General features: G+C 71.4%; 40 protein-coding genes and 3 pseudogenes. 29 read left to right on the top strand and 14 right to left on the bottom strand.

The window, feature by feature from the left end; genetic code table 11:
- Positions 1–197: 197 nt before the first annotated feature.
- Entirely contained in the window at positions 198–1,070 is an 873-nt protein-coding gene (locus tag OUY22_RS10855) for a universal stress protein (protein ID WP_270154724.1), read from the bottom strand.
- 260 nt (positions 1,071–1,330) lie between these two features.
- Between OUY22_RS10855 and OUY22_RS10860 the strand changes: the two genes are divergently transcribed.
- Together OUY22_RS10860 and OUY22_RS10865 are read left to right on the top strand one after the other, a co-directional pair.
- The gene (locus OUY22_RS10860; RefSeq protein ID WP_270154725.1) at positions 1,331–3,118 is read left to right on the top strand and encodes an N-acetylglutaminylglutamine amidotransferase; all 1,788 of its coding nucleotides are present in this window, start codon (positions 1,331–1,333) and stop codon (positions 3,116–3,118) included.
- A complete protein-coding gene (locus OUY22_RS10865) occupies positions 3,118–4,965 on the top strand; it encodes an alpha/beta fold hydrolase (RefSeq protein ID WP_270154766.1) in 1,848 nt (615 codons plus the stop codon). Before OUY22_RS10860 ends, OUY22_RS10865 begins: the two co-directional genes overlap by 1 nt.
- Before the next feature lie 10 nt (positions 4,966–4,975).
- On the opposite strand, the gene OUY22_RS10870 is transcribed toward OUY22_RS10865, so the two are convergent.
- Positions 4,976–5,332 (bottom strand): PRC-barrel domain-containing protein, encoded by a 357-nt coding sequence (locus OUY22_RS10870; RefSeq protein WP_270154726.1) that lies wholly within the window; start codon positions 5,330–5,332, stop codon positions 4,976–4,978.
- A gap of 129 nt (positions 5,333–5,461) precedes the next feature.
- Between OUY22_RS10870 and OUY22_RS10875 the strand changes: the two genes are divergently transcribed.
- Positions 5,462–7,504 (top strand): prolyl oligopeptidase family serine peptidase, encoded by a 2,043-nt coding sequence (locus OUY22_RS10875; RefSeq protein WP_270154727.1) that lies wholly within the window; start codon positions 5,462–5,464, stop codon positions 7,502–7,504.
- A 48-nt stretch (positions 7,505–7,552) separates the two neighbouring features.
- On the opposite strand, the gene OUY22_RS10880 is transcribed toward OUY22_RS10875, so the two are convergent.
- The 5 genes from OUY22_RS10880 to OUY22_RS10900 all read right to left on the bottom strand — a co-directional run bounded on the left by OUY22_RS10880 (position 7,553) and on the right by OUY22_RS10900 (position 13,458).
- Positions 7,553–8,659 (bottom strand): DUF917 domain-containing protein, encoded by a 1,107-nt coding sequence (locus OUY22_RS10880; RefSeq protein WP_270154728.1) that lies wholly within the window; start codon positions 8,657–8,659, stop codon positions 7,553–7,555.
- A complete protein-coding gene (locus tag OUY22_RS10885; RefSeq protein ID WP_270154730.1) occupies positions 8,644–10,236 on the bottom strand; it encodes a hydantoinase/oxoprolinase family protein in 1,593 nt (530 codons plus the stop codon). Before OUY22_RS10885 ends, OUY22_RS10880 begins: the two co-directional genes overlap by 16 nt.
- Before the next feature lie 29 nt (positions 10,237–10,265).
- Positions 10,266–11,597 carry a purine-cytosine permease family protein gene (locus tag OUY22_RS10890; protein ID WP_270154731.1) on the bottom strand — a complete coding sequence of 444 codons (1,332 nt, stop codon included), beginning with the start codon at positions 11,595–11,597 and terminating at the stop codon, positions 10,266–10,268.
- A 145-nt stretch (positions 11,598–11,742) separates the two neighbouring features.
- Complete coding sequence (locus OUY22_RS10895; RefSeq protein WP_270154732.1) at positions 11,743–12,705, bottom strand: golvesin C-terminal-like domain-containing protein; 963 nt, start codon at positions 12,703–12,705, stop codon at positions 11,743–11,745.
- 123 nt (positions 12,706–12,828) lie between these two features.
- Positions 12,829–13,458, bottom strand: a complete 630-nt coding sequence (locus OUY22_RS10900; RefSeq protein WP_270154733.1) for a hypothetical protein — start codon at positions 13,456–13,458, stop codon at positions 12,829–12,831.
- 161 nt (positions 13,459–13,619) lie between these two features.
- Between OUY22_RS10900 and OUY22_RS10905 the strand changes: the two genes are divergently transcribed.
- The 3 genes from OUY22_RS10905 to OUY22_RS10915 all read left to right on the top strand — a co-directional run bounded on the left by OUY22_RS10905 (position 13,620) and on the right by OUY22_RS10915 (position 16,327).
- On the top strand, positions 13,620–13,997 hold the full coding sequence (locus OUY22_RS10905; RefSeq protein ID WP_270154734.1) for a hypothetical protein: 378 nt from the start codon (positions 13,620–13,622) through the stop codon (positions 13,995–13,997).
- A 69-nt stretch (positions 13,998–14,066) separates the two neighbouring features.
- Positions 14,067–15,098 (top strand): PLP-dependent cysteine synthase family protein, encoded by a 1,032-nt coding sequence (locus tag OUY22_RS10910; RefSeq protein ID WP_270154735.1) that lies wholly within the window; start codon positions 14,067–14,069, stop codon positions 15,096–15,098.
- A complete protein-coding gene (locus OUY22_RS10915) occupies positions 15,074–16,327 on the top strand; it encodes an MDR family MFS transporter (protein WP_270154736.1) in 1,254 nt (417 codons plus the stop codon). The genes OUY22_RS10910 and OUY22_RS10915 overlap by 25 nt, the downstream gene beginning before the upstream one ends.
- A gap of 228 nt (positions 16,328–16,555) precedes the next feature.
- On the opposite strand, the pseudogene OUY22_RS36760 reads toward OUY22_RS10915, so the two are convergent.
- Together OUY22_RS36760 and OUY22_RS10925 are read right to left on the bottom strand one after the other, a co-directional pair.
- Positions 16,556–16,759, bottom strand: a pseudogene (locus tag OUY22_RS36760) (sporulation protein); the annotation flags it as partial.
- 152 nt (positions 16,760–16,911) lie between these two features.
- Positions 16,912–17,220, bottom strand: coding sequence for a hypothetical protein (locus OUY22_RS10925; RefSeq protein ID WP_270154737.1), 309 nt, complete (start codon positions 17,218–17,220; stop codon positions 16,912–16,914).
- Between the two features lie 187 nt (positions 17,221–17,407).
- Here OUY22_RS10925 and OUY22_RS36765 point away from each other — a divergent pair, with 187 nt between their 5' ends.
- From OUY22_RS36765 to OUY22_RS10960, 8 genes are all read left to right on the top strand, one after another.
- Entirely contained in the window at positions 17,408–17,827 is a 420-nt protein-coding gene (locus tag OUY22_RS36765) for a hypothetical protein (RefSeq protein WP_333486658.1), read from the top strand.
- A complete protein-coding gene (locus tag OUY22_RS36770) occupies positions 17,827–18,123 on the top strand; it encodes an SH3-like domain-containing protein (protein WP_333486659.1) in 297 nt (98 codons plus the stop codon). The genes OUY22_RS36765 and OUY22_RS36770 overlap by 1 nt, the downstream gene beginning before the upstream one ends.
- Positions 18,124–18,132: 9 nt before the next feature.
- Positions 18,133–18,828 (top strand): thiocyanate hydrolase subunit gamma, encoded by a 696-nt coding sequence (gene scnC / locus OUY22_RS10935; protein WP_270154738.1) that lies wholly within the window; start codon positions 18,133–18,135, stop codon positions 18,826–18,828.
- Between the two features lie 7 nt (positions 18,829–18,835).
- Positions 18,836–19,174: a ScnB gene (locus OUY22_RS10940; RefSeq protein ID WP_270154739.1), complete on the top strand. Its 339-nt coding sequence runs from the start codon at positions 18,836–18,838 to the stop codon at positions 19,172–19,174.
- Positions 19,175–19,397: 223 nt separating this feature from the next.
- On the top strand, positions 19,398–19,610 hold the full coding sequence (locus OUY22_RS10945) for a CbtB domain-containing protein (protein ID WP_270154740.1): 213 nt from the start codon (positions 19,398–19,400) through the stop codon (positions 19,608–19,610).
- Between the two features lie 19 nt (positions 19,611–19,629).
- Positions 19,630–20,379 carry a CbtA family protein gene (locus OUY22_RS10950; RefSeq protein WP_270154741.1) on the top strand — a complete coding sequence of 250 codons (750 nt, stop codon included), beginning with the start codon at positions 19,630–19,632 and terminating at the stop codon, positions 20,377–20,379.
- A 703-nt stretch (positions 20,380–21,082) separates the two neighbouring features.
- Positions 21,083–21,679, top strand: coding sequence for a histidine phosphatase family protein (locus tag OUY22_RS10955; protein WP_270154742.1), 597 nt, complete (start codon positions 21,083–21,085; stop codon positions 21,677–21,679).
- Positions 21,680–21,940: 261 nt separating this feature from the next.
- Complete coding sequence (locus OUY22_RS10960; protein ID WP_270154743.1) at positions 21,941–23,119, top strand: ammonium transporter; 1,179 nt, start codon at positions 21,941–21,943, stop codon at positions 23,117–23,119.
- Between the two features lie 71 nt (positions 23,120–23,190).
- On the opposite strand, the gene OUY22_RS10965 is transcribed toward OUY22_RS10960, so the two are convergent.
- Entirely contained in the window at positions 23,191–24,150 is a 960-nt protein-coding gene (locus OUY22_RS10965; RefSeq protein WP_270154744.1) for an NADP-dependent oxidoreductase, read from the bottom strand.
- A 193-nt stretch (positions 24,151–24,343) separates the two neighbouring features.
- Here OUY22_RS10965 and OUY22_RS10970 point away from each other — a divergent pair, with 193 nt between their 5' ends.
- From OUY22_RS10970 to cydC, 6 genes are all read left to right on the top strand, one after another.
- A complete protein-coding gene (locus OUY22_RS10970; RefSeq protein WP_270154745.1) occupies positions 24,344–26,173 on the top strand; it encodes a glycoside hydrolase family 15 protein in 1,830 nt (609 codons plus the stop codon).
- A 140-nt stretch (positions 26,174–26,313) separates the two neighbouring features.
- On the top strand, positions 26,314–27,348 hold the full coding sequence (locus tag OUY22_RS10975) for an ABC transporter substrate-binding protein (RefSeq protein ID WP_270154746.1): 1,035 nt from the start codon (positions 26,314–26,316) through the stop codon (positions 27,346–27,348).
- Positions 27,345–28,463, top strand: a complete 1,119-nt coding sequence (locus tag OUY22_RS10980; protein ID WP_270154747.1) for a FecCD family ABC transporter permease — start codon at positions 27,345–27,347, stop codon at positions 28,461–28,463. The genes OUY22_RS10975 and OUY22_RS10980 overlap by 4 nt, the downstream gene beginning before the upstream one ends.
- Positions 28,460–29,203, top strand: a complete 744-nt coding sequence (locus tag OUY22_RS10985; RefSeq protein WP_270154748.1) for an ABC transporter ATP-binding protein — start codon at positions 28,460–28,462, stop codon at positions 29,201–29,203. Before OUY22_RS10980 ends, OUY22_RS10985 begins: the two co-directional genes overlap by 4 nt.
- Positions 29,200–30,918 carry an ABC transporter ATP-binding protein gene (locus OUY22_RS10990; RefSeq protein WP_270154749.1) on the top strand — a complete coding sequence of 573 codons (1,719 nt, stop codon included), beginning with the start codon at positions 29,200–29,202 and terminating at the stop codon, positions 30,916–30,918. The genes OUY22_RS10985 and OUY22_RS10990 overlap by 4 nt, the downstream gene beginning before the upstream one ends.
- Positions 30,915–32,693, top strand: a complete 1,779-nt coding sequence (gene cydC, locus OUY22_RS10995) for a thiol reductant ABC exporter subunit CydC (RefSeq protein ID WP_270154751.1) — start codon at positions 30,915–30,917, stop codon at positions 32,691–32,693. The genes OUY22_RS10990 and cydC overlap by 4 nt, the downstream gene beginning before the upstream one ends.
- 24 nt (positions 32,694–32,717) lie before the next feature.
- Here the strand turns inward: cydC and OUY22_RS11000 are convergent, their stop codons facing one another.
- The gene (locus tag OUY22_RS11000; protein ID WP_270154753.1) at positions 32,718–34,457 is read right to left on the bottom strand and encodes an RICIN domain-containing protein; all 1,740 of its coding nucleotides are present in this window, start codon (positions 34,455–34,457) and stop codon (positions 32,718–32,720) included.
- A gap of 677 nt (positions 34,458–35,134) precedes the next feature.
- On the opposite strand from OUY22_RS11000, the gene OUY22_RS11005 reads away from it, so the two are divergent.
- From OUY22_RS11005 to OUY22_RS11020, 4 genes and pseudogenes are all read left to right on the top strand, one after another.
- The gene (locus OUY22_RS11005; RefSeq protein ID WP_270154754.1) at positions 35,135–37,846 is read left to right on the top strand and encodes a beta-L-arabinofuranosidase domain-containing protein; all 2,712 of its coding nucleotides are present in this window, start codon (positions 35,135–35,137) and stop codon (positions 37,844–37,846) included.
- The gene (locus OUY22_RS11010) at positions 37,843–39,654 is read left to right on the top strand and encodes a family 43 glycosylhydrolase (RefSeq protein WP_270154755.1); all 1,812 of its coding nucleotides are present in this window, start codon (positions 37,843–37,845) and stop codon (positions 39,652–39,654) included. Before OUY22_RS11005 ends, OUY22_RS11010 begins: the two co-directional genes overlap by 4 nt.
- A 40-nt stretch (positions 39,655–39,694) precedes the next feature.
- A complete protein-coding gene (locus OUY22_RS11015) occupies positions 39,695–41,338 on the top strand; it encodes a glycoside hydrolase family 27 protein (protein ID WP_270154756.1) in 1,644 nt (547 codons plus the stop codon).
- 400 nt (positions 41,339–41,738) lie between these two features.
- Positions 41,739–41,960 (top strand): annotated as a pseudogene (locus tag OUY22_RS11020) (TetR/AcrR family transcriptional regulator); the annotation flags it as partial.
- 48 nt (positions 41,961–42,008) lie between these two features.
- Here OUY22_RS11020 and OUY22_RS11025 read toward each other — a convergent pair.
- The 3 genes from OUY22_RS11025 to OUY22_RS11035 all read right to left on the bottom strand — a co-directional run bounded on the left by OUY22_RS11025 (position 42,009) and on the right by OUY22_RS11035 (position 45,676).
- On the bottom strand, positions 42,009–43,112 hold the full coding sequence (locus tag OUY22_RS11025) for a right-handed parallel beta-helix repeat-containing protein (RefSeq protein WP_270154759.1): 1,104 nt from the start codon (positions 43,110–43,112) through the stop codon (positions 42,009–42,011).
- A gap of 118 nt (positions 43,113–43,230) precedes the next feature.
- Positions 43,231–44,922 carry a serine/threonine protein kinase gene (locus OUY22_RS11030; RefSeq protein ID WP_270154760.1) on the bottom strand — a complete coding sequence of 564 codons (1,692 nt, stop codon included), beginning with the start codon at positions 44,920–44,922 and terminating at the stop codon, positions 43,231–43,233.
- Positions 44,912–45,676, bottom strand: coding sequence for a hypothetical protein (locus OUY22_RS11035; protein WP_270154761.1), 765 nt, complete (start codon positions 45,674–45,676; stop codon positions 44,912–44,914). The genes OUY22_RS11030 and OUY22_RS11035 overlap by 11 nt, the downstream gene beginning before the upstream one ends.
- Before the next feature lie 348 nt (positions 45,677–46,024).
- Between OUY22_RS11035 and OUY22_RS11040 the strand changes: the two genes are divergently transcribed.
- The 5 genes and pseudogenes from OUY22_RS11040 to OUY22_RS11060 all read left to right on the top strand — a co-directional run bounded on the left by OUY22_RS11040 (position 46,025) and on the right by OUY22_RS11060 (position 50,365).
- Positions 46,025–46,873 (top strand): C40 family peptidase, encoded by an 849-nt coding sequence (locus tag OUY22_RS11040; protein ID WP_270154762.1) that lies wholly within the window; start codon positions 46,025–46,027, stop codon positions 46,871–46,873.
- Between the two features lie 193 nt (positions 46,874–47,066).
- On the top strand, positions 47,067–47,867 hold the full coding sequence (locus OUY22_RS11045) for an SDR family NAD(P)-dependent oxidoreductase (protein WP_270154763.1): 801 nt from the start codon (positions 47,067–47,069) through the stop codon (positions 47,865–47,867).
- A gap of 126 nt (positions 47,868–47,993) precedes the next feature.
- Positions 47,994–48,365: a YciI family protein gene (locus tag OUY22_RS11050; RefSeq protein ID WP_270154764.1), complete on the top strand. Its 372-nt coding sequence runs from the start codon at positions 47,994–47,996 to the stop codon at positions 48,363–48,365.
- A 43-nt stretch (positions 48,366–48,408) separates the two neighbouring features.
- Positions 48,409–49,635: pseudogene (locus OUY22_RS11055) on the top strand (RNA polymerase sigma factor).
- Between the two features lie 331 nt (positions 49,636–49,966).
- Positions 49,967–50,365, top strand: a complete 399-nt coding sequence (locus tag OUY22_RS11060; RefSeq protein WP_270154765.1) for a hypothetical protein — start codon at positions 49,967–49,969, stop codon at positions 50,363–50,365.
- Positions 50,366–50,424: the final 59 nt, after the last annotated feature.

Genomic DNA, 50,424 nt, shown 5'->3' on the forward strand with positions numbered 1-50,424 from the left:
GTAGTCGACGGGGCGGCGCGGCTGCGCGGCAGTGGTCCCCGTGACGGCCTGGCTGGTGGTGGCGGCCATGACGGCCCCCTTTCGGAAGGATTCGCCTTCTCTGTGTCGCCTCAAGCACATCGTGTCCGCGGTTCTGGCAGCAGTGCCGTACGGCCTCAGGCGGCGGGACCTTGGTCCCCGCGCCCGAGGCACGGGGGTCACGAGTCGTGGACCACGGCGACGGGGCAGGGCGCGCGGTGCACCATGGCCTGGCCGACGGAGCCGAGCAGCAGGCCGCGGACCTCGCCCAGCCCGCGCGCGCCGACCACCAGCAGGCGGGCCTTGCGGGCCGCCTCCAGCAGCGCCCGGCGTGCGGGCTCGTCCACGAGCTCGACCTCGGCGCGGAGTCCGGGGAAGGCGTGGTCCAGGCGGTTCAGCTCGTCCCTGGCCGACCCCTGGGCCTGGACGCGCAGCTCGTCCATGTCGGCGTCGCCCGCGCGTTCGCGCCGGGCGATCACCACGTGGACCGGGCTGTCCAGCCGGTGCGCCTGCGCGGCCGCGAAACTGAGGGCGGCCACGGAGGCCGGCGAGCCGTCGAAGCCGACCACGACCTCGCGGGCGTCGCGTTCCTCGGCGTCGCCGCGCATCACGATCACCGGGCAGCGGGCGTGGGCGGCGACGTGGCCGCTCACCGAGCCCACCGCCATGCCGCGCAGCGTGCCGTATCCCCTGGCGCCCACCACGATCAACGCGGCGGTCCCGGACAGCTCGACCAGGAGGTCGGCCGCCGAGCCGCGGTCGGTCAGCGAGTTCACGGGCAGGTGGGGATGGCGGCGTGCGGCCCAGGCGGCCGCGGCCTTGACCAGCCGCCGGGCGGGGCGCTGGACGAGGCCGAGCGGCACCAGCTCGCCGGGCCACTCGTGGTGCGGCCAGTCCCACGCGTGGCACACGGTCAGCGGCAGCCCTCTGCCCTCGGCCTCGTCGGCGGCCCAGCGCAGGGCCTCCCGTGCCGACGGCGAACCGTCGTAGCCGACCACCACGCCGAGCTCGTCCTCGTTCATCATCGCCTCCGGCTCTCGATCTCCTTTCACGTTCTCCCGGCGGACCGGGGTCGTTCAGGGGCGTTCTCCTCGCGCTGCCGGGACCTTGGTCCTCTCGGGCCGGATCAGGGACCTAACACGTCCGATTTATGGATATTGAGGTGCAAAACGCCACTTTGTGGGGAGTAGACGGGCCTGCGTGATTCTGATGAGCCGGAGGTGATGGTCGTGGAAGGAGACGGGGATCACGGAGCCGCGGCGCCCGCCACCCGGCCTCCCGCCTGCCCGGTCCGTTTCCTGAGGAGACCGTGATGTGTGGACTGAGCGGAGAGATGCGCTTCGACGGGGCCGAGGCGGACCTGGGAGCCGTCGGCCGGATGACCGACACGATGCACGAGCGCGGCCCTGACGGGTCGGGGCTGTGGTCATCGGGGCCGGTCGCGCTGGGCCACCGCCGCCTGAAGATCATCGACCTGTCGGAGAAGGCCGCCCAGCCGATGGTGGACGACGAGCTGGGCCTGACGGTGGTGTTCAACGGCTGCCTGTACAACTACGGCGAGCTGCGGGAGGAACTGCGCGCCGCGGGCTACCGCTTCTCCTCCACCTCCGACACCGAAGTCCTGGTGAAGGCGTTCCACCGGTGGGGGCCCGGGTGCGTCACCCGTTTCAAGGGCATGTTCGCCTTCGCCGTGTGCGAACGCGACACGGGCCGGCTCGTCCTGGGGCGCGACCGGCTCGGCATCAAGCCGCTGTACGTGGCCGAGGACGGCCGGCGGCTGCGGTTCGCCTCCACGCTCCCGGCCCTGCTGGCCGCGGGCGAGGTGGACACCGGCATCGACCCGGTGGCGCTGCACCACTACATGACCTTCCACTCGCTGGTCCCCGGTGAGCGCACGATCCTGGCGGGCGTGCGCAAGCTTCCCGCCGCCACGGTACGGGTGATCGAACCGGACGGCACGAGCACCGAGCACCGCTACTGGGATCCGCCGTACACCCGCGGCGCGCTGCCCGAGCACGCGGGACTGCGCGCCGGGGAGTGGCGCGAGGCCGTCCTGGACGGGCTGCGCGCGGCGGTGCGCAGGAGGATGGTGGCCGACGTGCCGGTGGGCGTGCTGCTGTCCGGCGGCCTGGACTCCAGCCTGATCGTGGCGCTGCTGGCCGAGCAGGGGCAGGACGGGCTGGCCACGTTCAGCATCGGCTTCGAGCCGGCCGGCGGCGAGAAGGGCGACGAGTTCGCCTACTCCGACCGGATCGCCCAGCGGTTCGGCACCGACCACCACCGCATCCGCATCCCGGACGCGCGCCTGCTGGACGGGCTGGAGGACGCGGTGCGGGCGATGAGCGAGCCGATGGTCAGCCACGACTGCGTCGCCTTCTACCTGCTGTCGCAGGAGGTCTCCAAGCACGTCAAGGTCGTGCAGTCGGGCCAGGGGGCCGACGAGGTGTTCGCGGGCTACAGCTGGTTCCCGCCGCTGGCCGGGGTGCCGCGCGAGCGGGCCGCCGACGTCTACGCCCGCGAGTTCTTCGACCGGCCGCACGAGGAGCTGGCCGCGATCCTGCCGCCCGGCCGCGTGCCGGAGCACGACGTCAGCGGCGCGTTCGTGCGCGACCACCTGGCCAGGCCCGGCGCCGACACGGCGCTGGACGCCGTGCTGCGCCTGGAGACGACCGCCATGCTGGTGGACGATCCGGTCAAGCGGGTGGACAACATGACGATGGCTCACGGACTGGAGGCGCGCACCCCGTTCCTGGACCACGAACTGGTCGAGCTGGCCGCGGCCTGCCCCGCCGAGCTCAAACTGGCCCACGGCGGCAAGGGCGTGCTCAAGGACGCCGCCCGGCGGCTGCTCCCGGCCGACGTCATCGACCGGCCCAAGGGCTACTTCCCCGTGCCGGCCATCCGCCACGTCGACGGGGCCCTGCTGGACCTCGTACGCGACGCGCTGACCAGCCGGGCGGCCCGCGAGCGCGCCCTGTTCCGTCAGGACTACGTGGACCGGCTGCTCGCCGACCCCGAGCGGGACCGGGCCACGACCGGCGTGAACACCCTGTGGCAGCTTGGCCTGCTGGAGCTTTGGCTGCAGACTCATCACCTGTGATGCCGATCGCCGACCTGCCGGGCCCGTCCGTGGCCGATCGCCTGCTGGGCGGTCCGTCGTACCTGCCGGCGACGGCGAGCCTGACCGCCTGGACGTGCCGGTCCCCCGCGCTGGCGCCCGACGACAGCGCGGTGGCCTTCGTCAGCGACCAGGACGGCTCGCCCCGGGTGTGGATCCAGCCGCTGCGGGGCGACGGCGAGGCGTGGGCCGTCGACACCGGGCCGCAGCCGGTCGTCGACGTCAGCTGGGCGCCGACCGGGACGCACCTGGCCGTGCTGGTCGCGCCGGGCGGCGGCGAGCACACCCAGGTGTGGACCGTCCAGCCGCACGGCGGCGACCTGCGCCTGCTCGCCGCGCCCGACGGCGGCTCGGCGTCGCTGGTGCGCTGGACGGGCCGGGGTGAGACGCTCCTGGTCACCGAGACGTCGTCCGACGGCATGGCCAGGGCCGTGCTCGTCGACGAGGCCACCGGCGCTCGGCAGGTCATCGCGGCCGGCCCGCTGCTGCGGCCGGTGGCCATCAGCCGCGACCACATGCGGATGCTGCTGCGCCGGGGGCCGCGGGGCCGGCGTCGCATGTACGCGGTCGACCTGGTCTCCGAGGCGCTCGGCGCGCACAGGCCCAGCGGCGAACGGCCGCTCCTGCCCGGCCTGCCCGGATCCACCGAGGACGGGGCCCTGTCCCCCGACGGCTCCGTCGCGTACCTGGTGTCGGACGCGGGCCGCGACCGGGCCGCGCTGCTGGCCGTACGGGACGGCGCCGAGGCCGTCGTCCTGGCCGAGCGGCCGGACGCCGAGCTGGACCGGTTCGCGCTGAGCGCCGACGGACGCCGCGCGCTGCTGGTGTGGAACGCGCACGGCCGCTCCGAACTGGACCTCCTGGAGACGCGGAGCGGGAAGCTCCGCCCGCTTCCGCCGCCGCCCGCCGACGTGGTCACCTCGGCCCGGATCAGCTGGGACGGCACCCTGGCCGCGCTCGCCGCGGAGAGCCCGCAGGAGCCCTCGCACGTGCTGCTGTGCGAGCTGGACCGGGGCGGCTACCGGCGGGCCGCGGGCGCGGGCCGGCTGCCCACCGCGGCCGGGGCCGAACTGGTGCGCTTCTCCGCCCGCGACGGCCTGGAGCTGGCGGCCTGGCTCTACCGGCCGCCGCACGCGCAGGGGCCCGCGCCGTACGCGCTGTTCCTGCACGGCGGCCCGGAGGACCAGGAGCGGCCCGCCTTCAACCCTCTCTACCAGAACCTGCTCACGGCCGGGATCGGCGTGCTGGCCCCGAACGTGCGCGGCTCCGGCGGGTACGGACGCGCCTTCCGCGAGGCCGACGACCGGGAGAACCGCTTCCGCGCGGTCGACGACGTGGCCGACTGCGCGGCCGAGCTGGTGCGCCAGGGCCTCGCGCACCCGTCCAGGCTGGCCTGCATGGGCTGGTCGTACGGCGGCTACCTGACCCTGGCCGCGCTCGTCACCTACCCGCTCGTCTTCCGGGCGGGCGTGGTGGTGAGCGGCATCGCCGACTTCGAGACCTTCTACGAGCGCACCGAGCCGTGGATCGCGGCGGCGGCGGTCAGCGAGTACGGCCACCCCGAGGCCGACCGTGAGCTGCTGCGCGCCCTGTCACCGCTGCGCGCCCTGGACCGGCTGGCCGCGCCCCTGCTGGTGGTGCACGGGGCGCGGGACAGCAACGTGCCGCTGTACGAGGCCGAGCAGCTGATCAGCGCGGCCACGGCCCGCGGCCTGCCCTGCGACCACCTCCTCTTCGACGACGAGGGTCACGAGTTCCGGCAGGTCGCCAACAGGATCAGCTTCGTCACCAGGGTGGCGGGCTGGCTCGCGGACCGCCTGCACGCCTGACCGCCCCGGCTCACATGGCGCCGGGGAAGTGGGCGTAGTAGCCGCCCACCTCGTCGCGGCGCTCCTCGTCCAGGGGACCGGACGGGTGGAACCTCGGCGCGTCCTTGATCTCCTGCTTGGTACGGTTGATGAAGATCTTGTGCTGATCGTGGTCGATGCGGGAGACCGTGCCGGCGGGCAGCAGGACCTCCTTGCCGAAGATCCACGGGCCGGTGTCGACGACGAGGTAGTTGTTGCCGACGTCGTTGTTCTCCGCGCTCACCGAGCCGACATGGCCGTCGGTCGCCTCCACCTTGTAACCGACGAGTTCGATCGACTCGCTCACCCCGGCCTCTTCGCGGTACTCCCATACGTTCTCGATCGACATGGGTAGCCCTCCTCCGGATCGGTGTCCGCTTTCCCGTACCCAGGCATCCGCGCTGGTCACACGCGGCGAACGGTCCGGTGCGGCCCTGCCGCGTTGCGGGCGGTCCGGCGAGCGTGCCTAGGATCATCCATGCCTCCCCTCACGCTCGCGCGCCAGCACGCCCGTACGGCCCGGTTCACGTTCGGCGTCCCCAGGGACTTCACGGTCTCGCCGGACGGCGCCCGGGTGGTGTTCCTGCGGTCCTCGGCCGGCGACGACCCGGTCAACCGGCTGTGGACGCTGAGCGTGGCCACGGGCGGCGAGCGGCTGCTCGTCGACCCCGGCGCCCCGTCGGGCGGGGCGTTGCCGGCGGCGGAGCGGGCCCGCAGGGAACGCACCCGCGAACGGGCGGGCGGCATCGTCGCCTACGCCACCGACGCCGCCGTCACCAGGGCGGTCTACGCGCTCGACGGCGCGCTGCACACCGTCGACCTGCTGACCGGCGAGGTCACCGCGCTCGGCACGACCGGCTCCGACCCGCGGCTCGACCCCGCCGGGGAGCACGTCGCCCATGTGTCCGGCGGCGCCCTGCACGTCGACGGCGAGCCGTTGCTGACGCCCGACGGTCCCGGCGTGACGTGGGGGCTGCCCGAACACGTGGCGGCCGAGTCGATGGGCCGGCACCGGGGCTACTGGTGGGCGCCCGACGGGACCCGCCTGCTGGTGGCGCGGGTGGACGACTCCCGGGTGAGCACCTGGCACCTGCCCGAACCCGCCGATCCGGGCCGGCCGCCCGCGGTCATGGCCTACCCGGCGGCCGGCACCGACAACGCCGACGTGACGCTCTGGCTCACCACCCTGGCGGGCGAGCGCACCGAGGTGGTCTGGGACCGGGCGGCGTTCGAGTACGTCGCGGCGGTGTCGTGGACCGGGCGGCGGCCGCTGATCCTGGTGCAGAGCCGCGACCAGCGCACCACCCGTGTCCTGGAGGCGGACCCCGGCACGGGCGCCACCACGCCGCTGCGCGAGGACACCGACGACGCCTGGCTGCAGCTGGTGCCCGGCGTCCCCGCCCGCACGGCGAGCGGCGAGCTGGTCTGGACGGTGGACCGCGACGACACCCGGAGGCTGATGGTCGGCGACGACCTGGTCACGCCGCCGGGGCTGCAGGTGCTGCGGATCTTGGCGGTGGACGGCGACACCGTGCTCGCGCTGTGCTGCGACGAGCCGACCGAACGCCACCTGTTCCGCTACTCCAGGGCCGAAGGGCTGGTCAGGGTCACCTCCGAGCCGGGGGTGCACACGGGGACGCGCGGCGGGGGCGTGACCGTGGTCGTCACCCGCACGCTGGAGGAGCACGGGGTCCGCGTCACGGTCGCCGGCGAGGGGACCGCCGTCCCGATCGCCTCGAACGGCGCGACCCCGGTCGTGCGCCCGCGGGTCGAGCTGACGTCGCTGGGCGAACGGGAGCTGCGCGGCGCGGTGGTGTTCCCGACCGGGCACGTGCCGGGCTCCCGGCGGCTGCCGGTCCTGCTCAGCCCGTACGCCGGGCCGGGCGGCGCGCTGGTGCTGCGCGGGCTCGACGACTACGCGGTGCCGCAGTGGTTCGCCGACCAGGGCTTCGCCGTGCTGGTCGTCGACGGGCGCGGCACCCCGGGCCGCGGACCGGCCTGGGAACGCGCCGTCCACCTCGACAAGCTGAGCGCGGCGCTGCGGGACCAGGCCGACGCGCTGCGCGCCGCCGCCGGCCGCTTCCCCGACCTGGACCTGGACCGGGTGGCGATCCGCGGCTGGTCGTACGGCGGCTATCTGGCGGCCGCGGCCGTCCTGCGCCACCCCGAGGTCTTCCACGCCGCCGTCGCGGGCGCGCCGGTCACCGACGCCCGCCTGTACGACACCCACTGGCAGGAGCGGTTCCTCGGCCATCCCGACGAGCATCCCGAGGCCTACGACCGCAGCTCCATCGTGGCCGACGCCCCGAACCTGCGCCGCCCGCTCATGCTCGTGCACGGCCTGGCGGACGACAACGTCTTCGCCGCGCACACGCTGAGGCTGTCCGCCGCGCTGCTGGCCGCGGGACGCCCCCACACCGTGCTGCCGCTGTCGGGGGTCACGCACATGACCTCGCGGGAGGAGGTCGCCGAGAACCTGCTCCTGCTCGAACTCGACTTCCTGCGCCGCGCCCTCTCCTGATCGGGTCGGCCGGTCCCCGGCCGGAGCGCGGGGACCGGCGGGGGCCGCTCAGGTACGGGCGGCGGGCAGCAGCTCCTCCAGCGGGACGTAGGGATCGGTCAGGCCGAAGCCGGCGGGGCCGAAGCACGCCAGCGCGTCCGGGGTCCGCATGATCGGCGGGGTGGAGATGGCGTACACGGTCAGGCGCTGGCCGTACGCGAGCGACTCGGTGGGGACGGGCGCGCCGGTCTCGGTGGCGAGGGTGCAGATGAGGTCGGGGACGATGGCGAGCACCCGGCCGTCGCGGCGGGCGACGAGGTGCTCGTTCTGGAAGGTGAGCTCCAGGACGTCGTCGGAGTCGATCGCCCGCAGCACCGCCCTGCCCCGGGCGAAGCCGTCGACGGTGCGGCGCTCGACGTCGGTGACCTTGCCGCGGAACAGCACCACGCCCAGGCTGTAGAGGGTGCCGGCGAGCATGGCGGTCAGCGCGTCGAAGGGGTCGGCGTGGGCGGCGCGGGCCTCGCGCAGGGTGCGGCCGATGTCGCGGCAGAGCGACAGCGTGCCGTGCACGGAGGTGCGCCGGACCTCGGCGCTGTCCATGGGGTAGTCGCTGATGTACGAGGCGCCGCCCATCTGGACGGTCAGCGCTCTGGCGAGCTGTTCCATGCGTTTGTTGTCGCCGGCGGTGATGACGCAGACGTCGCCGTGGTCGGAGGCGATGGCCATGGGCGAGCCGGACACGCCGAGCACGCCGAAGGTCTGCATCTGCAGTTCGGGGAAGGCGCGGCCCATGCCGTCGGCGTCGACGACGGGCAGGCCGAGCTGGGCGCCGAGCATGAGCGGGATCATGCTGTTGAGCCCGCCGCACTCGGTCGGCATGACGGCGTGCGCCCGGCGGCCCAGGTGCTCCTCCAGGGCGCGGAAGGCGGCCACGTTGCCGCCGCCCGAGGGCAGCTTCTCCACGAACACCGTCGGCGCGCCCATCATCGAGGAGGGCAGCACGAGCGCGCCGTCGGGCAGCTCGCCGGCGTCGATGATGTGCACGCGGCGACCGGCCGCCATCTCCCGCTCGACGAGGAGCCGGCCGATGTACGGGTCGCCGCCGCCACCGGTGCCCAGCACCGCGGCGCCCTCGGCCAGGTCGTGCAGGTCTCGCAGGGTCAGGTCGTAGCCCATTGCGGAGCCTCCTCCGGGGTACGGGCGCGGCCCAGGTCCAGGTCGCCGACGGCGCGCACGATGACGCGGACGGCGTTGCCCGGCAGGTAGTTGACGTGGATCTCGTCGACGTGGACGATCTCGACGCTGGACGGCACCGCCCCCGCCGAGACGGCCAGGTCGGTCGCCTCCGCGCGGGCCTGGTCCAGGACGTCGTCGCGGCTCTGCTGGGAGCCGATGAGGAACAGGCGGTCCACCTCGCCGCCGATCTGCCCGATGGCGGCGCCGATGGCGTTGGCGACGCCGTGGTGGCCGGGGATGCGGACCTCGGGCACGCCGGGCAGGTCGGGCGGCATGAGGATGCCGCCGCCGCCGACGATGACGACGGGCAGCGGGTCGGCGCTCAGCCGCATCTGGTCGACCAGGCCGGCCACCCGCTCGGCCATCCACGCCGTACCCCTCCTGACCAGGTCGCGGTCCAGATGGCGGACCAGCGAGCGGTCGCCGAGGTCGGCCAGCCCGGCGGCGACGGCCAGGTCGGTGGCGGTCAGGGTCCGGCCGCCGAAGACGAGCGCCTCCTCGGTCAGCCGGTAGCCGACCGAGGAAGGGCCGACCCGCGGGTCCGGCCCCGGGGTGACGCGGCTGCCGCCGCCCAGGCCGATGGAGATCACGTCCGGCATGCGGAAGTTGGTGCGCACGCCCGCGAGGTCCACGTCGGTGCCGGCCTGGCGGGGGTAGCCGCCGGTCAGCACGCCGACGTCGGTGGTGGTGCCGCCGATGTCGACCACCGCGGCGTCGGCCAGGCCGGCCAGGAACGCCGCCCCGCGCATGCTGTTGGTGGGGCCGCTGGCGAACGTCCTGACGGGGTAGCTGCGGGTGTGCTCGGCGTCCATGAGGGTGCCGTCGTTCTGCGACAGGAACAGCGGGGCGCGCACCCCGACGGTGTCCAGCGCGGCGGCGAAGGCGTCGACGATCTCGTCGGCCAGGTCGAGCAGGCAGGCGTTGACGATGGTGGCGTTCTCCCGTTCCAGCATGCGGATGCGGCCGATCTGGTGGGAGAGGCTGACGCGCAGGTGGGGCAGTTCGGCGCGCAGGATGTCGGCGGCGGCCAGCTCGGCCTCGGCGGTGACGGGAGAGAAGACGGAGCTGATCGCCACGGTGGTGATGTCGTGCGCCGCCAGGTCGGCGGCGACCCGTTTGAGCTCGCCGGGGTCGAGCGGGGAGATGGGCCGGCCGTCGAACTCGTGGCCGCCGTGGCACAGGCGCACCAGCGGGCGGACGGCGTCGACCAGTTCGGCCGGCCAGGCGGTGGTGGGCGGCAGCGCGGCGGTGGCGGGCAGCGCGAGCCGTACGACGCCGGTACGGGCCAGGCGGCTGCGGGTGACGAGGGCGTTGGTGAAGTGGGTGGTGCCGATCATGACGGCGGACACCCGGCCGCGGTCGAGGCGGCTGCGCTCCAGCAGCGTCGACAGCGCGGTGACGATGCCGCCGGTGACGTCGGCCGTCGTCGCCGTCTTGATCTCGGCCATCACGTTCATGTCCTGGTCGAGGAGGACGGCGTCGGTGTGGGTGCCGCCCACGTCGATCCCGATGCGCACGGTCCGGCGCTCCTGTCCGGGGGTACGGGTCATGGCGCCGAGGGCCGGGCCGTACCGGTCAGGCCGAGCCTGCCGGCGACCGCGTACAGGACGAAGGCCGCCATCAGGGCGTTGAGCGCCGGGATGCCCCAGGTGACGAAGTGGCCGATGAGGGCGGCGGCGGCCCAGACGACGAGCGCGGCCGGGATCCACGCGGGCGCGTGGGCGGGCAGCTCGCCGCGTTCGCGGGAGGCGTCGAGGTCGGCGCGCCAGGTGCGCACCACGTAGTACTCGGCGACCATGATGCCGGCGATGGGCGGGATGGCCACCCCCAGCAGGACCAGGAAGTCCACCAGGTGGTCGGCCATGCCGAGGGCGGCCAGCGCGGTGCCGACGACGCCGAGCGCCACGGTCACGGCGGCGCGACCGGCCCGCAGGCCGAAGGCGGTGTGCAGGGTGTTGGTGACGCCCAGGCTGGCGGCGTAGAGGTTCCAGTCGTTGACCTTCGCGGTGGCGGTGATCAGGACGAGCACGCCGACGGTGCCGGAGGTGGTGGTGACGATGGTGACGACGTCGCCGGTGCGCAGGGCGTGCGCGAGCAGGACGCCGACCAGGGCCAGGACGTACTCGCCGAGGGAGATGCCGAGGACGGTCTGCTTGACCACGTCGGCGGCGTTGCGGTTGAACCGGCACATGTCAGGCGAGATCACGGCGCCGACGATGAACCCGCCGGCGACCAGGGTGGCGCCCTGGGCCAGGCTCATCGCCGGCCCCGCCGGCTGGGAGGCGATCAGCTCGCCGAGCGGCCGCTGCGCCAGCTCCACGCCGATGGCCCAGCCCGCCAGCGCCAGGAAGGCCGGGACGGTGATCCAGGCGGTCCAGGCCATGCCCGCGAAGCCGTGCACGACGATCGCGGTGATCGCCAGGCCGCCGGCGATGGCCCAGATCCACGCCGGTGAGCCGCCGAGCAGGGAGGAGACGCCCTGGGCGAGCACCGCGGTCTGCACCCCGAACCAGCCCAGCAGGCAGATCGCGATCACCAGGCCGACCAGGCCGGAGCCGTACCGCCCGAACCCGGCCCAGCGGGCCAGCAGGCTGGTGGACAGGCCCTCGCGCATGCCGGCGATGCCCAGCGCGATGGCGACGACCTCGAGGATGGCGGCGCCCAGGGTGACGGCGAGGACGGCCTGCCAGAAGGTCATGCCCATGCCGAGGGTGGCGCCGAGCAGGAACTGCGACAGCGCCGACAGCAGGCCGAACCGCTGGACGGCGATGGTGGTCCAGCCGTAGCGGGCGGAGGTGGGGACGCGTTCGAGCGCGTAGTCGTCGCGGGCCAGTCCGGTGTCATCAGGTAAGCCGACGGAAGCGGGGGGTTGCGCCATCGTTCGTCCTTTTTCGCTGGTGATGATCTACCTGCGGACAAACGCGACGTTAAAGAACGGAAGGGCCCACATCAAGGTCATCCGGCCGGATTCCTGCGACGGCGGGGCCCGCCGGCCGGATGCCGGCGGGTCACGGTGGAGGCCGTCAGCCGAGCGGGACGACCTCCTCCGAGGTGAGGGTGGCGTAGAAGCAGCCCGTGGTGGGCAGGCTGGTCGCCGCCGGCGGCGTCACGCCGTCGTAGAGGGCCAGCAGGTAGTTCTGCGGGCACCGGCGGGTGCTGCCGGTGCGGATGCCGAAGTGCAGGTGCGGGCCGGTCGAGTTGCCGGTGTTGCCGGTCATCCCGATCAGCTGCCCGGCGCCGACCGCCGCGCCGTTGCCGACCGACCACGACGAGAAGTGGCAGTAGGTGTAGACGGCCCCGTCGGTCCCGGTCAGGTTGATGCCGCGCCCGCACGAGCTGTCGTCGATGACCGTCACCGTGCCGGCGCGCACCGCGTACGCCGGGGTGCCGGTGCCGACCGGCAGGTCGATGGCGGGATAGTCGTGGTGCGGGTCGTCGTACTCGCTGCGCGGCAGCGCGGTCCGCGGCAGGGGCAGCGCGTGCGAGACCGCCCCGGTCGAGGAGGTGATCCGGACCGCGTCGGCGACGACGTAGCCCGGCTGACTGGTCCAGCGGCTGACGCCGACCACGTTGTAGTCGCCGGCCGCCAGGGTGAACGTGCCGATGCCGACCCAGCGGCCGCCGTTGGCGCGCTGGTCGACGGCCACGCTGCGGACGCCGCCCGTGGTCGCCACCATGAACGGGGTGGCGCTGTTGTAGCCGGGGTCGGCCGGGTACCAGACCTCGACCAGGTGGGCCCCGGCCTCGGCGATGGACGCCTTGAACCAGGCGGCGTCGCTCACGGCGGTGTTCGGGGTGGCGAACCGGTAGTCCCCGCCGTGCCGCTGCGTGGACCAGGCCGACGTGCCCCAGTCGGCACTGGCGGCGAAACGGCCGGCGGTCGCGTTGTCGACGGTGGTGGTCGCGGCCGCGGCGGGCTGCGCGGGCCCGGTCAGGACCAGGGAGGCGGCCACGACGGCGGATAACCAACGACTGATGATCTTCACGACGGTTCCCTTGGGGGGTTGAGGGATTGACGAGTGAAGGTATTCAACCAACAAGTACGTGTCAGTGAAAGATATCTACATCGATCGGTTCTCCCGGCCCAGGTCAGCAGCCGTAGCGAACCGCTAGACCGTGGCCGGCACGCGGCGCATGGCGCGTGCCCGCCAGATCGGGTACGCGATCGCCGTCACCACGAAGAACAGCGGCGCCGGGTGGCCGAACACGAAAAAGGCGAGCAGGACGTCGGCCACGGGCACCAGTAACACGAAGAAGGGCAGCCAGCCGGGAGGCGTGACCGTCCGGGGCCGCGCCTCCGCCCAGGGGGTGCGTCTCCAGGGTTTGGCCACCGACAGCCACGCCTGGAAGGCCACGGCCGAGGCCATCAGCAGGGTGGCGCCGAGCAGGACCGGGTCGGCGTCGCGGGTGCCGTCGGAGAGCGCCGACAGCCTGGGGCCGAGCAGGAAGATCCCCGCGTACAGCTGGGCCAGCGTGACGACGAGCTTGATCAGCACCCACCAGTAGCGGAAGTAGCCCCACTTGGTCATCGCGGACAGCATGAGGCCGGTGAAGGCCGAGGCGTTGGCGAAGTGCAGCAGCACCTGGTTGTCGAGTAGATGCGCCATGCGATAGCCGGCGCCGTCCCCGGTGACGGAGCTGTAGGCGCCCAGGGCGAACAGGGCCAGCGCCTGGCTCATCCAGGACACGGAGGTCACCACATGCATCCACACGAGCAGGTGACGCGACGACGGCTTCACAGGCGCTCCTTATATGTAGATCTCCTACATGTAGAAAGTCTACTGATAAGCCAGGCGGAAGTGATCACCTCAACCCGGGGGGCGTTCGTCGACGACGGACTCCTCCGGACGGGCCCCCTTCACGTGCCGTCCATACGCTTTGCTACATTCAGTGATGAATCATGTACTCACAGTCACGGACGTCGAGATGGCCACGCGCGCACGCGTGGTTCGTCGTGCTGCTCGGCTTCCTCACGATCGCGCACCTGTGGTCCCACTCCGTGTACCCGCCCGGTGACCCGCACGCGATCGTGGAGGCGATCGCCGACAGCGCGCATCACGAGCACGAGGGGGGCCACGGCGGGCAGGCCCACTCCCACCTCTTCGTGACCGCCTCCGTGACCACCGTCGCCGACGACCCGGCCGAGTGGCCCGCGGCCGTCGACCCGCCCGCCGGCTCCGCGCCCGCGCGTGTCCGGGCTCCGCGCGGACGCGCGCCTCCGGACGACTATCGCGGACGGGCCGCGCTCACCCAGACACTCGAAGTGTGCCGCTGCTGAGGAGGACGTGCTCCCACGTCATCCACCGTCAGCGACCTGGCGCCGCGTGCGCCGAAATGAGTGATCAGCATGTCTTCGTCCATCAACGCCATGACCCCCTTGGTGGGTCAGACCCCTCTGTGCCGGATAGGGGCGCCCTTCGCGCCGTCGGGCCGGGGCTTCTGGGCCAAGCTCGAAGGCGCCAACCCCGGCGGGCTCAAGGACCGGGCGGCCCTGCACATCGTGGAACGGGCCCGCGCGCGCGGTGACCTGCGCCCCGGCGCCACGATCGTCGAGTCCACCTCCGGCACCTTCGGGCTGGGCCTGGCCCTGGCCGGGATCACCTACGGCCACCCGGTCACCGTGGTCACCGACCCCGGCATGGAAGCGATCATCCAGACCCTGCTCGGCTCGTACGGCGTACGGGTCGAGATGGTCACCCGGGCCCACCCGGACGGCGGCTGGCAGCAGGCGCGCCTGGACCGGGTGGCGCAGCTCCTGGCCGCCGAGCCCGGCTCGTACTGCCCCGGCCAGTACGACAACCCCGACAACGTCGAGGCCTACTCGGGCCTGGCCGACGAGCTGCACCGGCATCTCGGCCGCGTGGACGTGCTGGTGTGCAGCGTCGGCACCGGCGGCCACTCGGCCGGGGTCTCCCGGCGGCTGAGGCGGCGCGACCCGGCGCTACGCCTGGTCGGCGTGGACGCGGTCGGGTCGGCCATCTTCGGTCAGCCGGCCCGGTCCCGGCTGATGCGCGGGCTGGGCAGCAGCATCCACCCGCGCAACGTCGATCACGACGCCTTCGACGAGGTGCACTGGGTGGCGCCGCACGAGGCGGTGTGGGCCAGCCGGACCCTGGCGCAGACGCACTACGCGACCGGCGGATGGAGCGTCGGCGCGGTCAGCGTCGTCGCGGCCTGGTGCGCCAGGACCGCCCCGCCCGGCACCCGCGTCGTCGCGATCTTCCCGGACGGTCCCGCCCGCTACTACACGACCGTGTTCGACGACGCCTACTGCGCCGAGCACCGCCTGCTCGACCGGCCGCCGAACGACGAACCCGACGAGATCAAGGAACCGGGCGAGGCCGAGGTCACCCGATGGACGCGGATGGTGATGCGCTGATGTGGCGGCGCTTCATGTCGTTCGACCGCGGCGTACGGCTCCTCATGGTCAACCAGTTCGCCATCAACCTCGGCTTCTACATGCTGATGCCCTACCTCGCCGGGCACCTGTCCGGCGGGCTGCACCTCGCCGCCTGGGCGGTGGGGCTGGTGCTCGGCATGCGCAACCTCAGCCAGCAGGGGATGTTCCTGGTGGGCGGCACGCTCGCCGACCGGCTCGGCTACCGGCCCGTCATCATCGCGGGCTGCCTGCTCCGCACCGCGGGGTTCGGCCTGCTGGGGTTCGTGGACACGCTGCCCGCCCTGCTGGCCGCCTCCGCCATGACCGGATTCGCCGGGGCGCTGTTCAACCCGGCGGTCCGCGCGTACGTCGCGCACGGCGCCCAGGAGCGCAGGGTCGAGGCGTTCGCCCTGTTCAACGTCTTCTACCAGGCCGGGATCCTGCTCGGCCCGGTGATCGGCATGGCCCTGCTCGCGGCCGACTTCCGGCTCGTCTGCGTGGTGGCCGCGGGCGTCTTCGCGGCCCTCACCCTGCTCCAGGCGACCGCGCTGCCGCCGTGCCGCGACGAGACGCGGCGGCGGGAGGGCGTGCTGGCGGATTGGCGGGGCATCGCCACGAACCGGCGGTTCACCGCCTTCTCGCTGGCGATGATCGGCTCGTACGTCCTGTCCTTCCAGGTCTATCTGGCGCTGCCGCTGCACCTGGCCGACAGCCGGGCCGTCAGCGTGCTGTTCGTGCTGTCGGCGCTGGTGGCCCTGCTCGGCCAGCTGCGGGTGACCGACTGGGCGCGCCGTCGCTGGACGTCCGCGCAGGCCATCGCCCGCGGCCTCGCGCTGATGGCCCTGGCGTTCGTGCCGCTGATCCCGTACGCGGTCACGGGCGTGCCGGCGCCCACGGCGGTGGTGCTGGTCTGCGCGGTGCTGCTCTCGCTGGGCACGGTGCTGACCTACCCGTTCGAGATGGACACCGTCGTCGCCCTGTCGGGCGGGCACCGGGTGGCCACCCACTACGGCTTCTACAACACGGTCGCCGGGCTCGGCATCGCGGCGGGGAACCTGGCGGTGGGCCGGCTGCTCGACCTGGGGCCGGTCTGGGCCTGGACCGGGCTCGTCCTCACGGGGGCGGTGAGCACGCTGGCCGTCGTGAGGCTGGACCGGGGTCCGGGCGCGTACGGCCGGCGGTCCCGCGGACGGACGCGCCGCACCGCACCGGCCGGCACCCCACCCTGAACCGCACGGCCCGCCGGACGCGCCGCATCGACCGGTGCCCGGCTCTGAACCGGACGGTCCGCCGGACGCCCGCCGGCGGGCCGTCACGGCGGCCGGCCCACTCTTCCTCTTCGTCCTCGAAGATCTCCTCGGCGACCTCGGCCGCCACGTAGCCGCCGGCCAGGCCGGCCGCGCGAGCGCCTCCAGGACCCGCTGCTGGGAGGGCAGAGGCTCGACGGCGACCAGGTCCAGGTCGCCCTTGTCGACGGCCTTGGCGACGGCCTTGGCGATGGCCGGCTCGGTCCGCGCGCCCACCGACATGCCGGGCAGCCGCACGCCTCCGGCCTCGGTGATCGGCGTCTCCCACGGCACCGCGACCTCGAACCCGACCACGGTTCGTCTCTCCCTCTCGAAGATCGGTCGGCAGGTGTCAGCCGCCCGCCCAACGATCACCCTGAGGCGCGGGTTCCAGGAGACAGAGAACCATATCCCCGCAGGTAACGCGGGATGTCCCGGTCTGTTGGCGTACTTACTGGCGTGCGCCCCCCGGCGGGCCGGCCGCCGCCTTCAGACCGGCGCCGTCACCGGATCGGCGGCCCACGTGGTCACTGATCACGGAAACAGACGAGGTGGAATGAGCGCGCGGACGGGGTTCCGTCCGGGGCGAAGGTGTGCACCTCCATCTTGTTCGGGTCGGAGTTCAGCCCGACCGTGACCAGGCCGGGCTGAACAGGCTCCTGCATGGCGCTGCCGACGGTGGCGGCGAAGTTGGTCTTGGCCTCCCCCTGCAACGGCACTTTCCATCTGACGACGTATTTGTTCGTGCCGTCGAATTCGCAACCGTCCACGAGATAGCCGCGGACGACCGACCCATCGGCGTCGACGACACAGGCCAATCGTTTTTCGAATGCCATGATTTCGCTCCTAACCCGGGTTCGAATTCCCGGCGGGCCACGTACCCGGGCGACGAGGCGGTTAACCGAGGCCCGCCCGCAACCTTTCTTTGCCTCCTGTTGCGCGCCGTTTGGTCTTGGGGGCCGACGGCCAGGGCATCCTTCCTTCGGAATGCAGTCGAGCGCCCGGGCCCGAGAGGGGGCTGTCATGTCGAAGATTCGCTACGAGTCGGTGATGACCGCCGACCGAAATCTCAATCCCACAGAACACGAGGAATACGATTCGCCGTACACGATCCCCAACGATCGCTATGCGGCCCTCACCACCGTACTGCACGACGTCGGCGGCGAGCCCGACTTCCCGCAGGCCCTCTACACCAAGAGTGAAGAGGAGTGGGAAATGAACACCTACGTCACCTGCGAATGCCTAGGCTGGCGCGGAGCGTGGAACTCCGAAATGCGGCGTCGCCTCGAGAACGATCTCGGCAAGACCCAGTACTACGGCTTCCCGTACTACGGTCGCTGGATCACCGGGGCAGCCCGCGTGCTCGTCGACAAGGGCCTGATCACGACCGACGAACTCGGCGACAAGATCGACGAAATCCGAGCCCGGCTGGAGAAGAAGTAATGGCCACACCAAAGTTCCAGGTCGGCGACAAAGTCAGAATCAAGGATCGTACGACGCTCTTCCACACGCGCACCCAGAAGTACATCCGCAAGCGCGTCGGCACTGTCGTGGAGCACCGCCCGGAGTGGGTGATCCCGGAGGACGAGGCGTGGGACCGCATGGAGACCGGCCGTAAAGAGCCCTTTTACGTGATCCGGTTCAAGCAGACCGACCTCTGGCCTGACTACACGGGCTTCGCACAGGACACCTTGGAGTCGGAGGCCTCCGAGAGCTGGCTGGAATCGGTAAAGGGTTAAGGGGGGTACATGGGTAAGCAGCACGGTGACCATCACGATGGGCACAACACCTTCGAGGTCTCGTCGAAGGTGAGCGAGTTCGAGATCCTCGAGCTGGCGATTCGTGAACTGGCCATCGAGAAGGGCATCTTCTCGGCCGACGACCACCGCAAGTTCGCCGAGTGGGCCGAGGCGAAGGGACCGCACGGCGGCTCGAAGCTCGTCGCCAAGGCGTGGTCGGACCCGGCCTTCAAGCAACGCCTGCTGGAGAACGGGGTCGAGGCGTGCAAGGAGGTGGGGATCGACTGGCTGCAGCCCACGGGGGTGGGCACGCCGAGCGACTACACCTACTTCTATGTCCTGGAGAACACCCCACAGGTGCACAACGTGCTCGTGTGCACGCTGTGCTCCTGCTACCCCCGTCCCGTCCTGGGCATGTCGCCTGACTGGTACCGGACGCCGAGCTACCGGCGTCGCATGGTCCGCCGTCCGCGCGAGGTGCTCGCCGAGTTCGGCCTGCATCTCCCCTCGGACATCGAGGTGCGGGTGCACGACTCGAACCAGAAGTCCCGGTTCATGGTCATGCCGATGCGCCCCGAGGGCACGGAAGGGTGGAGCGAGGAGCAGCTCGCCCGGATCGTCACCCGGGACACCATGATCGGCGTCGCTCTGCCGCGCGCCGACCGCACCTCGGACGCGGGTTCGCTCGCGGAACAGGTGAGGTGAACGGCGGATGAGCGAGCAGGCCCGGCCGTACGCGGTTCTCATGGAAGCGCTGGACGACATCGGCGAACGGACCGACACCACCCTGCGTTGCATCGATCATGAGCCGGAGGTCTGGGAATCCCGGATGCAGACCACCTGCGAGTGCCTGTCGAAGGCCGGTGTTCTGGACAACCTGGAGCGGCGCCACGCGGAAGACCGGCTGGGGGAGTCCATCTATGTGCGCTTTCCCGTGCAGACGAGGTCGGTGCTGACCGTCGCTCACACGTTGATGGAGCGCGGCCTGTTCACCGAGCAGGCGTTGCGCGACAAGATGAGAAGTGTGCGGGCGCGCCTCGAAGAGGAATGATCTGATCGACTTTCCAGGAGAAGGCCGGGTCGGTTTCTACCGACCCGGCTGTTTCCGTTTTGCTGCCCCGGCTCCGTCCGGTGCCGGTCGAACGAGCCGGGCGCCGGCGGGGCACCGACGAATGATCCGCGTGAGGTGTCTGTAACCTTCCGTTCCATTGACGTGCCGGAAATCCTCCTTTACTTTCTGTCAGTAACGTACGGAATGATGAAGGAGGTAAGTCATGGCACAGGCTCCGCCCGTTCGATCCGCTTCGATTCCGGCGCAAATACCGCTGCGGGACATCCTGCCGTGGGCGGTGTTCGCGCTCGTCATCGGCATGCTCCTGATCTATTTCGTCGGCGCCGAACAGGGGGCCACCTCCCTCTTCGGGGGCAATATCATCCACGAGTTCACCCACGACGGCCGCCATCTGCTCGGATTCCCGTGTCATTGACGAAAAGACGCCGCACATCATGCGCCAATTACTGATCCGGGGCATGCTCGTCGGGCTGGCCTCCGCCGTACCCGCGTACATATGCGCCTGGTTTCTCGGTGAGGGCCCGCTGGAAGCCGCGATCGCCTTCGAGGAACAGCGCTCTCTGGCCGAGGGAGTCCACGAGCACGGAGCAGAGGTCGTATCGAGACTGATTCAGCAGACCTCCGGTCTCGCGATCGCCCTGGCCGCCGTCGGCGTCGCGGTCGGCGGACTGTTCGCCATCGCGTTCGCCCTCGCTCACCACAGGATCGGACGACTGACCGCCCGCGCGACCTCGGTGGTGGTGGCCGCAGCCGGCTTCGTGGTCATCACTCTGGTTCCTTTCCTGAAATATCCGCCTAATCCGCCTGCCGTGGGCGACCCCGGGACGATCCAACAGCGAAGCCTGTTGTATTTCCTGACGATCGTCATCGGCATATTCGCCGCGATCACCGCAGCACAGACCAGTCGGCGCCTGGCGCCGGGACATGGCGAATGGAACGCCTCTCTTCTCGGATGCGGGGTGTTCGTCGCCGTGGTGGCCATCACCTACGTCGTTCTCCCCGGAGGAACCGTCACGGCGCCCGGCTTCCCGCCCGATGTTCTCTGGGACTTCCGGATCGCCTCGCTCGCCACCCAGGCCGTCATGTGGGTCACCTTGGGGATCGGGTTCGGGGCGCTCACCGAACGGGCCGCCACCGGGACCCGGCGCGAACGCACTCCGAAGGCCCAGCCCTCGGACGTCTGAGCAGAAAAATGGAGGGCAGGCCGGGAAAGCCTGCCCTCCATTTTTCACGCAGAATTCAGCTGGGCTGCGAAACCGGTTCCTCGAGCTCGACCGGCTCCTCGCTCACGGCGACGTGGTCGGACTCGGACGCCGCGGCGGGGGCTGCCGCGTGGCTGCAGTCAGGCGTGTGGCACATGTCGCCCATCCTTCTTTTCGATGATTCGACATAAAGATGGTAACAAGATCTTGACGTATTGTAAAGCGCAACTCCGGGCATTAAGCCCTGGTGGTCGACGATCAGGCATCCGGTCGAATAGCAGCAGCACGCGCCGACGAACGATGCACCGTGATTCTCTGCAAAGGATGTTGCTGCGGCAACGCACGAAAACACCCTGACGTTTCCCAGAAAGATCAGCTGGCACGCCTGGCGCACATCGAAGAAATCACGGTGCGCACCAGTGACGAGTGTCTGGGCGTCTGCTCGTATTCCAATGTGGTCGTCGTCCGGCCCTGTCCCGCGGCTCGGCGCAGAGGCGCCAGACCCACCTGGCTGGGATTCGTCCTGGATGACACGGCCGTCGACGCCATCGGCGCCTGGGCGTCTCAGGGAGGACCGGGAACGGCGCCGCCACCGGACCTTCTCACTCTGCATGAGATCCAACCGCCGCGGCGTCCGCACCCGGCGGCCGGGCGTCGCGCGTGAAGACCATCGGAGAAGGGGACGGTGACCGTGAGACTCGTCCTGATCGCCCACGCCTCCACGTCCGCGACCCGCAGGGCGGCCTTCGCCGCCGACGAGTCGCTGTCGCATGCGGGACGGTCCTCCGCCGAGGCCGCCCTGGGCGCCTTACGCCGAATCCGTCAGGCATGGCGAGGCCCTGAGGCCCGCTGCGAGGAGACGTGCACCGCACTGGGTTTGACGGCCCGGTCCGATCCCGGGCTGCGCGACCTGGATTGCGGGAACTGGCGGGGCCGGAGCCTGGAACAGGTCCAGGCCGAGGATCCCGCGGGGCTCTCCGCCTGGCTGACCGATCCAGGAGCCGCCCCGCACGGGGGTGAGACCATCAACGGGCTGCTGGAGCGGGTCTCCGCGTGGAGAAACGCGTTGCCGCACGAACCCGGCGGGGTAGCCGCGATCACTCATCCCGCGGTGATCAGAGCGCTGGTCCTGCACACCCTGGGTGCGCCGGCGACGGCGTTCTGGTGCCTCGACGTCTCGCCGCTGTCCCAGACGTGGCTGTCACGGAACGGCGGGAGGTGGCGGCTGCGGGAGACGGGTCACCCGCTCACCGGGCGAAGGGCCGATCCGGAAGAGCGCTGATCTTTACCTGATCTCTCTTCTTTTCTGAAACGTGGCACGAGCCCCACGAGCCGTGGAGCGACGCGGAATTCGCCGCCGTAAGAATGAACATCTCTATCGGCGACCATCGGACAGCCGTTGCCGGCCGCACGAGTTGTCTTTGCCTCGCACGGCGTCAGGACAGGTTTCGCGAACATTCCGAAAGCGCATCTCCAGGATGCGACCACATGATATGGAGGTGCGGAAATGCCTCATGGCCTGAATACCGGCGACTCCGCGTGGATGCTCGTCAGTTTTGCCATGGTGTTGCTCATGACGCCCGGGCTGGCGTTCTTCTACGGCGGCATGGCCCGCGCCAAGAACCTGATCAGCGTTCTCTATATGAGCTTCGTCTCCATTCCTGTCGTGAGCGTGGTCTGGTTCGTCTATGGGTACGGAGTGGCATTCGGCCCGGACGTCGGCGGGGTCGGCCTGCTGGGCTGGGGCGACTGGCAGCTCTTCGGGGCCATCACCCGGCTTCTCCGCGGGGAGATCCCCCTCTTCGTCTTTTCGCTCTTCCAGCTCACTTTCGCGATCATCACCGTGGCCCTGATCAGCGGAGCGGTCGCCAACCGCGTCAGGATCGGACCTTGGATGATCTTCGGCGTGGTCTGGGTGACTCTGGTGTATCTACCGGTCGCGCATTGGGTCTTCTCCGACGGCGGCTGGCTCAAGAGGTGGGGAGTCCTCGACTTCGCCGGCGGCCTGGTCGTCGAGATCAACAGCGGAATCGCGGGCCTGGCACTCGCGATCGCGCTCGGTCCCGGCCTCAGCTTCCGCAAAGAGGAGCCCCCACGGCCGAAGAACGTGCCGTTCGTCATGCTCGGACTCGGCCTGCTGTGGTTCGGGTGGTTCGGGTTCAACGGCGGATCGGCGCTGACAGACGGCCCGCTCGCGGCGAACGCCGTGGCCAACACCATGATGTGCGGCTCCGCGGCCATGATCACGTGGATGATCGTGGAGCGGTTGCGCTCCGGCCACTTCTCCCGGCTGGGCGGCGCTACCGGCGCGGTGGCCGGACTGGTCGCCATCACCCCGTCGTGCGCCTTCGTCAATCTCTTCGGCGCGCTCGTCATCGGTGTCATCGTGGCGATCGTCTGCACCTACGCGGTGGAGGTCAAAACGGTGCTCGGCTACGACGACACCTTGGACGTGGTCGGCATCCACGCCGTGGGCGGCATGGTGGGGATCGCGGCTCTGGGGTTCCTCGCCACCGGCCGGTTCGGCAGCTCGACCGCGGGCCTGTTCTATGGCGGCTCCGTCGCGCTCCTCGGCAAGCAGATCGTCGCGATCATCGTGGTCGCCTCCTACTGCTTCGTGGTCACGTTCATCCTCGGCAAGATCGTCGACAGGCTCTTCAGGCTGCGACCGACTTCCGAGGCGGAGGCCGCGGGACTCGACACCGAACTGCGCATCGACTGACCCGGAGCCGGAGGCGATCCGACGCGCGGGGGTGGCGCTCAGCTTCCTGGCCGACGCGGCGGCGGAGGTGGTCAGTCGTCCTCCGCGACCTGGATGATCGTCCTGCCTGGGGTGCGGTGGGCGGGGGCGAAGGCGGCGGGCGCCTCGGCGAGCGTCCGCACGGCCCCGACGATCGGGCGGAGCCGGCCGTCCCGGACCCGCCGCGCCAGGTCCGCCAGCCGGGCGCGATCGGGCTCGACGACGAAGAAGATCGCCTGTCCGTCGCGGGGCCGGACCGCCGGAGGCGAGACGACGGTGACGAGCGTGCCGCCGGCGCGCACCAGAGCGGCCGAGCGCTCCAGGACGTCACCGCCGATCACGTCGAACACCACGTCGACCTGACCGGCGTTCTCCAGAGGATCGGCCCGCAGGTCCAGGAAGGCGTCCGCGCCGAGGCCGAGTGCGGTGTCCCTGTCGGCGGCCCTGCCGGTGCCGATCACCCGGGCCCCGGCCTCGCGCGCGAGCTGCACCGCGAGGGAACCGACACCGCCCGCCGCGCCGTGGATCAGGACGGTCTGGCCGGCGGTCAGGCGGCCGTGGTCGAACAGGCCCTGCCACGCGGTCAGTCCCGAGATCGGCAGCGCGGCGGCCACCACGTGGCCGACGTCGGCCGGGAGCGGCGCGAGGTTGCGGGCCTCCACCGCCACGTACTCGGCCAGCGAGCCGTCGCGGGCCCAGTCGGTCAGCCCGAACACCCGCTGGCCGACGGTCAGGCCGGTCGTCCCGTACCCCAGCTCGGCGACGGTGCCGGACACCTCGTGCCCGGGCACACTGGGCGTCCGGTCGCGGCCGGCGCGGTCCGTCCAGGTCGCCGGCCAGTCGAGCTCTCCGCGGGTGAACCCCGCGGCGTGCACCCGGACGACGACGTCGTTCTCGGCGGCGTGCGGGTAGGGCGCCTCCGTCAGGGCAAGCCCGGCCGGACCGGCGGCCCGGTCTCGAACGGTGACGGCTCGCATGCGGTCCTCGCTCTGGGTGAAGACATCGGACAGCACGACCGTACAGGTGATCTCCCGCAGGACGGGTCCCCGCCACGAGGACGCGCCCGGATCACTTCGGCGTGCGGCCCCGGGAGAAGATCTGCCGACCCTTGGCGAACGGCGGAGGCCGGCACGGGGCGGGCCTCCCTACCTTGGGACAGACCCTTCGGGACGGACCCTTCGGGACGGACAGGGAGGAAGGGCGCTCATGGCTGCTGGAGGACCCGGTCGCTCAGGCGACTCCCGTTACCTGCCGATCGGAGACCACGGTCTCATCGGCGACCTGCGCACGGTCGCGCTCGTGGGCACCAACGGCACCATCGACTGGTACTGCTGCCCGCGCTTCGACGCGCCCAGCGTGTTCGCCGCGATCCTCGACGCCGACCGGGGCGGCTCGTTCGACCTGGCCGCCGACACCCCGGCCAGGACCAAGCAGTTCTACTTCCCGGACACCAACGTCCTCATCACCCGTTTCTTCGCCGACGACGGGGTGGGCGAGATCCAGGACTTCATGCCCATCGCGGACGACTCGCGCGAGGCCGACCGGCACCGGATGATCCGCCGGGTGTCCTGCGTCCGCGGCTCGCTTCCGTTCCGCGTCCGGGTGGCGCCCCGCTTCGACTACGCCAGGCAGCCGCACCTCGTGCGGCCGGAGGCGGACGGCGTGCTGTTCGAGTCGGCGTCACTGTCGCTGTACCTGACCGCCAGCGTGCCGATGCAGACCGACGGGCAGGACGCGTGGGCCAAGTTCCAGCTCGCCGAGGGCGAGCAGGCGGTGTTCGCGCTCGACCGGGTCGGCTCCGGCCTCACGGCGCGCGGCTGCCCGATCGCGGAGGCCGAGGACGAGTTCACCGCCACGGTCCGCTACTGGCGGCGCTGGCTGTCGGCCTCGCGCTACCGCGGCCGGTGGCGCGAGGTGGTGCACCGCTCGGCGCTCACGCTGAAGCTGCTCACCTACGCCCCGACCGGCGGGATCGTCGCCGCCCCGACGACCAGCCTGCCCGAGCAGCTCGGCGGCGAGCGCAACTGGGACTACCGCTACGTGTGGATCCGCGACGCCGCGTTCTGCGTCTACGCGCTGCTCAGGCTGGGTTTCACCGACGAGGCGGAGGCGTTCATCGGCTTCCTGTCCACGCACGTGCCGCTCGGCGACGACGGCGCCGCCGGCCCGTTGCAGATCATGTACGGGATCGACGGCCGCAGGGACCTGCCCGAGCAGGAGCTCGGCCATCTGGAGGGCTATCGGGGCTCCGCCCCCGTGCGGATCGGCAACGCCGCCGCCGATCAGCTCCAGCTCGACATCTACGGGGCGCTCATCGACTCGATCTACCTCTACAACAAGTGGGGCGACCCGATCGCCAGCGACCGCTGGGACGAGCTCTGCACCCTGGTCGACTGGGTCTGCCTGCACTGGGACCAGCCCGACGAGGGCATCTGGGAGACCCGCGGCGGCCGTAAGAACTTCGTCTACTCGCGGCTGATGTGCTGGGTGGCCATCGAACGCGCCATGCGGGTGGCGATCCAGCGCGGGCTGCCCGCCGACATCCCGCGCTGGCGCGAGACCCGTGACGCGATCTACCGGGAGATCATGCGGCACGGCTGGTCGGCCGAGCTGCGGGCGTTCGTGCAGCATTTCGACGGGGACGTGCTGGACGCCTCCCTGCTGATGATGCCGCTGGCCAAGTTCGTGTCCCCGACCGACCCCAAGTGGCTGTCCACCCTCGACGCGCTCGGTGACGGCCTGGTCTCCGACTCGCTGGTCTACCGCTACGACCCGGGGGTCAGCCCGGACGGGTTGCGGGGCGCGGAGGGCACGTTCTCGATCTGCTCCTTCTGGTACGTCGAGGCCCTGGCCCGCGCCGGCCGTGTCGACGAGGCGCGCCTGGCGTTCGAGAAGATGCTGACGTACGCCAACCACCTGGGCCTGTACGCCGAGGAGATCGGCCGCACCGGCGAGCAGCTCGGCAACTTCCCTCAGGCGATCACCCATCTCGCGCTCATCAGCGCGGCCTTCAACCTGGACCAGGCCCTCGGCTGACCGGCCCGGACACCCAGTTGCGATTTGCTGTTAGTTGCGAAGAGTGTGCAGAATGAGGTGCTTCGCATCACTATCGTTCTAGCAGCACCGGAGACCACCGCATGAGGCGCCTCCCCCGTACCGCTCCAGCCCTCCCCCACGTGCGCGCCAGAGGCGGTCACCGGATCAAGGCGAAGCTCACCGCCCTGGCCGCGGCTCTGACCCTGACCGCCTGCGGGCAGGCTCCCGCTCCCGAGGAGACCGCCCCGGCCGCGGCGCCGCAGGCCGGCTTCCCCGTCACGATCGAGAACTGCGGGCGTCAGCTCACCTTCGACCGGCCGCCGGCCAAGGTGGTGACCGGCTACCACCCCTCCCTGGAGACCCTGCTCGCCCTCGGCCTGGGTGACCGGATCGCCGGACGGACGAACTTCTCCGAGAGCGCCTTCCTGCCCGGGCAGCAGGAGCAGTACGACAAGATCCCGGAGATCTCCGACACGATCATGCTGCCGCAGAAGGAGATCATGCTCTCCCAGGGCGCGGACTTCGTCCTCGACAACGCGATGGCGAGCTTCGACGCCGCGGGCGGTTACGCGACCGTGGAGGAGCTGAACGCGGCCGGCACCCCCGTGTACATCCTGGGCGGCTGGTGCAGCCCCGAGGAGGTGCTCGAGTTCACCATCGACGACACCTTCGACGACCTGCGCAACCTCGGCAAGATCTTCGGCGTCTCCGACCGGGCCGAGGCCCTGGTCGGCGAGCTGCAAGGCCGGCTGGACGACGTCAAGAAGCGCGTCGAGGGCCGTACCCCGGTCAAGGTGCTGGCCACCGACGGCGGCAAGGGCCCGGTCAACGCCTACGGCGGCTCCGGGATCACCCACCAGATGATCACCCTGGCCGGCGGCGTCAACGTGCTGGCCGACGTCAAGGGCGACTACACCGAGGTCAGCGTCGAAAAGATCAGCGCCTCGCAGCCCGAGGCCCTTCTCGTCAGCGACTACGCCACGCTGCGCGGCGAGGACATGCCGACGTCACCGGCCAAGGCCGCCGAGGCCTTCGCCATCGCCAGGAACAGCCCGGCCGCCAAGGATCACCGCTACCTCGCGGTGCCCGTGGCGGCCCAGCACCCGGGATACCGCAACATCCTCGCCGTCACGGACCTCGCCCGGTTCCTGCACCCGGACGCCTTCACCCCGTGACCAGCGAAACCCGGCAGCAGGCGGCGCCCGCCGAGGTCGCGGGCGCCCGGCCGCCCGTCCGGCGCCGCGGCCGGTTCGCGGGGCTCGTCGTCGCGCTGTCCGTGGCCGTCGTCGCCTCTACCTGGCTGGCGGTGAGCATCGGCGCGATTCCCGTCGCGCTGTCCGACGCGTGGGGCATCGTCGCCGACCGCGTGGTCCCCGGCGTGGTCCCGGGCGTCGTGCCGCGCACGTGGACGCCGGTGCAGGAGCAGATCGTGTGGGAGTTCCGGCTGCCGCGCGCGCTGCTGGCGCTCCTGGTCGGCGCCGGGCTGGCGGTGGTCGGAGCGGTGCTGCAGGCTCTGGTGCGCAACCCGCTGGCGGACCCGTTCCTGCTCGGGGTCTCCTCCGGGGCCTCCTTCGGCGCGGTGCTCGTGCTCATCCTGGGCGCCTCCGCGCTGGGCGGGCTGTCTCTGTCGGCCGCCGCCTTCGCCGGCTCCCTGCTCGCGCTGGTGCTGGTGTACGTGCTGGCGCAGCGCTCGGGCCGGATCACGCCGTCGCGGCTGGTGCTGGCCGGGGTGGCGCTGGCGTACCTGTTCCAGGCCGCCTACAGCTTCGTGCTGCAACTGGCGCAGAGCGGGCGGGCGGCCCAGCAGGTGCTGTTCTGGCTGATGGGCAGTCTCGGCGGCGCCCGCTGGGACGTGCTGCCGCTGCCGGCCCTGGTGCTGGTCGCCGGGGTGGCGTACCTGCTGCTGCAGTACCGGCCGCTGAACGCGCTGGCCGCCGGTGAGGAGACCGCGATCTCCCTGGGGGTGAACGTCAACCGCTTCCGCCTCAGCCTGTTCGTGCTGACCTCGCTGCTGGTGGGCGTGATGGTGGCCACCAGCGGCGCGATCGCGTTCGTCGGGCTGATCGTGCCGCACGCCGCCCGGCTGCTCGTCGGCGCCGACCATCGCCGGGTGCTGCCCGTCACCGCCCTGCTCGGCGCCGTGTTCCTCCAGCTCGTCGACATCGCCGCGCGCACCGTCAACGCGCCGCAGGAGCTGGCGCTCAGCATCGTCACCGCGCTGTTCGGCGTGCCGTTCTTCCTCTGGCTGCTGCGCCGCCGCTCCGCGGACCGGGCGGTGAACGTCTCGTGAAGCTCGACCTGCGCAACGTGTCCGTCGCGGCCGACGGCACCCCGATCGTGCACGAGGCCGACCTGCTGGTGGCCGACGGCGAGTTCGTGACCCTGGTGGGGCCGAACGGCTGCGGCAAGTCCACCCTGCTCCGCGCCATCTACCGGGCGCTGCGCCCCACCGCGGGGCTCATCACCGTGGACGGCGACGACGTGCACCGGCTGCCCGCCCGTCAGGCCGCCCAGCGGACCGCGGTCGTCGCCCAGGAGACCCCCGCCGACCTGGACTTCACGGTGTCCGAGATCGTCCGTATGGGCCGCACCCCGTACCGGGCCGACGCCCGCGCCGACGAGGAGCTGTGCGCGCGGGCGCTGGACCGGGTCGGCCTGTCGGGCGCCGCCGGCCGGATCTTCGCCACCCTGTCCGGCGGCGAGAAGCAACGCGTCCTGCTCGCCCGCGCCCTGGCCCAGCAGACCCGCCTGCTCCTGCTGGACGAGCCCACCTCCCACCTCGACATCCGCCACCAGCTGGAGATCCTGCACCTGGTGCGCGAGCTCGGCATCGCCACCCTCGCCGTGCTGCACGACCTCAACCAGGCCACCGCCTTCAGCGACCGCCTGTACGTGATGAGCGCCGGCCGCATCGTCGCCGGCGGACCGCCCGAGCAGGTCCTCACCCCCGACCTGATCTCCCAGGTGTACGGCGTGCGCGCCGTGCACCGCACCCAGCTCGTCTTCGAGCGGCTCAAGGAGGAGCAGTGATCCGCCGGCTGCCGGCCCTGTCACCGTCCGTCCGGTGGCGCCTGGCGGGGCTCGTGCTGTTGCTGCTGTCCATCACCGCCACCTACGTCGGGCAGGGCGTGCTCATCGCCCAGGCCCTGGCCCGCGTCTTCGCCGGTCAGGGCGCGGACGCGATCGTCTGGCCCGTCGTGGCGGTCGCCGCGCTGCAACTCGTGCGCAGCGCCGCGCTGGCCGTCCGCGAGCCCGTCGCCCTGCGCACCTCGGCCGCGGTGAAGGCGGAGCTGCGCCGGCGCCTGACCGGAAAGCTGCTGCTGCTCGGCCCCGCCCACGCCCAGCGGGCGCGCACCGGGGCGGCGCAGACCACGCTCGTGGACGGCATCGAGACCGCCGACGCCTACATCGGCAGGTTCCTGCCCCAGGTGGCCGCCTCCGTGATCGCCGCCGTCGCCGTGACCGCGTACCTGTTCACCCTGGACCCGCTGGTCGGCGGCGTCGTCCTGGCCTGCGCGCTGCTGCTGCCCGCCGTGCCGCTCCTCTCGGACCGCGTCCTGCGGGACCGCAACGCCGCCTGGCTGCGCGGCTACAAGGGCCTGTACGCCGAGAACCTCGACGCGTTGCAGGGCATGGCCACGCTCAAGGCGTTCAACGCCAGCGGGCGGCGCGGCGCCGAACTGGCCCGCCTGGCCGAGCGGTTCTGCCGCGACTCCATCCGGCTGATGGCCGTCGTCGTCGGCTACGTCGGCGGCGTGGCGTTCGTCATCGGCCTGGGCACCGCCGTCGCCCTGGGCGCCGCCGCGCTCCGGCTGGCGGCCGGCGAGCTGACCGTCACCGAGCTGCTGATCATCCTGCTGCTCACGGCCGAGTGCTTCCGCCCGCTGAAGGAGCTGGAGTCCGCCTACCACTCCAGTCACAGCGCCGTGCCCTCGCTCAAGGCCGTCTTCGAGATCCTCGACGCCCCCGAGCCGTCGCAGGGCGAGGCCCGGATCGACCTGGACGGCCCGCCCTCGGTCGCGTTCGACGAGGTGACGTTCACCTACCGCGAGCGCGACCGGCCCGCCCTCGACCGCTTCACCCTCGACCTCGCGCCGGGCGAGCGCGTCGCCCTCGTCGGCCGTTCCGGCGCGGGCAAGACCACGGTCGCCTCGCTGCTGCTGCGCTTCTTCGACCCCGACGCCGGCCGGGTCACCGTCAACGGCGTCGACGTCCGCGACCTGCCCCTCGACCGGCTGCGCGCCCTCGTCGCCATCGTGTCGCAGGACACGTACCTCTTCCACGGCACCGTCCGCCGCAACCTGGCGCTCGCCCGCCCCGACGCCACCGACGACGAGCTCGAAGCCGCCGCCCGCGCCGCCCAGGCGCACGACTTCATCGCGGCCCTGCCCGACGGCTACGACACCGTCGTGGGCGAACGCGGCCTGAAACTGTCCGGCGGCGAACGCCAGCGCATCGCCATCGCCCGCGCCCTGCTCAAGGACGCCCCGATCCTCGTCCTGGACGAGGCCACCTCCAGCGTCGACGCCGCCAACGAATCCGCCATCCAGCACGCCCTCGACACCCTGTCCGGCGGCCGCACCACGCTGATGATCGCCCACCGGCTGTCCACCGTCCGCGCCGCCGACCGGGTCATCGTCATGGCCGACGGCCGCATCGCCGAAGCCGGCCCGCCCGCCGAGCTCCTGGCCGGCCAGGGCGCCTACGCCCGGCTGGTCGCCGCCCAGAACGGAGCCGCCCGATGACCGCCACGACCGTCGCCCCGGCGGCCCGTCCCCGCGGATCCCGGTTCGGCCCGCTGCTGGCCCTGCTCGGCCCGCACCGGCCGCTGCTGCTGATCGCGACCGCCAGCGGCATCGCCCACCACCTGGTCGTCCTCGCCTCCGCCGGGGTCGGCGCCTGGGTGGTCAGCAGCGCCATCACCGGAGCCGCCACCGGAGCCACCGCCGACGACCTGCGCCCCGGCCTGGTCCTCCTCGGCCTCCTCCTGCCGCTGCTCGCCCTCACGCCCTGGCTGGAGTCGTACCTGGCCCACGTGGCCGCCTTCCGGGTGCTGGCCGACGTGCGCGGACGCGTCTACGCCGCCTTCGAACGGCTCGCCCCCGGCTATCTGCTCCAGCGCCGCTCCGGCGACCTCGGCAGCACCGCCATCTCCGACGTCGAGCAGCTGGAGCTGTGGTTCGCCCATACCCTCAGCCCGCTGATCAGCGCCGTCACCGTGCCCGCCGCCGCGCTGACGGCCCTGGGCGTCTTCCACCCCGCCCTGGCCGCGGCGCTGGCGCCCGCGCTGATCCTGCTCGCCCTCCTGCCCGCCTGGCTCCGCCGCCGCGCCGCCGTTCAGGGCGCGCGGCTGCGCAGCGAGCTCGGCGAGCTCAACGCCGAAGCCGTCGACACCCTGCAGGGACTGCGCGAGCTCCTCACCTCCGGCGCCGGGCCGCGCCAGCTCGACCGGCTGCGCGAGCAGGACGACCGGCTGCTGCGGGCCAGGCTGGCGCACGGGCGCCGCTCCGGCCTCGAACACGCCGTCACCAACGCCGCCACCACCCTCGGCCTGCTCGCCGTCCTCGTCACCGCCGCGCTGCTCGTGGCGGCGGGCGGCCTGGAGCCGGCGTTCTTCCCCGTCGCCGTGGTGCTGGCCGCCGCCACCTTCGCCCCGGTCGTCGCCGTCACCGACGTGGCGCGGGACATCAACCTCGTCACCGCGGCCGGCGACCGCATCATGACCATCCTGAACGCCCCGGCCCCGGTCACCGACCAGGTCACCGCGCCGCCGCCCGGTCCGGTCGAGGCGCGGGTCCGCTTCGAGGACGTCCGCTTCCGCTACGCCCCCGGCCTGCCCGAGGCGCTCGGCGGCGTCACCTTCGAGCTCGCCCCCGGCGAGACCGTCGCCCTCGTCGGCCGTTCCGGAGCGGGCAAGTCCACCTGCGCGAGCCTTCTCCTGCGCATGTGGGACGTCACCGCCGGCGCCGTCACGGTCGGCGGGCACGACGTGCGCGCCTTCCCGCAGGAAGACCTGCGCCGCCTGATCACCCTGGTCCCCCAGGACGTCCACCTGTTCGACATCTCCCTGCGCGACAACATCAGGCTCGGCCGCCCCGACGCCACGCACGAGGACGTCGAGGCCGCCGCCCGGGCGGCCCACGCGCACGAATTCATCACCGCCCTGCCCGACGGCTACGACACCCTTCCCGGCGAGCTCGGCGCCCGCCTGTCCGGCGGCCAGCGCCAGCGCATCGCCATCGCCCGCGCCCTGCTCAAGGACTCCCCCATCCTGGTCATGGACGAGGCCGTCTCGAACCTCGACGCCGAGAGCGAGCAGGAGGTCGCCGCCGCCATGGCCGCCGCCCGCCGCGACCGCACCACCCTGGTCATCGCCCACCGCCTGTCCACCATCCGCACCGCCGACCGCGTCGTCGTGCTGGAGGACGGCCGCGTCGCCGAGAGCGGCACCCACGCCGAGCTCCTCGCCCGGTCCGGCCCCTACACCCAGCTCCTCGCCACCCAGCTCGGCGACCGGTGACCGGCGCGGCGCCGCCCGCGCCGGTCAGCCGACGCGGACGAGCTGCCACTGCTGGTTGGCGCCGTTCCAGTCGTCGTACTGGACGATGGCGGCGCCGTCGGCGGTGGAGGCGCCCTGGACCTCCAGGGCCTTGCCGCTGTGCCTGCTGATGAGGCGGACGTGGCCGTCGCCGTTGATGACACGCCACTGCTGGTTGGCGCCGTTGTGGTCGGTCCACTGGACGATCGCGGCGCCGTTGGCGGTCGACCAGTTGTGCACGTCGAGCACCTTGCCGGAGTGACGGGCCCTGAGCCGGTAGTGGCCGTCGCCGGAGTCGGCGAACTGCCACCGCTGCTGGTCGCCGTCGTTGCGGGACCACTGGGTGATCCGGCCGCCGTCGGCGGTGGACAGGTTGTAGACGTCCAGCGTCTTGCCGCTGTTGCGGTTGACCAGGACATACCACGCGCTGGTGTCGACCCCTCCGGGCGTGGCCGTCACGCCGGTCACGAAGGTCGTCACGCTCCGGGCGGGGAGGGTGGCGGTGAAGGAGCCGTTCGACACGGCGGCGCTGCCCTGGGGCGCGACGTTCCTGCTCGCGTCGGTCAGCCAGGACGAGACGGCGGCCGCGGTGCTGCCGGTCAGGGTGAACTGCTGGCTCACCGCGGAGGCGCCCTTGTTGACGGCGACCACGACGACCGTGGAGTCGCCGCCCAGGTAGGCCGAGACGTAGACGTTCGACGCCGGGTTCGCCGTCGCGTCGATCCGCACGTACCCGGGTCGGACGAACCTGGCGAAGTGCGCCATGTTGGCGCCACGTTTGCTGATCTGGCCATCCTCCCGCATGGGTCCGTAACCGCGCCGGATGTACCACCAGACGTACGCCTGGAACTCCGCGTCCACCATGGCGCGGTGGATGTGCTCCCCCACGTCGAGCGCCTGGGGCCAGAGGTCCGCCGAGTCGCTGCTGTTGGGGTGGTAGACCTCGGTCATCCAGAGTTCCTTGCCCGCGCCCCTCTGCTTGAAGAGGGGATAGGGGAAGTCGGCGTACGGGGTGCCGTAGAGGTGGGCCCCGATGATGTCCACGTTGGCCAGCGCCGCCGAGTCGTTGAGGATCGGGTCCGACATGTTCTTGAGGTACTGGAAGGACTCGGGCGCGATCACCCTGGTGCTGATGGAGCCGGCGTTCTCCCGGAGGAACCGCACCAGTTCGGCGGCGGTCCACCAGGTCCACTCGTGCGCGTAGTCGGGCTCGTTCTGCACGGATATGCCGTACAGGTTCACCCCGTTGTTCCGCATGTGGGCGGTGAAGTCGTTGAGGTGCTGGGCGTAGGCGCCGTACATGGTGGACCGGAGGCGCCGGGCGTTGGTCTGACCGCCGCGGACGAAGGTCTCGACCATGTGCGCGGGGGGATTCCAGGGCGAGGCGATGACGGTCGCCCCGAGCTCGGCCGCGCGCCTGGCCGTGGCCAGGTCGCGGCTCCAGTCCGCCTGGTTCTCGGGGACGGGGATCCGCAGCACGGAGAACCCCAGCCGCCCCTCGCCCGTGCCGAACGCCGTGTCACGCTGGGCGGCTGTCAGGTCGCCGATCCAGGCCGCGTGGGTCATGCCGCCGAAGCCCCGGATCGTCTGCCGCCGGGCCGCCGGGTTGATGAACGCCGTCGCGGCGGCGCCGGCGGCCGACGGCATGGCCGTGAGGACCGGCAGGGCGCCCATGGCGGCCAGCGCCGTTCTCCGGCTGAACGACGTTCGCTCCTTGTTCCCGGGTTCGTCGCGGCCCTGCGTCATGTCTCCTCCTGCGGGTGTCGGGGTGGCGAGCACCCTTGGGGAGAGCGCTCCCCTACGCACGAGCCGGACCTTGTCCGACCGTTCTGGAACGGGCCTGTGTTTGCGCTAACACCGGTCGGGAGGACGGTAAAGGCCCCTGGCTCGGCCCGTCAATCGCGGCACCCGGCTCCCCTCCCGGCTCCGCCCCCCGCCCGCGGCGCGGTCCGGCGGTCCGGCGGTGCCCGGAACACGGAACACGGTGAGCACAGGCCGGGGCGGGCGGCCCGGACCCGCCAGGACCGTCCGCCGTGACGCGCGTGAAACTTTCACCTGCGCGGACGGTGCCAAGCGGCTCGCGCGGGAGACGAAACGCCAGGCGGCACGGCGCTCCGGGAGCGCGGCCCGGGACCGGCCGGGGCCGCCCTCGTTGACGCCGGACCGGACCTCGGATGTACTCCGCACCGACACCCTCGTCGGAGCGGGCTCCGCGAGACCCATCGATTGTTAGCGCTAACACCACCACCCGCGCGCGCCCCGGAAAGGAACCCCGTGTCCCCCATCCGCAGGCAGTTCGGCCCGGTCACGGCCGCGCCGCCCTCCGCCCGCACCGCCGGCTCCCGGCCGAACGTGCGCCGACGCCACGTCCGGGGTGACGCCAGGCCAGAAATGTTATCGCTAACACAAGCCGAGGAGTCCCCATGCCCCTGAGCCGCCGCCAACTCCTCCAGGGCGCGGCCGTCGCGCTCACGTCCGCCGGCCGGCCCGCCGGCGGCGCCCAGGCCGCGGCCGCGATCCCCTGGGCCAGAGCCGACCTCGGCGTCGCCGCCCACGCGTTCGACCTCGGCCAGGTCCGGCTCACCGCCGGCCGCTGGCTGGACAACCAGAACCGCACGCTGGCCTATCTGCGCTTCGCCGACGTCGACCGACTGCTGTACGTCTTCCGGGCCAACCACCGCCTGTCCACCAACGGCGCGCCGGCCAACGGCGGCTGGGACGCGCCCGGCTTCCCGTTCCGGTCCCACGTGCAGGGCCACTTCCTGACCGCGTGGGCGCAGGCCCACGCCGCGCTCGGCGACACCACCTGCCGGGACAAGGCCGACCACATGGTCGCCGAACTGGCCCGGTGCCAGGCCAACAACGGCGCGGCCGGATTCGGCGCCGGCTACCTGTCCGGCTTCCCCGAGTCCGACATCACCGCCGTGGAGAACCGCACCCTGACCAACGGCAACGTCCCGTACTACTGCATCCACAAGACCCTCGCCGGGCTCCTGGACGTGTGGCGGCTGATCGGCAACACCCAGGCCAGGACCGTGCTGCTGGCCCTGGCCGGATGGGTGGACGCCCGTACGTCACGGCTCAGCCCGAGCCAGACGCAGGCCATGCTCGGCACCGAGTTCGGCGGCATGAACGCCGTCCTGACGGACCTGTACCAGATGACCGGCGACGCCCGCTGGCTGACCACGGCCCAGCGGTTCGACCACGCCGCCGTGTTCGACCCGCTGGCCGCCGGCCAGGACCGGCTCAACGGCCTGCACGCCAACACCCAGGTGCCCAAGTGGGTCGGCGCGGCACGCGAGTACAAGGCGACGGGCACCGGCCGGTACCGCGACATCGCCGCCAACGCCTGGTCCATCACCGTCGGCGCGCACACGTACGTGAACGGTTCCAACAGCCAGGCCGAGCACTTCCGCGCCCCCGGCGCGATCGCCGCGCACCTGACCCGTGACACCGGCGAGGCGTGCAACACCTACAACATGCTCAAGCTGACCCGGGAGCTGTGGCTGCTGTCCCCGGGCCGGGCCGACTACGTCGACTACTACGAGAACGCCCTGCTCAACCATCTGATGGGGCAGCAGGACCCGGTCGACGCGCACGGACGCCTCACCTACTTCACCCCGCTCAACCCGGGCGGGCGGCGCGGCGTCGGCCCGGCCTGGGGCGGCGGCACCTGGAGCACCGACTACAACTCCTTCTGGTGCTGCCAGGGCACCGGCATCGAGACCAACACCAAGCTGATGGACTCGATCTACTTCCACGACGGCGCCACCCTGTTCGTGAACCTGTTCGTGCCCTCCACGCTCAACTGGAGCCAGCGGGGCGTCACGGTCACGCAGACCACCGACTTCCCGGTGGGCGACACCACGACGCTGCGGGTGACCGGTGAGGCGGGCGGGTCGTGGACGATGCGCGTCCGCATCCCGGCCTGGACGCAGGGCGCCACCGTCAGCGTCAACGGCGTGCGGCAGGACGTCGCCGTCACGCCCGGCTCCTACGCCGCCCTGACCCGCTCGTGGACGCCGGGCGACACCGTGACCGTGCGGCTGCCCATGCGGGTCGTCCTGCGGCCCGCCCCGGACAACCCGAACATCCAGGCCGTCACGTACGGCCCGGTCGTGCTGTCCGGCGAGTACGGCGACACCGCCCTGTCGGCGGCCCCGGCCCTGACCCCCTCGTCGATCACCAGGACCGGCGCCTCGTCCCTGGCCTTCACCGCCACCGCCGGTGGGGCGCAGGTGCGGCTGAGGCCGTTCTATGACGCCCACCACCACAACTACGTCGTCTACTGGAACACCGGAGGTCCGGGCCAGGCCACCTTCCGGCTGCTCAACGCGGCCAGCGGGCTGGCCCTCGGCATCCAGAACATGTCCACCGCCGACGGCGGCCTGGCCCTGCAGTGGACCGACAACGGCACCGCCGACCACGACTGGGTGCCCATCGCGGACGGCGACGCCGTGCGCTGGCGCAACGCGCACAGCGGCAAGGTGCTCGGCGTCGAGAACATGTCGGCCGCCGACGACGCCCGGGTGCTGCAGTGGGGTGACACGGGCACCGCCGACCACCGCTGGACGGTGACGGACGCGGGCGACGGCTCGGTCAAGATCCGCAATGTCCACAGCGCCAAGCTGCTCGGCATCAGGAACGGTTCGACCGCCAACGGCGCGCAGGCGGTCCAGGACTCCGACAACGGCAGCGCGGACAACCAGTGGCGGCTGGTGCCGAACGGCGCGCGGCGGATCCAGAACGTCGGCACCGGGATGGTGCTCGGCGTGAGCGCCATGTCCACGGCCGACGGCGCGCTCGTCGTCCAGTGGGGCGACACCGGCACCGCCGACCACCTGTGGACGGCGATCGTCGACACCGGAGGCTACCTGCGGCTGCGCAACTCCCACAGCCAGAAGGTGCTGGGCGTGGAGAACATGGGCACCGCCTCAGGGTCGCGTGTCGTGCAGTGGGCCGACAACGGCACCGCCGACCATCGCTGGCGGCTGCGCTACCGGCCGGCGGCCGCCTTCCGGATCCAGTGCGCCAACGGCGGCCGGGTTCTCGGCCTCGCGGGCGCCGCCCAGGGCGCGCAGGTCGTGCTCGCCGACGACGACGGCTCCGACACCACCCTCTGGAGGTTCCTGTGAGACGTGCCCTGCGCACGGTCCTGTGCACCGTCGGCCTGCTGCTTGCGACCATGCTGTTCCCGTCGGCGGCCGGGGCCGACAACCCGATCGTGCAGACGATCTACACGGCCGACCCCGCGCCGCTGGTCCACAACGGCCGCGTCTACGTCTACACCGGCCACGACGAGGACGGCTCCACGTACTTCACCATGCGGGACTGGCGCGTCTACTCCTCCTCCGACATGGCCAACTGGACCGACCACGGCTCGCCCATGAGCCTGGCCACCTTCGCCTGGGCCGACGCCAACGCCTGGGCCGGCCACGTCACCCAGCGCAACGGCCGGTTCTACTGGTACGTGCCGATCCGCGACCGCGCCACCGGCTCGATGGCCATCGGCGTCGCGGTCGGCGACAGCCCGACCGGGCCCTTCCGGGACGCCATCGGACGCCCGCTGGTCAACAACGGCGAGATCGACCCCAACGTCTTCATCGACGACAACGGCCAGGCGTACCTGTACTGGGGCAACCCTCGCCTCTGGTACGTCCGGCTGAACCCGGACATGATCTCCTACTCCGGCAGCCCGACCCAGATCCCCCTCACCACGGCCGGCTACGGCACGCGCACCGGGAACGCCGGCCGCCCCACCCTGTACGAGGAAGCCCCGTGGGTCTTCAAGCGCAACGGCCTGTACTACAACGTCTTCGCCGCCGAATGCTGCTCGGAGTTCATCGCGTACTCGACGGCCCCCAGCGCCACCGGGCCGTGGACGTACCGAGGGACGATCATGCCCAGGCAGGGAAGCAGCTTCACCAACCACGCCGGGATCATCGACTTCAACGGCGGGTCGTACTTCTTCTACCACAACGGCGCCCTGCCCGGCGGCGGCGGTTACACCAGGTCGGTGGCGGTGGAGAAGTTCACCTACAACGCCGACGGCACCATCCCCACGATCAACATGACCACCGCGGGGCCGCCCCAGATCGGCACGCTCGACCCGTACACCCGCCAGGAGGCCGAGACGGTCGCCTGGGCGTCCGGGGTCGAGACCGAGGTCTCCGGCGAAGGCGGCATGAACGTGGGCTTCGTCGACAACGGCGACTACCTCAAGATCAAGGGTGTCGCCTTCGGCGACGGCGCCTCCTCCTTCACCGCCCGGGTGGCCTCGGCCACCAGCGGCGGCCGGATCGAGCTGCGGCTCGGCGGCCCCACCGGCACCCTCGTGGGCACCTGCGCCGTCAACGGCACCGGCGGATGGCAGACCTGGGCCTCGGTCACCTGCCCGGTGTCCGGCGCGACCGGCACCCGTGACCTCTACCTGCGCTTCGCCGGCGGCAGCGGCTACCTGTTCAACCTGAACTGGTGGCAGTTCACCCGCAGCGGCGGCGGCGGCGCCGAGCTGCTGACGAACGGCACCATGGAGAACGGCACGACGGGCTGGACCGCCTCCGGCGGCACCCTGTCCTCCGCCACCGACGTCGCCCACGCGGGCAGCCGGTCCCTGCTCACCTCCGGACGCACCGCCTCCTGGAACGGCCCCCACCAGAACGTGACCGCGCGGCTCGCCAACGGCAGGACCTACACCACGAGTGTCTGGGTCCGGTCGCAGAGCGGCACCCCCGGCGCGAAGGCGACGCTGGCGCTCACGGCGGACGGCGCCACGAGCTACCACCAGCTCACCCCGGTCCGTACGGTCGGCCCGGACGGCTGGACCCAGCTCACCGGCACCGCGTCCGTCTCCTGGACCGGCACGCTGACCAACGCCTCGTTCTACGTCGAGACGGCCGCGGGCACCGACGGCCTCTACGTCGACGACGCCTCCTTCCAGTAACCCGGCAGAAGCCGCCACCTCGACCCGTGAGGAGACATCGATGAGAAACCGAATCCGCGGCCCCCTCGCCTTCGCCGCCGCCGTGGCGCTGACCCTGGCGACGGGCGCCGCGGCGTCCGGCTCGGCCCTCCCGGCGCAGGCGCTGGAGAACGGCGTGGCCCGCACCCCGCCGATGGGCTGGAACACCTGGAACACCTTCGGCTGCAACATCGACGAGACGCTGATCAAGCAGACGGCCGACGCGCTGGTCAGCTCCGGCATGCGCGACCTGGGATACCAGTACGTCGTGGTCGACGACTGCTGGTTCGACCCCAACCGCGACCAGGCCGGGAACATCCAGGCCAACCCGTCCCGGTTCCCCGGCGGGATGAAGGCCCTCGGCGACTACCTGCACGCCAGGGGCCTGAAGTTCGGCCTCTACCAGGCGCCGCTGGACCGGACCTGCGCCCAGTACTTCGGCGCCTACCCGGGCGCGACCGGCAGCCAGGGACACGAGGTCCAGGACGCCCGGCAGTTCGCCGCCTGGGGCGTCGACTACCTCAAGTACGACTGGTGCTCGCCCACCGGCACCATCGACGACCAGGTGCGCACCTTCGCCAAGATGCGGGACGCGCTCGCGGCGACCGGGCGGCCGATCCTCTACAGCATCAACCCCAACAGCATCCACGAGAAGACCGGCCCGCGGCGCGACTGGGGCGACGTCGCCAACATCTGGCGCACCACCGAGGACATCACCAACGCCTGGAACACCGGCCAGACCAACGGCTACCCGATGGGCATCCAGAACATCGTCGACGTCAACGTGCCGCTCGCGGGGTACGCCAGGCCGGGGCAGTTCAACGACCCCGACATGATGGTCGTCGGCCGGGGCGGCATGAACGACACCGAGATGCGCAGCCACTTCGCCCTGTGGGCCGTCATGGCCGCCCCCCTGATCGCCGGGAACGACATCAGGAACATGAACAGCGCCACCTCGACGATCATGAAGAACCAGAACCTGATCGCCATCAACCAGGACCCGCTCGGCCTCCAGGCCGTCCAGGTCGGCAACGACGGGACCCGCCGCGTCCTGGCCAAGCGGCTGAGCAACGGCGACGTCGCGGTCGCGCTGTTCAACCAGGGCGGCACCACCACCACGATCAGCACCACCGCCTCCGCCGTCGGCCTGAACGGGAACTCGTTCACCCTCCGCGATGCCTGGACCAACGCCGTCACCACGACGACGGGAACCATCTCGGCGAGCGTCCCCTCCCACGGCACCGTGGTGTTCCGGGTCAGCGGCGGCACCCCCGCGCCGCCGGCCACCAGGATCCAGGGCGCCGGCTCCGGCCGGTGTCTCGACGTGACCGGCGCCTCCCAGGCCAACGGCACCCCCGTGGTGATCTGGGACTGCCACCAGCAGAGCAACCAGCAGTGGACCTCCACCACGGCCGGCGAGCTGCGCGTCTACGGCGGCAAGTGCCTGGACGTCAACAACGCCGCCACCGCCGACGGCACCGGCGTCATCATCTGGGACTGCAACGGCCAGAACAACCAGAAGTGGCGCTTCAACGCCGACGGAAGCATCACCGCCGTCGGCGCGAACAAGTGCCTGGACGTGGCCGGCAACGCCACGGCCAACGGCACCAGGCTCCAGATCTGGACCTGCACCGGCGCGTCCAACCAACGCTGGTCCCGCCTGTGAGGAGGCGTCCCCGGCCGGCCCGCGCCGGCCCCGGAGGAGAGCAGACGTGACGCACCCGGCGCGGGCTACGCCCTGGTCAGCCAGGTGACCTGGGCGCCGTTGTCGAAGGTCTCGCGCCGGGTGGGGGTGAACAGGGTGGGGCTGAACCCCCCGGAGAACAGGGAGACGCCCGCGCCCGCCACGACGGGGTAGCTCTTGAGGATGGTCGTCGATGGTCAGCGTGCTGGAGACGACATGTTGGCGCAGATGGGAGTACGGCCTGGTGGTGGGGACATCCAGGGCCGGCTCGTACGTGCCGCGGCCCATCACCAGGGTGTCGAAGACCTTGTCGGGCACGCCGTCGAGGCCGATGAGCCTGCGGAGGTGGGTGGGGACCGACGACTAGACCCGCTACGCCGAGCTCATGCACGAACTCGTGGCCCGGGTCTCCGCCTTCGACATCGACGCCAACATCGGCTTCCACGCCGCCTCGGGCCTGCCCGGCGACTCGACCTCGGTGCTCCTTCTCCACCTCACGCTGAACTGGCTCATCGTGGAGCGGCTGACCCTGCCCGACATCTTCACCGAACAGGAGATCCACGACCTCGTGGACGCCGCCGTGCAAAGATCGCTGAACGCCTGACCCATGCCGGTCGAGTACGGACTCCACCTGACGGCACTCCCGACTGACTCAGAGCCCCGCAGAGAGATTGACGCCGGCGCCAACGGACCGCTGGGTGGTCACGCCGGTGACGGCATTTCCCGCGGACGCGACAGTCAGCTGGTTGCCGCCGCGCTGGTAGGAGAGACCGATGCCGGACCCGTTGCCACGGACGGCGTTGCCGGTGACGGCCACGTGGCCGGTGCCGTAGTTGACCTGTTTGATGGCCAGGTAGGTGGTTCCAGCCCCGCTGAACTGGAAGACGCGGTTGCCGACGATGGTGCTCGCGGCGTCGCCCTGGACGGTGACGCCGATGCCGTGGGTGGCGAAGTCCTCGACGTAGTTGTCGCTGATGCTGGTCGCGAAGAGGCGGCTCGCGTTGATGCCGGAACCGCCGACACCGTAGACGTGATTGCGTTCGACCGTCCAGCCGGCGGAGTTCTCCAGCTTGATCGCGTCGCCCCCGCTGGACGCGATCCAGTTGTCGGTGAGGTTCCAGTCGGTCACCGCATTGCCGCTGTCCTGGACGTAGATGCCATGCTGTCCGGAGTCCTCCACGAAGAGGTTGCGGACGTTGCCGTTGACCATCGTGTTCGTCAGCGTGGTCCCGTTACGCGAGGCGTTGGTGATGCGCAGCCCGTGAGCCCTGGCGTTCCTGATGGCGAGAGCCTCGACGGTGGTGTGCCAGGAACGGATCACGACCGCGTCCCCGCTCGTGGGGTTGTTCGCCGCGTTCGCGTCGATCGTGAGATCACGTAAGGCGATCGGCTCGCCGGTGAAAGCGTCGTTGTCGACCCACGAGTCGGAGGCCAGCACGGCATCGAGGTTGCGACCGTTGCCCTGCTTGAGGAGGGTGGACGGGCTGTCGCCGCGGTATGACCGGTTGCCGCGCAAGGTGATGGTGCTGTTGATCATGCAGGGGCCGTCGATGACGATCTCGTCACCGTCGGCCGAACCGTTGATCACCGACTGGATGAGGGCGGCGTCGCCATTGCTGTTCGTGCAGGTCGCCGTGGCGCGGGCGGCGCCCGCGGGCCCCGCCGCCGCGAACATCCCGACGGTGGCGCCGGCCACGAGCACCATCGCGGACGTGGCCGTGATGGTGCGACGACCGGTCCTTCTCCGTTGTGTCATGGGGTCTCCTGTCCTCCTGTGGGCGCCCGTGCGCCGGGCGATTCCCCCGTAGGGAACAGCGAGACCCCACCGGTCCGGTAGTGCGCCCCCGCACTGGCGGACTCGAGCCGGACGGTTCTCAGTCGGGCGGAGGGCCGGGGCATTCGTTGGGTTTCCCGCTGGCGACCCGGCGTACCTGGACGTCGGCCAGCGAGGTGCCGGACCTCACCAGTTCCTGAATTTCCTCGATCGACATTTCCACGTCATGGAAATGTCTGGCGCGTTCAAGGCTAACCGCCACCAGCTCTATGCGGTAAACCTGCCCGACGCCCCCTTCGTTCTCCCCGCCGAAATACTGGGCACCTCTCCAGGATGTGAGCGTGCTGGTTTTCTCGTAGTTGAAGACGAGCTCGACATACTTTTGGGGGTCGCCGTTGACCATATTCTGCTTTGCCAAAATCAATGTGGCGCCGGGCGGAAGCGAAGCGGTGCCGGAGAAGTAGGAGCAATATTTGACCTTGGCGCCGTCGGCCGGCGCGTCGATGGTCCCGACGGGCTTGACCGCATCGCCGGTGGCGTGGCTCGGCGTAGGGTCCTTCGAGGTCGCTCCCGCGCTGCGGGTGACCGAGGGGGGAGCGGTCCGGCTCTGGTCACCGCCACCGGACACACGTTCCAGCAGCCCTGGCGCGAACGCGCCGCCTCCGGCGACGGCGAGGCTCGCCGCGACGATCACGTACAGGAGTCGCCGGGGCGGCCGGGCCGAGGAAGGCGAGTGGCCTGTCGCCGGCTCCCCGCCGCCGGCTTCCAGCAGGCCGCGGCTCCAGTTGCGCAGGTCGGTGGGGCGGCGGGAGGGATCGCCGTCGAGGGCGGCCAGGATGTGCGACGTGAGGCGGCCGGGGTCGCCCACCCCGCACGCCCGGGCCACGGCTGCGACCTCGGCCTCGATGTGGGCCGGGGCGCCGGGAGCGTCCGGGGCGGGCGGGTCCTGTCCCGTGAGGCAGAAGTACGCGAGTGCCCCGAGCGCGTAGACGTCCGCCGCCACGGCGCGCGGCAGGTGCGGCGCGGCCAGGACCTCGGGCGAGGTGTAGGCGGGCGTGTGCCATCCGGCGAGGTCGTACCCGTCGTCGATGAGACGCATCGTGCTCACGTCGATCAGCACGAGACCGCGTTTCGGGTGCACGATGCAGTTGGTCGGCTTGACATCCCGGTGCAGGCTCGGGTTGCCGCCGGATCGCGTCACGGACGCCAGGCTGGCGAGCGCCTCGCCCGCCTGGGCCACGTATGCGAGCCGTCGGCGGATCGTGTCCGCGCGCGCCGGGTCGCCTGCCAGCAGCGCGTGCAGCGTCGGGCCTTCGACCCACTCCATGACCAGGTACGCCATGGTCTGCGGCGAGGCACCGGTACCCTCTCGGACGCTGCCCGGAGGGTGCGGAGGCGCGCCGAGGAACACCTCGTCAAGCCGAACCACATGGTCCAGTTTCAGGTGCCGCAGGAGCACGGCATGGTCGCGCCAGCGTTGCTGCTCACGCGCCGAGGGCCATCCCGGCCCGGCGTCGCGCGGCGGACTGAGGAGTTTGATCGCCAGAGGCAGCGGGGAGGTGAGCTCGCCCTGATAACGAGCCTTCCAGGTGATGCCCTCCCCGCCGGCTATCCCCTCGCCCAGCAGTTCGTGGCGGTCTGGCGCCTCCGGCGGGCCGACGAACAGCCCGTTCGGCTCGTCGTCCGACACGCCACCCCTGACACCGGATGTGGATGCCGGCCGCGGTGAAACCGGCGCGCCACGCGTGACCGGCTCGTCGTCCGCGCGGGCATCGTGATCGTCAGTGTCCATGGTCCTCGCCGTCCTCCGGCTCGGGCAGCTCGTGGAGATCCTCGACGCCGACCACACCGGCGCGTACGGCCCAGCGTGCCAGCGCCCATCGGAAGTCGTCGTGTGAGAACGCCTCGTCGTCCCTGGTGAGCCCCGGAATACCGTGACCGGACAGGCTCTCCCTCAGCGACTTGACGACATTGCGGACGTACTGCGGCTGCCGGCCAAGCCGCCGTCCCATCTGCGTGTAAGTCGCGGGAACCGCCTGCGGTCCTGCCCTGACCAGCAAGGGCTCGCACAGTGCGGCGAGCACGAGCCGCTGTCTCCTGGTCAGCTCCATCGGCGACGTGACCGTCGCGGGCGTGCGGGTCGCCGCCTCTCCCCCGCTCCGGCCCGGGCCTGGCGTCAGTGACCGTGCGTCCACGCGCACGGTCACCGTCGAACCGACGCGACCCGCGAAGACGACGCTGAAGACGGAGAACGGGAGCGAGGTGATCGCCGCACCCGGCTCCACGACCCGGTCCTCACCGGCCGGTGGCCGGACGACGAGCGGTTTGCTACCCGAGTCATTGCGTATCAGGACGCAGTCATTGAGGACGATCAGCGAACCCGCCCGCCGCGACAGGTGTTCGTCGTCGGGCAGGCGCACTTCGCACGCGCGGCTTCGCCCCAGCGTCAGCGACTGCCCGCGCGCCACGCGCCACTGTTCGCCGCCGAACGCCACGAGTATCGCCTCGTCGCGCGCCGGTGACCCGCCGGCCTGAGCGTCGTTCATGATGCAGGGCCGCCTTTCGGGGTGGTTCGGCTATTCCCCGACTTACAGCGAGTACGCGGAGCACATGGCTCATTATCAATTCTCCGTCACCGCCGATAATAGCGGCCTCGTATGTGCCGACAAGGTGCGGCGTGTGAAATGTTCCCGCGATATAGGCAGGGCCGGGAGAAAACGTTCTTGCGCTTATCACGCGGTCGGATGCCTTTCAAGACGGCTATTCGGCATGCGCCGGAGGTGATCGTCGCCCCTGGGCCGCGAAGGTGCGGGGCTGCACTGTCGAGCCCGCCGCGATCGTCCTTCACTGCCGCTGAGACCACGTGCCAGGACCAGCCGAGCAGAGGAGCGATCATGACAATCCCGACACGCGATCCGTACAGCAGGGCAAGCCTGCCGCCGGACGGCGCCTTCTCCCGGCTCCGCGGCGTATCCGCGCTGCTCGCCGCCTTCATCGCGATCGCGCTGGTGCTCTGCGCGGCACCGGCCTACGCCCAGCCAAGGGGTGACCGCATCGGAGTGGCCGACCTGGCCTCGGGCGACTGGATCGAATCCCCCAGCCATGCCTACCGGCTCGTCATGCAGGGCGACGGCAACCTGGTCCTCTACGGTCCGGCCGGCGCCCTCTGGGCGACCTACACCAGCGCCCCCGAGAACAGCGGCGCCTACCTCGCCAACCAGGGCGACGGCAATCTCGTGATCTACCGGCCGGATCGCAGCGTGGTCTGGGCCAGCCGGAGCCACGCCGCCGGCGGCGGGACGCTGATCATGCAGAACGACGGGAACGTGGTGAACTACGGAGCGGCGGGCCCCTTCTGGAGTACCTACACGAACGGAGGAGTCAGCAAGATGGCGGCCTCGGGCGCGGTCGCCTTCGCCCGCCGGCAGGTCGGCAAGCCCTACGTGTGGGGCGGGAACGGACCTGACGCCTACGACTGCTCCGGTCTCACCTCCAGAGCCTACGCCAGCGTCGGCGTAAGCCTGCACCGTACGAGCCAGAGCCAGTACCTGCAGGGCCAGGCCGTCGCCAGAGCAGCCCTGCAGCCGGGAGACCTGGTGTTCTACTCCGGCGCCCAGCCTGGCCATGTGGGCATCTACGTCGGCAACGACGAGATCATCAATGCTCGCAACACCCAGCTGGGGATCATCTACAACCACATCACGGCCCCGGGCTCTATCACCGGTTACCGGCGCTACGCCTGAGCCTTCGCGTCCTCGTGTCCCTGCCGGCCAGGCCGGGGCACGAGGCACGGGCTGCTCCAGCCGGTTGCAAGGCGGCAGCCGCAGCGTCGCGGTGAATGCCGGGGACCGCCTGCTCCCCCGCGGCCGTCGTGACGCTTGACCGTGCGCGTCACGGGCAGCGGACAGTCCGGCACCGAGGAGAGGAATCGTCATCATGAGCCACGACGAGGGCCGGCCGCGCGCGCTGGTGACCGGGGCGTCCAGCGGCATCGGGTACGAGCTGGCCAGGCAGTTCGCCGGGCACGGCTTCGACCTGGTCGTCAACGCCGAGGACACGGGCATCGACGACGCGGCGCGCGAGCTGCGCAAGCTCGGGGCGTCGGTCGAGGCCGTGCGGGCCGACCTCACCGCCGAGGACGGCGTCGAGCTCCTCTACGCTCGGGCCACGGCCGACGGCCGGCCCCTGGAGGCGGTGGCGATCAACGCGGGCGTCGGCGCCGGTGGCCCCTTCACCGAGACGGACCTGGCGGGCGACCTGCGGGTCGTGGATCTGAACGTGCGCTCCTCCGTACACCTGGCCAAGCTCTGCGTGCGCGACATGGCGGCGCGCCGGCGCGGGCGGGTGCTGTTCACCTCGTCCATCGCCGCCACGCAGCCGGGGCCCTTCGAGGCCACGTACGCCGCGTCGAAGGCGTTCCTGCTCTCGTTCTCCGAGGCGCTGCGCGAGGAGCTCAAGGACAGCGGTGTGACGGTGACCGCGCTGATGCCGGGGCCGACCGACACCGGCTTCTTCGGACGGGCGGGGATGGAGGACACCCGGGTCGGCAGCGGGAAGAAGGACGACCCGGCGCGGGTGGCCGAGCAGGCGTACGAGGCGCTCATGAACGGGAAGGACCACGTGGTCGCCGGGTCGGTCAAGAACAGGGCGATGGCGGGAGCCGCCAAGGTGATGCCCGAGAAGGCCAAGGCCCAGGCGCACCGGCGGATGGCCGAGCCGGGATCCGGCGACGACTGAGCGGCCCGCTCGCGGTCACCCGTTCGCGCGAACGGTGGATAGCGTGACCGTGTCGATCCGCGGGCCGCCCGTTCGACCTGCGGGTGCGAGGGACGAGAGACGACCCCGCCGGACGAGGAGAACGCCATGCCGAAGTACCTGCTGATCATGCGGGGCACCGACGAATCGAACGCGGCCATGATGGCCGAGATCGACGAGATGATGGCCACGACCCGGCAGTTCATCGAGGAGACGGTCAAAGCCGGCGTCCTCCTCGCGGCGGAAGGGCTGGACGATCCGCGCCAGGGCGTCGTGGTCGACTTCAGCGGCGAGGCCCCGGTGGTCACGGACGGACCGTACGGCGAGACCAAGGAGCTGTTCGGGGGCTTCTTCCTGCTCGACGTCGCCTCCAAGCAGGAGGCGGTCGAGTGGGCCAAGCGGGTGCCGGCGGCCCCCGGTTCCAAGATCGAGGTCCGGCGGGTGCCCGGGAGCGACGAGGTCCCGCAGGTCGGCGCGTGATCACCGAGGACGGGGCCGGGCGCGAGAGCAACGGCCGGATCTGATGGGCACGGCCGAGGTCGAGGCCGTCTGGCGGATCGAGTCGGCGAGGATCGTCGCCACGCTGACCCGGTTCACCGGCGATTTCGGGCTGGCCGAGGACGCCGCCCAGGAGGCGGTGGCCGAGGCGCTGGTGTCGTGGCCGCTCGCCCCTCCGGCGGATCCCGTCGGCTGGCTGATGGCCACGGCGCGGCGGCGGGCGATCGACGCGATCCGCCGCCGGGCCGCCCTCCAGGACCGATACGCCCGGCTCGCCGCCGATCCGGCGACCGGCCTGGCGGTCGGCTCGGCGCTTGACGAAGAACTCGATCCCGACAGGATCGATGACGACGTGCTGGCCCTGATGTTCATCAGCTGCCACCCGGTGCTCTCCCCCGAGGCCCGGGTGGCGCTGACCCTGCGCGTGGTCGGCGGCCTGTCCACCAAGGAGATCGCCCGCGCGTTCCTCGTACCCGTGCCGACCGTGCAGGCTCGCATCACCCGGGGCAAGAGAACGATCGCGGCGGCCGGGGTGCCGTTCGAGCCGCCACCGGCCGCCGAACGCCGGGAGCGGCTGGGCGACGTGCTCAGCGTCATCTACGTGATCTTCACCGAGGGGTCGACGGCCACGTCGGGTGACCATCTGCTGCGTCCCGACCTCGCGTACGAGGCGATCCGGCTGGCCCGCACCCTGGCCGCGCTGCAGCCGGACGAGCCGGAGGTGCACGGCCTGCTGGCGTTGTGCGAGCTGACGGCCGCGCGGTTCCCGGCCCGGACGGTTCGCCGGTCCTGCTCGACGAGCAGGACCGGCGGCGGTGGGACTTCTCGGCGATCCGCCGCGGCCTGGCCGCGCTGGCCAGGGCGTCGACTCGCGGCCTCGGCCCGTACGGCCTGCAGGCCGCGATCGCCGCCACCCACGCGTCGGCCCTCGGTCGAGGCGACCGACTGGGACCGGATCGTGGTGCTCTACGAGGCGCTCGGCCGGGTCGCGCCCTCGCCGGTGGCCGAACTCAACCGGGCCGTCGCCGTCGCCATGGCCTCGGGACCGGAGCGGGCCCTGGCCATCGTGGACGAGTTGATCGTCTAGGACCGGCTCCCCGGCTCCCATCTGCTCCCGACCGTACGCGGTGAGCTGCTGACCCGACTCGGACGGCGAGCGGAAGCGCGCGCCGAGTTGGAGCTGGCGGCCCGGCTGTGCGCCAACGAGCGCGAACGCTCCGTGCTCCTGCGCAAGGCGGCCGCGCTGCGCTGACGTCTCCGGCCTGATCAGCCGGGGCTCAAGGGCGGCCGGAGCCGGTGGTGAAAGTTTCACCGGCACCACCGCGCGGCCGGCCGTGGGACCACCACCGCGACGACCACATCACCCGCCGTCACGAGGGCCACGACCGGGCCGTTGATCCGCCGGGCCAGATCGTCCGGCCGATACGGGCCACCCGGAAACGGCGATACATCAACTCAGTCGGACTCAGGCGTCAAACACTGCGCAAAATGGGCCTATCCGGACTTGCGGCCGTCGTGTGACTCTCCCCAAGAACCCCGCCCGGGGAGTAAGGAGAGGTGACTTCTTGAAACGACACCGTACGATGCGCATTCTCACACTCGTCGCCGCGGCGGCCCTGGCACTCGGCGTGTCACCCGCCCAGGCGGCGAACGCGACCAGTGCCGCGGCCCTGAACTGCGCCATCACCATCACCAACCCGACCCAGCTGTATACGACCTCCGTCTACGCCTACGTCGAGGTCTCGTGCAACCAGAAAGTCTCGTTCATCGGCGGCTATCTCTCCCTGTACCGGGACGGCACCTTCCTGAATTACGCCGAGATTTACCAGTACAACCTCACCTACGTTTATAAGCTCAACATGGTGTCCTGCGTGCCGGGGAACTACCACGTCATGGGTTACGGCTTCGCCAACCTGGACGGCGGGGCGCCCGACTTCTCCCAGCGAGTCGCCACCACGCCGATCGCCATCACCTGCACCTGAAGCCATCGGGGGGCGGTTCGGAGCCGGTCATGGCGCGCAGACCATAGCGTGCCCGCACG

The organism is Nonomuraea corallina (genome assembly GCF_027620315.1).
In the GTDB taxonomy this organism is placed as follows: domain Bacteria; phylum Actinomycetota; class Actinomycetes; order Streptosporangiales; family Streptosporangiaceae; genus Nonomuraea; species Nonomuraea corallina.

What these genes read in the sequence shown, in the direction of transcription:
- OUY22_RS10880 (WP_270154728.1), bottom strand. Translation starts at nt 8,659, where the DNA reads ATGGGCTACGACCTGACCCTGCGAGACCTGCACGACCTGGCCGAGGGC.
- scnC (WP_270154738.1), top strand. Translation starts at nt 18,133, where the DNA reads ATGGGTAAGCAGCACGGTGACCATCACGATGGGCACAACACCTTCGAG.
- OUY22_RS10960 (WP_270154743.1), top strand. Translation starts at nt 21,941, where the DNA reads ATGCTCGTCAGTTTTGCCATGGTGTTGCTCATGACGCCCGGGCTGGCG.
- OUY22_RS10915 (WP_270154736.1), top strand. Translation starts at nt 15,074, where the DNA reads ATGGACGCGGATGGTGATGCGCTGATGTGGCGGCGCTTCATGTCGTTC.
- OUY22_RS10905 (WP_270154734.1), top strand. Translation starts at nt 13,620, where the DNA reads ATGTACTCACAGTCACGGACGTCGAGATGGCCACGCGCGCACGCGTGG.
- OUY22_RS36770 (WP_333486659.1), top strand. Translation starts at nt 17,827, where the DNA reads ATGGCCACACCAAAGTTCCAGGTCGGCGACAAAGTCAGAATCAAGGAT.
- cydC (WP_270154751.1), top strand. Translation starts at nt 30,915, where the DNA reads ATGACCGCCACGACCGTCGCCCCGGCGGCCCGTCCCCGCGGATCCCGG.
- OUY22_RS10970 (WP_270154745.1), top strand. Translation starts at nt 24,344, where the DNA reads ATGGCTGCTGGAGGACCCGGTCGCTCAGGCGACTCCCGTTACCTGCCG.
- OUY22_RS11015 (WP_270154756.1), top strand. Translation starts at nt 39,695, where the DNA reads ATGAGAAACCGAATCCGCGGCCCCCTCGCCTTCGCCGCCGCCGTGGCG.
- OUY22_RS10950 (WP_270154741.1), top strand. Translation starts at nt 19,630, where the DNA reads ATGCGCCAATTACTGATCCGGGGCATGCTCGTCGGGCTGGCCTCCGCC.
- OUY22_RS11025 (WP_270154759.1), bottom strand. Translation starts at nt 43,112, where the DNA reads ATGACACAACGGAGAAGGACCGGTCGTCGCACCATCACGGCCACGTCC.
- OUY22_RS10860 (WP_270154725.1), top strand. Translation starts at nt 1,331, where the DNA reads ATGTGTGGACTGAGCGGAGAGATGCGCTTCGACGGGGCCGAGGCGGAC.
- OUY22_RS10870 (WP_270154726.1), bottom strand. Translation starts at nt 5,332, where the DNA reads ATGTCGATCGAGAACGTATGGGAGTACCGCGAAGAGGCCGGGGTGAGC.
- OUY22_RS10890 (WP_270154731.1), bottom strand. Translation starts at nt 11,597, where the DNA reads ATGGCGCAACCCCCCGCTTCCGTCGGCTTACCTGATGACACCGGACTG.
- OUY22_RS10925 (WP_270154737.1), bottom strand. Translation starts at nt 17,220, where the DNA reads ATGGCATTCGAAAAACGATTGGCCTGTGTCGTCGACGCCGATGGGTCG.
- OUY22_RS10875 (WP_270154727.1), top strand. Translation starts at nt 5,462, where the DNA reads ATGCCTCCCCTCACGCTCGCGCGCCAGCACGCCCGTACGGCCCGGTTC.
- OUY22_RS11030 (WP_270154760.1), bottom strand. Translation starts at nt 44,922, where the DNA reads ATGGACACTGACGATCACGATGCCCGCGCGGACGACGAGCCGGTCACG.
- OUY22_RS11045 (WP_270154763.1), top strand. Translation starts at nt 47,067, where the DNA reads ATGAGCCACGACGAGGGCCGGCCGCGCGCGCTGGTGACCGGGGCGTCC.
- OUY22_RS11005 (WP_270154754.1), top strand. Translation starts at nt 35,135, where the DNA reads ATGCCCCTGAGCCGCCGCCAACTCCTCCAGGGCGCGGCCGTCGCGCTC.
- OUY22_RS36765 (WP_333486658.1), top strand. Translation starts at nt 17,408, where the DNA reads ATGTCGAAGATTCGCTACGAGTCGGTGATGACCGCCGACCGAAATCTC.
- OUY22_RS10945 (WP_270154740.1), top strand. Translation starts at nt 19,398, where the DNA reads ATGGCACAGGCTCCGCCCGTTCGATCCGCTTCGATTCCGGCGCAAATA.
- OUY22_RS11040 (WP_270154762.1), top strand. Translation starts at nt 46,025, where the DNA reads ATGACAATCCCGACACGCGATCCGTACAGCAGGGCAAGCCTGCCGCCG.
- OUY22_RS11035 (WP_270154761.1), bottom strand. Translation starts at nt 45,676, where the DNA reads ATGAACGACGCTCAGGCCGGCGGGTCACCGGCGCGCGACGAGGCGATA.
- OUY22_RS11000 (WP_270154753.1), bottom strand. Translation starts at nt 34,457, where the DNA reads ATGACGCAGGGCCGCGACGAACCCGGGAACAAGGAGCGAACGTCGTTC.
- OUY22_RS11060 (WP_270154765.1), top strand. Translation starts at nt 49,967, where the DNA reads ATGCGCATTCTCACACTCGTCGCCGCGGCGGCCCTGGCACTCGGCGTG.
- OUY22_RS10910 (WP_270154735.1), top strand. Translation starts at nt 14,067, where the DNA reads ATGTCTTCGTCCATCAACGCCATGACCCCCTTGGTGGGTCAGACCCCT.
- OUY22_RS10940 (WP_270154739.1), top strand. Translation starts at nt 18,836, where the DNA reads ATGAGCGAGCAGGCCCGGCCGTACGCGGTTCTCATGGAAGCGCTGGAC.
- OUY22_RS11050 (WP_270154764.1), top strand. Translation starts at nt 47,994, where the DNA reads ATGCCGAAGTACCTGCTGATCATGCGGGGCACCGACGAATCGAACGCG.
- OUY22_RS10865 (WP_270154766.1), top strand. Translation starts at nt 3,118, where the DNA reads ATGCCGATCGCCGACCTGCCGGGCCCGTCCGTGGCCGATCGCCTGCTG.